Origin of the sequence: Paraburkholderia saeva (assembly GCF_907164555.1) — a bacterium.
GTDB classification, from domain to species: Bacteria; Pseudomonadota; Gammaproteobacteria; order Burkholderiales; family Burkholderiaceae; genus Paraburkholderia; species Paraburkholderia saeva.
Genome location: NZ_CAJQZC010000002.1, coordinates 57,034 through 113,821, shown reverse-complemented (window position 1 = coordinate 113,821; position 56,788 = coordinate 57,034). Strand labels below are relative to the sequence as shown.

The window sequence follows — 56,788 nt, the reverse complement described above, 5'->3', positions numbered from 1 at the left end:
ATATCCGCAAGGGTCTGGAAGAGGCGGGCTTTTCCGTCGACAGCGCGGCTGACGGCGCGGAAGGCCTGATTCTCGCGAAGGAAGAAAACTACGACGTCATCGTGCTCGACGTGATGCTGCCGACCATGGACGGCTGGACCGTCCTCAAGAACCTGCGCGTATCGAAGGACACGCCGGTGCTGTTCCTGACCGCGCGCGACGACGTGAGCGACCGCGTGCACGGGCTGGAACTGGGCGGCGACGACTATCTGGTGAAGCCGTTCGCGTTCGTCGAACTGCTGGCGCGGGTTCGCACGCTGGCGCGTCGCGGGCCGCCGCGCGAGAGCGACCTGCTGGCGGTGGCCGATCTGGAGATCGACGTGACGCGCCGCAAGGTGCGTCGCGCGGGCAAACGGATCGACCTGACGCCACGCGAGTTCGCGCTGCTGCAACTGCTCGCCCGCAAGCAGGGAGAGGTGCTGAGCCGCACGCAGATCGCGTCCTACGTGTGGGACATGAACTTCGACAGCGACACGAACGTGGTCGAGGTCGCGGTGCGCCGCTTGCGCGCCAAGGTCGACGATGAGTTCGACGTCAAGCTCATCAAGACGGTGCGCGGCGTGGGCTACGTGATCGACACGAAGGAAGACGACTGATGCGTAACCGGTCGCTGACGACAACGCTCGCGCTTGCCTTTGCCGTCACTACGCTGGCGGTGTTCGCACTGGTCGGAAGTTATGTATACATGATGCTAGCCAGGGAGACGAGCACGCAGGGCGATCAGGACATCGTGCTGGCGGCGCGGCACCTGCGTCGCCTGACGGAGGAACTGCAAAGCATCGACGACGTCACCGGCCATCAGGCCCGGCTCGAAAGCCAGGTGCTCGGCAACACATCACTTTCGGCGGAAGTAACGGACCTGAGCGGCCACGTGCTTTTCGAGCACAACTTTTCCACTGCGGCACGGCTCATGTGGCCGCATACCAGCCTCGCCGCCGCGGAGCGGATCACGTCGGACGCGATCAAGGCGATGACCGCGCGCGATGGCGTGCCGTATCGGCGCGTCGCGACGGAAGCGAAACTGGTCGACGGCACGAACGTGAGAATTGTCGTGATGCGCGACATGAGCGACCGGAGCCTGCTTCTGCAAAGGTACAAAAACCGGCTGCTGCAGGCGGGCGCCGCGGGCGCATTGCTTGCGTTTCTGATGAGCTATCTGGTGGTCCGCAGTTCGCTGAGGCCGTTGCGCGCGATTGCCCGGAGTGCGGCGAACTTTACGGTCGAACATCTCGGCTCGCGTATCAAGGTGCGCCGGGTGCCACGAGAATTCGAAACGCTGGTGAGCTCGCTTAACGGCATGTTTGCCAGGTTTGAGCACGGCTTTAACCGGCTCTCGGGATACACGACCGATCTCGCGCACGACATGCGCACGCCGCTCGCCAATCTGCGCGGCGCAACCGAAGTCGTGCTCGCACGGCCGCGTTCGAGTGAGGACTACCAGGCGGCGCTCGCATCGAACCTCGAAGAATGCGACCGTCTTTCGCGGATGATCGAAAACGTGCTGTTTCTCGCGCGCGCCGAGCATCCTCATTTTTCCAGGCATCTCGTCACATTTCAGGTGGACGCGGAATTGCTGAGAATCGCGGAATATTTCGAAGGTATCGCGGAGGACGCGGGCGTGCGAATCCGCGTCACGGGTCACGGCGAGATCAAGGCGGATGTCGAACTGTTCCGGCGCGCGGTGAGCAATCTGCTTGCCAACGCGGTGCGCTATACGCCGCGTGACGGGGAGATCACGTTGTCGGTCGAGGCCCTCCCGGACGCGGTGCGCGTGGCCGTTGCAAACGAAGGTGTTCCGCTCGATCCGGCGTTACTGGAGCGCGTCTTCGACCGCTTCTACCGCGCCGATCCGTCGCGCACTGGGGGCACGTCGGTGAGCGGATCGACGGGGCTCGGTCTTGCGATCGTGCGCACGATCATGGAGCTGCATGGTGGCAGCGTGCATGCGGAAAGCGAACCGTGGGGCACGCGCTTTGTGCTGACGTTTGCCGTCCTTCGCTAAGGCGCCGCTTCAGTGCGGCAAGCGCATGTCCAGCTTGAACGTCGCAAGCCGCGCGACGAGGATGAACGCAGTGGCGATCAGCACGCTATAAACGGTATCGAAGTTCACGTAATCGAGCAGCACGTAAATCCAGCATCCGACAAACGCGCACGTCGCGTATGGCCTCGAATCGCGCAGGATGAGCGGCACTTCATTGCACAGCACGTCGCGGATCACGCCGCCAAAGACGCCGGTCAATACGCCCATCATCACGGACGTGAACCATGGCATCTGCGCGTCGAGCGCAAGCGACGTCCCCGAAACGCTGAAGAGTCCGAGGCCGATCGCGTCCGCCACCAGCAACACGCGCTCGGAAATCACCCGTGAGATGGCGCGAAACGTCATCGGCGCAAACAGCGACATCACGAAAATCACCAGCACATAGTTCTGGTGCTGGACCCAGTAGAACGGGCGTCGTTCGAGCAGCACGTCGCGTATCGTTCCGCCACCGAATGCAGTGGCCAGCGCGACCAGAAAAGTCCCGACTGCGTCGAGGCGTCGCGTTCTTGCTTCGATAAACCCGGAAATTGAATACGCCATGATCGCAATCGCTTCCATGATGGCGAGCGCGAGCGTGAGCCTCGGATGCATCAATGACGCTCCATCACGGTTTGGTCGGGTCGGGATGCCAGTGATGGGCGGCCACGGCGGCAGGCTGCAGCAGCACGAGCACGGCGCCTGCGCCGCCGTCATGCGGACGGGCCTGACAGAACGCGATCACTTCCGATTTCTGGACGAGCCACGCGCGCACCTTGCCCTTCAGCACCGGCTCCTTGCCGACCGAGCCGAGGCCCTTGCCGTGAATCACGCGCAGACAGCGCAGCCCGCGCTTCACCGATTCGCGGATGAATTCAGCGAGCGCCTCGCGTGCTTCGTCGCGACGCATGCCGTGCAGGTCGAGCTGTGCCTGCACGATCCACGCCCCGCGCCGCAGCTTGCGCACGACTTCCTGACTCACGCCCGGCCGGCAATACGACAGCGTCTCGTCGGTTTCCAGCAGCACCTCGGGATCGTATTCGTCGGAGATGGCTTCGTGCAGGACGGCTTCTTCGTCGAGTTTCGTCTGGACCGGCAGCGGAGGCGGTGGGTTGCGCGGCAGCGTCGCGCGCGGCGGCACGGCAAGCGGCGCCACGGAGCCGATCTCGCGGCGGAACAGGTCGGCGTCGGCAGAAGCCTCGCGCTTTGCCTGAGCGGCTTCGACGCGTGCGCGTTCGCGTTTTTGCGTGTCGACCTTCAACGCTTCGCGCAATGCGCCGAGACCGGCCAGGCCGGGGGCGGGATCGAGCAGCGGCTTTTTCGACGCGCCCGGCGCCGCCTCCGCGCGCGGTGTCGCGGCAGGGGCAGAGCGGGGGCGTTTCGGTTCGCCCGGATGAGGCAGATTTTTCGGCATGACGGAGAGTCGCGCGGCAGGTGCAAAGAAAGCGTTTGAACGGAGCAACGGGCAGCAGCACGACGCCCGCCGCGTTACATACAAAAAGGGCCACGTGCCTCGCGGCCGCGGCCCTTGATCTGCGTCGGGTGGCGCCCTGACGCTATTTTACCGGTCTGCTTCGGCGCTCATCACATGTTCGCCGAGCGCTTCATCATTGAGCGTTTCCAGATAACGCTGCGCATCCAGTGCGGCCATACAGCCCGTGCCGGCGCTGGTGATCGCCTGACGATACACGTGATCCTGCACGTCGCCGGCTGCGAACACGCCCGGCACGCTCGTGCCGGTTGCATTGCCGCTGAGGCCGCCGTTCGTGATGATGTAGCCGTTCTTCATCTCCAGCTGGCCTTCGAAGATGTCCGTGTTCGGCTTGTGGCCGATCGCAACGAAGAGACCCTGCAGCTCGAGATCGGTCGTTTCGTCGGTCTTCACGTTCTTGATGCGCAGGCCGTTCACGCCGCCGTCGTTGCCCTTCACTTCGTCGAGCACGTGGTTCCACTTGATGTCGACCACGCCTTCCTTCTGCTTTTCGAGCAGACGGTCGATCAGGATCGGTTCCGCGCGGAACTTGTCGCGACGGTGAATAACGGTGACTTTCTTCGCGATGCCAGCCAGATACAACGCTTCCTCAACGGCCGTATTACCGCCGCCGACAACGGCTACGTGTTGCTGCTTGTAGAAGAAGCCGTCGCACGTGGCGCAGGCGGACACGCCGCGGCCCATGTACAGCTCTTCGGAAGGCAGGCCGAGATACTGCGCCGACGCGCCGGTTGCGATGATCAGCGAATCGCAGGTGTACTCGCCCGAATCGCCGATCAGGCGAATCGGCTTTTCGTCCAGCTTTGCCGTGTGAATGTGATCGAAGATGATCTCGGTGTTGAAGCGCTCTGCGTGTTCCAGGAAGCGCTGCATCAGTTCCGGTCCCTGCACGCCGTTCGCGTCGGCGGGCCAGTTTTCGACGTCCGTCGTGGTCATCAGCTGGCCACCCTGCGCCAGACCCGTGACGAGCACCGGCGAAAGATTGGCGCGCGCAGCGTAGACGGCGGCGGTGTAACCGGCAGGGCCGGAACCGAGAATCAGAACCTTGGCGTGTTTCGTGGGTGCGGGCATGATCGAAATCCGTAAAAAGCGTCTGGCTCGCCTGTGCGATGCCGGATGACTTGTGTCGAAGCAGTAGATGGGTGTTCGTCCGGCATTATAAAGGGCGGGGCACCTGGCCGCTTCATGAAGCTTTGTGATCGGCGCGATAGCTTTCTGGATTTTTTTGCCGGTTTTTGGCGATTTCCGGCCATTTTCCGGCCGTTGCGCGCTGTGAACAGCCATGGGCGGCGGTTACCGTCATTTACAGCCGTGGGCGCAACAGTGCGTTTACAATAGGCCGCATCGAATGAACGGCGGCCGGGCGTCTCCGGCAACCCGTTCCGGGCCGCACACGCTACAGGATCAATGGCAAAAGCTACCTATTCCGCGAACGCGCAGGCATTGCCGCATCGCATGTCGCGCCTCTTCACCGAAATCCGCTGGATCTTGCAGGTCGCGCTCGGCGTTTTCCTGCTCATGGCGCTCGTCAGCTACACCCGGCGCGATCCCAGCTGGACCCACGCCGCACAGGTCGACCACATCGCGAACTGGGCCGGCCGCGTCGGCGCCTGGACGTCCGATATCCTGCTGCTCCTCTTCGGATTGTCCGCGTACTGGTGGGTTGTCCTGCTCGCGCGGCGCATTTCCGCCAACTATCGCCGTATCACCCAGCACGAAGCCATCGACGAAGACGCGCCGCGCGACAGCAGCTGGCTTGCCGAAGCGTTCGCGTTCGTACTCGTGCTGCTCGCCTGCGACGGCATCGAAGCGCTGCGCATGTGGTCGCTGAAAGTGCCGTTGCCGCGCGCGCCGGGCGGCGTGATCGGAGAAGCAGTCGCGCATGGTGTCTCGCACGCGCTCGGCTTCACGGGCGGCACGCTCGCGCTCCTGATCGTGCTGGCGATCGGGCTGTCGTTGTATTTCCGCTTTTCGTGGCTGTCGGTGTGCGAGCGCGTCGGCGAATCGATCATTTCTGCGGTGACGTTCGCGAAGCTGCGCCGCGAAGCCGGCCGCGACCGCAAGCTCGGCGAAGCCGCGGCCGTCAAGCGCGAAGGCAAGGTCGAGCAGGGCCGCGTGCGCATCGAAGAGCACGAGCCGGTGATGATCGTGCCGCCGGTCGTGAAGCCCGAGAAATCGGAGCGCGTCGAGAAAGAGCGTCAGGTGCCGCTTTTCACCGATCTGCCGGGCGATTCCACGCTGCCGCCGATCTCGCTGCTGGATCCGGCGCCCGCCGTGCAGGAAACCATCTCCGCCGATACGCTCGAATTCACGTCGCGCCTGATCGAAAAGAAGCTGAAGGATTTCGGCGTCGATGTGAGCGTGGTGGCGGCGTATCCGGGCCCGGTCGTCACGCGTTACGAAATCGAGCCGGCGACGGGCGTGAAGGGCAGCCAGATCGTCGGTCTCGCGAAGGATCTGGCGCGCTCGCTGTCGCTCGTGTCGATCCGGGTCGTCGAGACGATCCCGGGCAAGAATTTCATGGCGCTGGAACTGCCGAACCAGCGCCGCCAGACGGTGACCTTGTCCGAGATTCTCGGCTCTGCCGTCTACGCCGACGCCGCCTCGCCGCTGACGATGGGCCTCGGCAAGGACATCGGCGGCAAGCCGGTCTGCGCCGACCTCGCGAAGATGCCCCACCTGCTGGTGGCTGGTACGACCGGTTCGGGCAAGTCGGTCGGGATCAACGCGATGATCCTGTCGCTGCTCTACAAGGCGAGCGCCGACCAGGTCCGCATGATCCTGATCGATCCGAAGATGCTCGAAATGAGCGTCTACGAAGGCATTCCGCATCTGCTGTGTCCGGTTGTGACGGACATGCGTCAGGCCGGGCACGCGCTCAACTGGGCGGTCGCTGAAATGGAGCGCCGGTACAAGCTGATGAGCAAGCTCGGCGTGCGCAATCTAGCGGGCTACAACAACAAGATCGACGAAGCGACGAAGCGCGAAGAAAAGATCCCGAATCCGTTCAGCCTCACGCCGGACGACGCAGAACCGCTGACGCGCCTGCCGAACATCGTCGTCGTGATCGACGAACTCGCCGACCTGATGATGGTGGTCGGCAAAAAGGTTGAGGAACTGATCGCACGGATCGCGCAGAAGGCGCGCGCGGCCGGCATTCACCTGATTCTCGCGACGCAGCGTCCGTCGGTGGACGTCATCACGGGCCTCATCAAGGCCAACGTGCCGACACGGATGGCGTTCCAGGTGTCGTCGAAGATCGACTCGCGCACGATTCTCGACCAGCAGGGCGCGGAATCGCTGCTCGGCATGGGCGACATGCTGTATCTGCCGCCGGGAAGCGGCCTGCCGGTGCGCGTACACGGCGCGTTCGTGTCGGACGAGGAAGTGCATCGCGTCGTCGACAAGCTCAAGGAGCAGGGCGAGCCGAACTACATCGAAGGCATCCTTGAAGGCGGCGTGCTGGGCGAGGGCGACGAAGGTTCCGCAGGCGCAGCGGGAACCGGAGCGGCCGGCGGCGAGTCGGACCCTCTTTACGATCAGGCGGTCGAGATCGTCACCAAAAACCGTCGCGCATCGATTTCGCTGGTGCAACGGCACCTGCGTATCGGCTACAACCGCGCCGCGCGGCTCCTCGAACAGATGGAGCAGTCGGGCATCGTTTCTGCGATGTCGTCGAACGGCAATCGCGAGATTCTGGTGCCGGTGCGCGAAGCGGAGTGAGCCGGGCCGGCTGCCGGTGTCCGGTAGCCCCCGGGCAATGACTAGCGACCGATGCGCGGCGTCGTGCCATCGACGCCCCGTCGGACAACCGACGCGGCCGCAGCGACACATTCCTTCCATGGAGAAAGACATGCAGCAACCTGTCGGGCTAAATGCCCGTGTTTCCCGTTTCGCTTTCGCTCAAGTGGCGCGTTCGCTGGCTCGCGTCGCGGCGGGTGTCGTGGTGGGCGCGTCGATGCTGTTCGCGTCGCAGGCGTTTGCGAGCGGAACGGAGCAGCTGAAGGCGTTCGTGTCGCAGGTGCATGCGGCGCGCGGCACGTTCGTGCAGCGCGAGGTGAAGGCGCCGGGCAATGCGCAGGGCGCAAGCGGTGCGATGTCGACGACGTCGAAGGCGGGCGGCACATCGAGCGGCACGTTCCTGTTCGCGCGGCCGGGCAAGTTCATCTGGGCGTACGAGAAGCCGTATGAACAGTTGCTGCAGGCCGACGGTGACAAGCTCTACGTCTACGACAAGGACCTGAACCAGGTCACGGTGCGCACGCTGGGCGGCGCGCTCGGCGCAAGCCCGGCGGCGATCCTCTTCGGCAGCAACGATCTCGACAAGAACTTCACGCTGCACGACGCGGGCGTGAAAGATGGTATCGACTGGCTCGAACTCACGCCGAAGTCGAAGGACACGCAGTTTCAGCGCGTCGGCATTGGCTTTCGCAACGGCAATCTGGAAGCGATGGAACTGCACGACGTGTTCGGCAACGTCACGCTGCTGACGTTCTCGAACATCCAGAAGAATCCGCCGCTCACGCCTAACCAGTTCAAGTTCACCGTGCCGAAGGGCGCGGATGTGATCAACGGTTAGGCGTTTCCGCCCGTTTCGTTTGCGGCGTTTACTTCGCCCGGCGGATGGACGGCCTTCATGTCGTCGATGAATGCCTCGACGATATCCGTGCGGTGCTGCCGCGCACGCGTGACCATCTGGAACGTGACGCGGTAGCGCATCGACTGCGGATTCAGCGCGGCGAGCAGACCCGCCTTCAGATACGGCGCGGCGTAGTGCTCCGGCAGATAGCCGAGATGGCAGCCGGAGAGCACGAGCATCGCGACCGCCTCCATGTTGTCGGCCACGGCGGTGACGTTCTGCGCGGCCGTCGAACTTCCAGCCTCAGGTAGTGGATAGCTGCGCCACGCCCATGCGTGTTGCGCGGCTTCGGCCGGGTCGACAGTGCCCGCCGTGGCGAAGAGCGGGTGATCCTTCGCGCAATACGCGAACTGGTCTTCCGCGAAAATCTCCGTGTATTCGAGCGACGGTACCCGGTGCCAGAAGTAGCCGATGCCGACCTGAATGCGCTCGCTTAGCAACAGCTCTTCAAGCTCCCCCGGCGAGCGCACGAGAATGGAGAACCGCACGGACTCGTCGCGTGCGCGAAAGCGGCGGATCGCTTCGCTGATCCGTGCGCTCGCCGACACCGGCGTGTGGCCGATCATGCCGATTCCCAGCGTGCCAACCAGCTTTCTTCCGACGTTGCGCGCCTGCATCCCGAACGTATCCATCGCCGAAAGCAGCGTGCGCGCGGCGTCCACGAACTGTTCGCCGCGCGCGGTCAGCGCGAATCCGCCGCGCCCGCGCTCGCATAGCCGGTATCCCAGGCGCGTTTCGAGCGTGGCGAGTTGGGTGCTGATCGTCGACTGGCCGATGTTGAGCGTCGCCTGCGCGGCCGTGACGCCGCCGGCGTCGACGATGGCCAGAAACACGCGAATCAGCCGTAGATCGAGGTCGGTCAGTTGGGAGAACATGGCGTTGTGCACCGTGGCGCGAAGGTAGGGCAGGGAAACATCGATGCCGATGAATGTGAAGTTTATTCTGTTCGCATTTTATCTTCGCGAAAAGTGCACAAGAATGAGAATTCAAACGGGTTCTGGATTGATCGGGATTACCCCATGTAAGCCAGCCCCTTCCGCAAGATCCGCATCTTTTATGGGCGAGCCACGATGAAACCTTCAGCCTTCGTTTTTCCCGACGCCAACGCCGAACATCCGCAACCGCTTTCGGGCAACCAGATGGCCCGCTGCGGCGGCATCACGACGATGATGCGGCTACCATACGTCGAATCGGCTGAAGGGCTGGACGCGTGCTTTGTCGGCGTGCCGTTCGACCTCGGGACGTCGAACCGGACGGGCGCGCGTTTCGGCCCGCGCCAGATCCGCTCGGAATCGGTCCTGCTTCGCCCGTACAACATGGCGACGCGTGCAGCGCCGTTCGATTCGCTGCGCGTAGCCGATATCGGTGACGTGGCGATCAATCCGTACAACCTGCTCGATTCGATCGCACGCATCGAGACCGCCTACGACGAAATTCTTCAGCACGGCGCAAAGCCGGTCACGCTAGGCGGCGATCACACGATCGCGCTGCCGATCCTGCGCGCGATTCACCGCAAGCACGGCAAGGTCGGCCTGATTCACGTCGACGCGCACGCAGACGTCAACGACACGATGATGGGCGAGAAGATCGCCCACGGCACGCCGTTTCGCCGCGCGGTGGAAGAGGGGCTGCTGGACACGTCGCGTGTTGTGCAGATCGGCCTGCGTGGCACCGGCTATGCAGCGGAAGACTTCGACTGGTGCCGCGATCAGGGCTTCGAAGTCGTACAGGCCGAAGCGTGCTGGAACCAGTCGCTGGCACCCTTGATGAAGCGTGTGCGTGAGCGCATGGGCGACGGCCCGGTGTACATCACGTTCGATATCGACGGTATCGATCCGGCGTTTGCGCCGGGTACGGGCACGCCCGAGATCGCCGGGCTGACGGTGCCGCAGGCGCTCGAAATCATCCGCGGATCGCATGGGCTGAACATCGTCGGCTGCGATCTGGTGGAAGTCGCGCCTCCGTACGATCCGTTCGGCACGACCGCCTTGCTCGGTGCGAATCTGGCGTATGAACTGCTGTGCGTGCTGCCAGGCGTCGAGTATCGACCGGCGTCGCGCTAAGCTGTAAAAGCCGAGTGGCCCGCGATGTCTCACGACAGGCGGGCCATTTGCATTTACGCGTACGCTTCGCGCCGCCCGGACACGAACGCGAGATAACACAGCGCGCCGACCGCGAGCGCCGGCAGTGTAGCGCCGAGATTCGGCAGCCATTGGTTGATCGCCTGATAGGCCACGATGCCGATCGCCCACGCGATGAACGCGCTGACGTGCCAGCCGCCCGAGAAACCGTAGCGCCCGCGCACGTCGCCGATCACCGCCGCATCGATACGACGTTTGCGGACGATGAAGTGATCCACCAGCACCACGCCGAAGAGCGGCGCGAATACCGAGCCGATCAGCAGCAGGAAGTTCTGGTACTTCGCCATCGGCACCGCCAGCGCGATCACCGTGCAGACCAGACCGAACGAAGCCGACAGCAGCGGCACGCCCATGCGGGTCCAGAACGTACCGGTCGACACGGCCGCAGAGTGGATATCGGCAAACGCGTTGTCGATTTCGTCGATCAGGATCAGCAGCAGTGCGAGACCGCCGCCGGCCTGGGCGAGCGCCGTGGTCAGCAGGGTGTCGCCGCCGCCGGCAGCCAGGCCATAGATCGCGCCGAGCGCATAGAACCAGATGTTCGCGATGCCGTAGCCGAGTAGCGTGCCGCGAAACGTCTCGCCCGCGCGACGGCCAAAGCGCGTGTAATCCGCGATCAGCGGCAACCACGAAAGCGGCATGGCGACGACCAGATCGATCGCGCCGCCAAACGGCATTTCACCCGTGCCGGGACGCTGCATCAGCGCGGCGAGATCGTGCTTTGCGAGCACGTTCCACGTGAGCCACACTGCGCCCGCGAGTAACAGCCAGATGCCCCAGGTGCGCAAAAAGCGCCGCACGAACGAAAGTGGCCCGCTGATCGCGAGCAGCGTGGCCAGTACGCCGAAGATCACCGTCCAGATGAGCGGCATCGAAAGACCGAACGACTGTTTGGCGAGCGCATCGGCGGAATCGCGCATCACGATGATTTCGAACGCCCCCCAGCCGACCAGCTGCACCGCGTTGAGCACGGCCGGCACCGAGGCGCCACGTACGCCGAGCGTAGGCCGCAGCGACGACATGGCCGCGAGCCCCGTATCCGTGCCGATCACGCCGGCCAGCGCCAGCAGCACGACGCCGATCACGCTGCCGATGACGATCGCTGCCAGCGCATGCGGCAGCGACAGGCCTGGCACGAGCAGTGCGCCCGCCTGCGCCACCAGCAGACCGATGCCGAGCGAGAACCACAGCGCGAACGCGTCGCTGGTGCGAAACGCGCGTCGCGAGTCGGGCACCGGTGTAAGCGGAGCGTAAGTAGAACCGGCTTCGCCGGAGACTGGATCGTTTGCCATCTAAAGGTGTCCCTGTGTGTTGCTGATTTATCTTGATGCGGCGAGGCAACATGCGCCCCGGTTCCGGAGAGCACGACCGCATGACCGCATTGTGCCGCGTGTCGGCAGCGCTGTGACCCTGGCCGGATGGTTAACGTCGCGTGCCCGCATCTCGCCACGGTCTGCCGGCTGTCATAATGCAGGATCGTGAAGGCGCGCCACCCGCGCACGCACCTTGCTGTACCGAATGCGAGATTATCCACAAAACGCCATGTTTGAAGAAACCCGTGCCAACGTGCCACTTGCCGAGCGGCTGCGCCCCCGCACTGTCGACGAAGTGATCGGACAGAAGCACCTGCTCGGTCCGAACAAGCCGCTGCGTGTCGCGTTCGAATCGGGCGAGGCGCATTCCATGATCCTCTGGGGCCCGCCCGGCGTCGGCAAAACCACGCTCGCGCGCCTCATGGCCGCCGCATTTCATGCGGAGTTCATCGCGCTGTCGGCGGTGCTTTCGGGCGTGAAGGATATCCGCGAGGCCGTCGAAACCGCACAGGTGCATCGCGCGCACGGCCACCAGACACTGGTGTTCGTCGACGAGGTTCACCGCTTCAACAAGAGCCAGCAGGATGCGTTTCTTCCGCACGTCGAGTCGGGGCTGTTCGTGTTCGTCGGCGCGACGACCGAGAACCCGTCGTTCGAGGTGAACAGCGCGTTGCTGTCGCGGGCCGCTGTCTACGTGCTGAAAAGCCTGGACGACGACGAGCAGCGCGAACTGCTCGATCGCGCGCAGAAGGAACTCGGCGGCCTCACGTTCACGGACGAAGCGCGCGACGCGCTGATCGGCTCCGCCGACGGCGACGGACGCAAGCTGCTGAACAACCTGGAAATCGTCGCGCGGGCCGCCGTGCAGCAGAAGACGACGGAAATCGACGGCGCGTTGCTCGGCAGTGCGCTCACCGAAAACCTGCGCCGCTTCGACAAGGGCGGCGACGCGTTTTACGACCAGATCAGCGCGCTGCATAAATCCGTGCGCGGCAGCAATCCGGACGGCGCGCTGTACTGGTTCTGCCGCATGCTCGACGGCGGCGCGGACGCGCGTTATCTCGCGCGGCGCATCGTGCGCATGGCGTGGGAGGACATCGGCCTCGCCGACCCGCGCGCCGCGCGCATCGCGCTCGACGCTGCCGAAACCTACGAGCGTCTCGGCACACCCGAAGGCGAGCTCGCGCTCGCGCAGGCGATCATCTATCTTGCAGTCGCGCCGAAGTCGAACGCGGGCTACATGGCGTACAACGAGGCGCGTCGGTTCGTCGGGAAGGACCAGTCGCGCGGCGTGCCGGTGCATCTGCGTAACGCGCCGACGAAGTTGATGAAAGAGCTTGGCTACGGCCACGACTATCGCTACGCGCACGACGAGCCCGACGCGTACGCAGCCGGCGAAACCTATCTGCCCGATGGCATGCGCGAGCCGCACTGGTACGAACCGACGCCGCGCGGTCTCGAAGGCAGGATCGCCGACAAGATGAACCGTCTGCGTGAGCTCGATGCGCAATGGCGCAGCGAGAACAGGCAGAAGAAAGATTGATCGCGCGCACAACGCCGCGCCGCGCGGCTGATCCGCTGGCCGGTTGCGCTAAAATCGCACCTTCACACAACGAATACCCGCCCCAATCCCATGCTCGACATCCAGCTGCTGCGTAAAGACCTCGACGGCGTCGCGAAACGCCTCGCCGACCGCGGCTACACCCTCGACGTGGCGGCGTTCTCCGCACTCGAAGCCGAACGCCGCGCCACCCAGACCCGTACCGAAGAGCTGCAGGCCCGCCGTAACAGCCTGTCGAAGCAGATCGGCGGCATGAAGGGGCGAGGCGAGGATACGTCGGCCGTGATGGCCGAAGTGGGCGGACTGGGCGACGAGATGAAGGCGTCGGCGGCGCAGCTGGAAGATATCCAGAAGCGTCTGTCGGACCTGCTGCTGGGCGTGCCGAACCTGCCGCACGAAAGCGTGCCGGCCGGCCGTGACGAGACGGAAAACGTCGAAGTGCGCCGCTGGGGCACGCCGCGTCAGTTTGAGTTCGAGGTGAAGGATCACGTTGATGTCGGCACGCCGCTCGGCCTCGATTTCGAAACGGGCGCGAAGCTCTCGGGCGCGCGCTTCACGCTGCTGCGCGGGCAGATCGCACGTCTGCATCGTGCGCTTGCGCAGTTCATGATTGACACGCACACGGAGCATCACGGCTACACCGAGGTGTACACGCCGTACATCGTCAATCCGGAAATCCTGTACGGCACCGGCCAGTTGCCGAAATTCGCCGACGACATGTTCCGTGTCGAGAAGGGCGGCGGTGAGAACACGATCACGCAGTACCTGATTTCGACGTCGGAGATTTCGCTGACGAACACGGTGCGCGACAGCATCCTCGATGAAGTCGCGTTGCCCATCAAGCTCACCGCGCATTCACCGTGTTTTCGCTCAGAAGCCGGATCGTACGGCCGCGACACGCGCGGCCTGATTCGCCAGCATCAGTTCGACAAGGTCGAGATGGTGCAGATCGTCACGCCCGAAACGTCGTATGACGCGCTGGAGCAGATGGTCGTGCATGCCGAAACGATCCTGCAGAAGCTTGAACTGCCATATCGCGTGATCACGCTGTGTACGGGCGACATGGGTTTCTCGGCGACGAAGACGTACGACCTCGAAGTGTGGGTGCCGGCGCAGAACACGTATCGCGAGATTTCGAGCTGCTCGAACACTGAAGCGTTCCAGGCGCGCCGCATGCAGGCGCGCTATCGCAACGCGCAGGGCAAACCGGAACTCGTGCACACACTGAACGGTTCTGGCCTCGCGGTTGGCCGTACGCTTGTCGCCGTGCTTGAGAATTTCCAGAACGCAGATGGCTCGGTGACGGTGCCGGCGACGCTGCGTCCGTATCTGGGAGGAGTCGAGCGTCTGGCAGTGCCTGCCGCGGGTTGAGTAAAGGGCGCCGGGCAGGATTGCGTCGGGCCTTTGCGAGTTTTTGCAAAAAGGGGCTTGGAAAGCGGTTTCAACTGTTCTATAATCTTCGCTTCCCCAAGCAGCGACCCGCTTGAGGACTGACGCAAAAGCCAAAATTCAAGCGTCAACAATGCCGGAAAGGTGGCAGAGTGGTCGAATGCGCCGGACTCGAAATCCGGTGTACAGTTATGCTGTACCGTGGGTTCGAATCCCACCCTTTCCGCCAGAATCCAGAAAACCCCGCATGACGAAAGTCATGCGGGGTTTTTGTTTTTGCCGGGCAGTTTTTTTTGATGCACCACAATGCTCCTGCGCGCTATTACGTGCCGGCGGAGCACCGCTACGTTGTGTCGTCGCGCCTCACAGGCTGATCCGCTCAACCCAGGCGATTTTTTGCCGTTAACCAATGGCAAAGTGACCGGAGCCGGCCTGATTCTCATCGATATGCTTTCCTCCACCACGCGACAGACTACTGATGCCGGCTTCCGTCGCCGGTTTCATCAGCGCTCGCTTGAACATCAGCGTTCGCTCTCCGCGATCACGATGGCGTTTGCCGTCGTGGCGTACCTGTCGTTTGTCGCGACGCGCAGTTTCGTCGAGGGTCCGGCGATCGGGTTGCAGCACCGGTTCGCCTGCGGGCTGTGTCTCGCGCTCCTCGCCATGGCGATGCCCCGCGTGAAGACCACATGGGTGTTTGGCGCGATCAGCGTTGCTTTCACGCTGATGCTGCAGGTGGGCATCGGGCTCAACGTCATCGGTCTCACGTCGCCGCTGCTGTGGACACTCCCCGCGATGGTGATGGTCGTGATGGGCGCCGCGCCGCTTTGGCTGACCCCCACGCATTTCCTCATCGGCACCGTCGTGTTCTACGCGACCGGGCTGCCAGTCATGCTGGACATACACCCGACGCACGACGGCGCACATCTCGTCTGCTGGATGTGGATCGCGATCAGCTTTTCGTCGGCGGCAGTTTTTCACGGCTGTTTCTACTGGTTTCGACGCAATCACTTCCTGCTCGAAGACCGCCTCGTGCAACTCGCCGCCACCGATCCGTTGACGGGCCTGCAAAACCGCCGCGCGTTCAAGGAAGGCGCGGAGAAACTGCTGTCGACGGCCAGCGACGATGCGAAATTCAGCGCGATCTTCGTCGATATCGATTACTTCAAGTCGCTGAACGACCGCTTCGGCCACGCACTCGGCGACCAGATGCTCCATGAGGTCGCGCAGCTCCTGAAAGCGCATACCAGTGTGGACAACAACGTCAGCCGCATCGGTGGCGAGGAGTTCGCGTTGCTGCAGCGGGGCGGGTTGCGCAGCGCGGTCGGCTTCGCGGAGACGCTGCGCATCGCGATCTCGGGCATCGCGCGTCCGGACGGTGCGTTGACGGCCAGTTTCGGCGTCGCGGAATATCGCGTGGGCGAAGGCTTCATGTCGCTGCTTGATCGCGCCGACGAAGCGCTGCTGCGCGCGAAGCACTCGGGCCGCAATCGCGTGTGCGCCGAACGGGCCGTGTCGGCCGACGCCGCGCGGCTCAAGCCGCTCGAGTCGCCCGCGAGCGACGCGCACCCAGGCGGCGAGTCGCCGTGCGAGCCAGTCCGCCAGCCGTGGGACGATCACTATCTGAGCTCGCATTTCCAGCCGCTCTACAGTCTGTCGCATCAGAAGCAGGTCGGTTTCGAGGCGCTGCTGCGCGGCGAGCGCGACGACGGGTCGCTCATCCCGCCGGCGATCCTCTTCGCACCGAAACCGTTTACGAGCGAGAACGATCTGGATCGCGTGAGTCACGCGCTGCATCTTGCCAATGCCGCACGCGTGATTCCCGGCGACGCGTGGGTGTTCCTCAACATCCTGCCGGCATCGTTTGTCGCGGAAGGCTACGCGGACCAGCTCGCCGACGTTGCCCGTTCTGTTGGACTGAGCCCCGGGCGCGTCGTGCTCGAGTTGCTGGAGTCGCACGGCGGCAGCGTCGACGCGCTGTCGCGCGCGGCGACACAGTACCGCGAACACGGTTTTCTGATCGCGGTCGACGACTTCGGTGCCGGCCATTCGAACCTCGATCGCCTGTTCCAGATCCGTCCGGATCTTGTGAAGCTCGACGGCGAACTGATCCGCGCGACGAGCCCCGGCGCGCAGCAGCCGATCCTGCCGAAGCTGGTTTCGCTGCTGCATCAGGCGGGCATGCTGGTCGTGGTCGAAGGTGTGGAAACCACCGACGAGCTGATTCTTGCCGTCGAATCGAACGTGGACTTCGCGCAGGGCTATCTGCTTGGCCGGCCTGCCGCGACGATCACGCCGCCGGAGCCGGTGAACCGCCGCATCGACCACGCGTTCGACGTGATCGCCGAAGGCCGTACGCATCAGCATGCGCTGTTCGAATCGGAGCTTCATCCGTACCGGCTCGCGCTTGACCTGGCCGCGCAGGCCTACTCGGGCGGCGTGCCGCTCGAAGATGCGTTCGCGCCGCTCGCGACGCTCGAACTGTGCATCAGCTGTTTCATTCTCGACGAAAGCGGCCGTCAGGTCGGGCTTGAGGTGAACGGGATGGCGTCGATGAAAGCGGGCGATTCGCTGCAGCCGGTCGCCAATCCGCGCGACGCGCGGTGGGATCACCGGCCGTATTTCAGGAACGCGGTGCTGCGCCCGGGCGTTACGGTGACGAGCAGCCCGTATCTCTCGCTCGCAAGCGGCCGGCCGTGCATCGCCGTGACCATCGCGGTGCCGACTGAGCACGGGCGTTGCGTCGTGGGCGTCGAACTCGACTGGTCGCTCGACCGGCTGCCCTGGCCGGCGTCAGACTGACGGCGTCCGCGGCCCGCGGGCAGGCCCTTGCTGCAAACGCTCGCTTTCGTGCGCCGCGCGCGGCATCATTTCGTTTTCGCCTACGTTTCAGGATCTGTCATGACTTCCGCTTTCATCGAATCTCCCAGCTATGAAGACCAGCGCCAGCGCTTTCTGAAGGCGGTGGCCGAGGCGGGCGGCCAGCACTTCGAATATCCGCATCCGCTGAAAGGGCCGCGCGGCGAAGCGCTTGCCACCGATGTCGCGGTGCTCGGCGATCGCAACGCGCCGAATCGTCTCGTCGCGATTTCGGGCACGCATGGCATCGAAGGCTATTACGGTTCGGAATGCCAGATCCGCCTGCTGCACGATCTGCGTGGCCGCGATCTGCCGAAGGATGTCTCCGTTGTGCTCGTGCACCTCGTCAATCCGTGGGGCACGGCATGGATGCGTCGCGTGAATGAAGACAACGTCGACGTGAATCGCAACTACGTCAACTTCGACCGCCCGCTGCCTTCGAACGCCGCGTACGAAACGCTGCACGAAATCTATCTGGCGAAAGACCTCGACGGCCCGGGCCGTCGCGCAGCCGACGAACTGTTCGCGACGCACGAGCGCAATCTCGGCCACACGCCGATGATGAACATCGTCGAAGCAGGCCAGTATGTGCACAGCGATGGTCTTTTCTTTGGCGGCAAAACCGCCACGTGGACCAACCGCACCGTGCGCAAGATCATGGCGGAACACGTCGCAGGCGCCCGCACGGCGATGAGCTTCGACCTGCATACGGGCGCGGGTCCGTTCGGCTATCCGCTGCTGATGACGATCGCCGAGCGCAGCTACCCGGCGCACGCGATGGCGCAATCGGTCTACGGCCCGTGGCTTCGCACCATCATCACCGCTACCGACGCCACGTCCGACACCGGCATCGCAGCCACTGCAACCGGCTACACGTCGCAGGCGCTGCTCGACCAGTTGCACGACGTGAACCTGATGCAGTTCGTCATTGAATGCGGGACGTACGATGGTCATGTCGGTCACGCGATCCTGCGCGACGATCACTGGCTGCATCTGCGTGGCGATCCGTTCGACGCCACCGGCCGCAAGATCAAGACTGCGATTCTCGAGCAGTTCTATCCCGCCGACGCCGACTGGCGCGAACTCACCGGCCTGCGCACGCAGCAGGTCTGGAAGCACGCGCTGGAAAAGCTCGCGCAAATGTAGGTGCACGCCGGGCGGCGGTGGCGTCGCGACGCCCGGGCGGGAGCTTCTCCGCCTGGCCGCTTCGCTTCTCAAGTCAGCGGGCTACGACACCGGCTGTCGTTGCAGCAGGTGTGTCTGGATGCCCGCGTTTAAATGAAGCAAGATCTTCCCGCGCGCGCACGCCGTCAATAAATATTCCGGATACCTGATTGATCGTGCGTTTCGCGGATGTACAATATGCTGTACAACGTTTCGCGAAGCGGCCGCGCCGGTGCGGCACGCGCATCCTCTGTACAATTGGCCGATCGACAACCTGGGCGGCGGCGTTTTCAGGTCAGGTCTGCCGGTTGCGACGGCGCCGCGAGCGCGTGGCGCAACGCGCAGGTTCATGACGTGTCCGCTGTCCTGCATTGAACGGAACGCGCACACGATATGGCCATCACTTACAAGACTCCCGACGACATCGCCCGGCTGCGCATTTCAGGCCGTCTCGCGGCGGATGTTCTCGCGATGATCGGCGAACACGTGAAGCCCGGCGTGTCTACGGATCACCTCGACGCGCTCTGCAACGACTTCATCGTCAACACGCTGAAGGTTGTTCCCGCCAACATCGGCTACATGGGTTTTCCGAAGACGGTCTGCACGTCGGTCAATTCGGTCGTGTGCCACGGCATTCCAGACCGCGGCGAAGTGCTGAAAGATGGCGACATCATCAACATCGACGTCGCCATCATCAAGGACGGCTATTTCGGCGACACGAGCCGCATGTACTGCGTCGGCGAGCCGAGCCCGGTCGCGCGTGAGCTGATCGACACCACCTACGCCGCGATGATCGCGGGTATTCGTCAGGTGAAGCCGGGCGCGACGCTCGGCGACGTCGGCCATGCGATCCAGCAGACCGCACAGCGCAAGGGCTTCTCGATCGTGCGCGACTACTGCGGGCACGGCATCGGCAAGGTCTATCACGAAGACCCGCAGGTGCTGCATTACGGCCAGCCGGGGCAGGGCATGCGCCTGAAGCCGGGCATGGTGTTCACGATCGAGCCGATGGTCAACGCGGGCCGCGCCGGCACCACCGTGATGCGCGACGGCTGGACCGTGGTCACGAAGGATCGCTCCCTCTCGGCACAATGGGAGCATATGATCGCCGTCACTGACGACGGCTTCGAACTGCTGACTCCCTGGCCAGATGGCACGGGCGCATACGAGGCGCCCTGAGCGGACATCGCCTGCCTGCATTTACGCCGGCCGCCGTGCACGTCGTAAAAATAAGGATTTGACTCGCGCGCCGGTTCGGTTAAAGCTACGCGTTAGCGCTCCAAGGGGTTTTCGTCTGCATGAGTCCGTCACTGACCGTTCGCCGTATTGCTGCCGACCAGGGCGCCGTCTTCCGCGAGCTTCGTACCGCGTCGCTGCGTGAAGCGCCCTACGCATTCGGGGAAACGCTCGAAGACGCACTCCTTGCCGACGCCACCTCGTTCGACACCACGGCGGCCCACCACGCGTGCTCCGACGACACCACTTCCTTCATTCTCTATACGGAAGGCCATCCGGCCGGTCTGATCGGCGCGTGTTTCGAGGAATCGGCGTTGCATCGTGCGTTCGTGAGCGAGCTGTGGGTCGCGCCGGCGGTGCGGCATCTGCGTGGCGGCGAGCTGCTCGTGAACACCGCGAGCGAGTGGCTGGCAAGCCAGGGGGCGCGCGAAATCTACGCGTGGGTGGCCGATTCGAACCGCACGGCGATGCGCTTCTACGAGCGCCTCGGCTTCGGTCCGACCGGCGAGCACACCCGTACGGCCCGCACGGCGGACGCGTGGGAAACCCTGCTCGTACGTCACGTGCCGCCCGCGGCGGAGCCTGCCGCGCCATGATGTATCCGGTGGTGCTGCCGGGCGCCGCCGTTCAGGCTTTATCTCCGTCGCTGCGGCGTTCGCTGCGTCTTTTTTTCTCCCGTCTCGCGTCCTTTATTGCCAAAAAACCTGGCTGTGCGCGTGGACGCCTGTAAAATACGCAAAATTTTTTGCCGAACGCTATGCCGCCCAGGAAATCGCCTTTTTTTGAACTGCGCAGCGGTTCTGTCGACACGCTGCTGTTCGTGGTCAAGACAACCGACCTCGACGCAATCCGTGCCGAGCTGACCCGGCGCTTCGAGGCGACCCCGGAATTCTTCGCCAACGATACCGTCGCGATCGACGTACGCCGGCTTGCCGCCGCAGAACGCGTGCCGCTCGCCGATATCGCGCAGATGCTCGACAGCGTGCGCATGCGCCCGGTCGGTATCGTCGCGGATGCTGCGCAACAGACGTGGGCTGCCGGTGCCGGCCTGCCGTTCCTCGAGGCGCGCGATCGTCGCGGTGTCGCGTCGAAGGGCGACAGCGAAGCCTCGGGCGAGGCCGAAAGCGATGCGCAGGCTGCGTCGGGCGCAGCCGAAACGGTTGCCGCAGCGGCCGCCGAAGCCGCAGCGGCGTCGGCCACGCATTCTGCCGAACCGGTGAGGGTGGCGACGTCGGCGCAGACGCTGGTGATCGAAAAGCCGTTACGTTCGGGCCAGCGGATTTACGCGAAGGGTGATCTCGTTGTGCTGGGCCTCGTGAGCTACGGCGCGGAAGTGATCGCGGAAGGCAATATCCATATCTATGCGCCGTTGCGCGGTCGGGCACTCGCCGGCGTGCAGGGCAACCACGACGCGCGCATTTTCTGCACGTGTCTCGAGCCGGAGCTCATTTCGATCGCGGGCATCTACCGCACGACCGAGAACCCGCTGCCCGCGGATGTGCTGGGCAAGGCGGTGCAGATCCGGCTCGACGAAGAAAAGCTGATGATCGAACCGTTGCGGCTGACCTGAAAGGCGGGTGCGTGCGCGGCGTTGTCATCGCGCACTGCTGGCCCGGTCGCCGCCGGACTTACACAAGAATCTGAACGTATTTGACGGACACAAGGTAAGGGTTATGGCAAAAATCATTGTGGTGACTTCGGGCAAGGGTGGTGTGGGCAAGACGACCACGAGCGCGAGTTTTGCATCGGCCCTCGCGCTGCGCGGCAGCAAGACCGCCGTGATCGACTTCGACGTCGGTCTGCGTAACCTCGACCTGATCATGGGGTGCGAGCGCCGCGTGGTGTACGACCTCATCAACGTGATCCAGGGTGAAGCGAACCTGAACCAGGCGCTCATCAAGGACAAGAAGTGCGAACACCTGTTCATCCTGCCGGCTTCGCAGACGCGCGACAAAGACGCGCTCACGATGGAAGGCGTCGAGAAGATCATCAACGATCTGATCGCGATGGACTTCGAATACATCGTGTGCGATTCGCCGGCCGGTATCGAATCGGGCGCGCTGCTCGCGATGCACTTCGCCGACGAAGCGCTGATCGTGACGAACCCCGAAGTGTCGTCGGTGCGTGACTCGGACCGTATTCTCGGCATTCTTTCTTCGAAGACGAAGCGCGCCATCGAAGGCAAGGAGCCGATCAAGGAGCATCTGCTCATCACCCGCTACAACCCGAAGCGCGTGAGCGAAGGCGAAATGCTGTCGCTCACCGACATCCAGGAAATCCTGCGCATCGACCTGATCGGCGTGATTCCGGAATCGGAAGCGGTGCTGCATGCGTCGAACCAGGGTCTGCCGGCCGTGCACCTCGACGGTACCGATGTAGCGGAAGCCTACAAAGACGTGGTGTCGCGTTTCCTCGGCGAACAGAAGTCGCTTCGCTTTACCGATTACCAGAAGCCGGGCCTGCTGCAGCGCCTCTTCGGCACCAAGTAAGGGGAGCGCACGTCATGTCGATTCTCAAGTTTTTGCTGGGCGAGAAAAAACGATCCGCTTCGGTCGCGAAAGAACGCCTGCAGCTGATCATCGCGCACGAGCGCGCCGGGGGCCATGCGCCCGCGGATTATCTGCCGGCGTTGCAACGCGAACTCGTCGCGGTCATCTCGAAGTACGTCAAGATTTCCGACGACGATATTCGCGTGAGCCTCGAGCGTCAGGATGACCTCGAAGTGCTCGAAGTGAAGATCGAGATTCCCCAGGCTTGATCTGATGGCAGGTTGAACGGCAGGCCCGTTCTCCGGCCTCGCTGGTTTGTTGTTCTGTTGCGCTGCGCGCGTTCCGTATCGTCGGGCGACGCGTGGCGTATCAATCGCCGCTGGCCTTCATGTGGCCCGTGCGCTTCTCAGATTTTCCGCGTTTTCCTCTTGTATGTCGCCAGTCTCGCGGCATGGCTAGTGCTGCCTGCCCCTCGCGTGCGTGCGCTTCGATGTCTGTTGCCGGCATCGAAATATCCCGTTGCATTTCGGGCATCGCAGTAACAACGCGGATGTCAGCGAATCGGGTCGCTCGCGCATTGAACCGGTATCGCCATCAGTGGCATTTTCGACCCAGGGAGAACCATGAAAACGTCCCTACGTCTTTTCATTGCGCAGGCTGCGCTCGTTGCTGCTGGAGCATGCGTCGTGGCGTCAGCGTCGGCTGCGGAAGTGGTGATCTACGCGCCCACTGCGCCGCCAGCCGTGCGCTACGAGCCGGCGCCGGCACCGCGTGCGGGCTATGTATGGGATCACGGTCACTGGCGTTACGAACGTGGCCACTACGTGTGGATCGCGGGCCACTGGCAGGCCGAGCGTGTCGGCTATCACTGGATGCCGGGACACTGGGTCGAGCACGGCCCGAACTGGCGCTGGATCGAAGGTCACTGGGCTTGATCCGCTTCGCCTGAGATGCGCCGGTCGATCGATAGATCGCATCGGCGCATCGATACGAGGCCGTTTATACGGCCAGCGGACACGAGCGCAACGCGCTGTCTCAGGCTGAAAAGCGAGGAGGGCGTGGATAGCGCGAACGTCGTGCGCCCGACGGAGCATCCTGTGAAGAAGAGACGCTGTGCCGTGGCGCTGCTGGCGCTCACGCTGGCCGGTTGCGTGGTTGTGCCCGCGCGGCCGGTGTATTACCGGCCGGCAGCCATTGTCTTTTATTGAGGCGTGTTATCGGCCGGGCGCTCGCCCGCTTCGTCTTCGATGACCACTTCCGGTACTTCGGGGACAGGCGCAGGCGCTGGTCGTGGCAGCGGCGCCATATAGCGCTGCGCGAGCGTTTCATAGAGCGGCGGTGCGAAGAAGCGCGACACGCGGCTCGAAATCAGCGCCGTTGCCATCAACGAGATCACGAGTGCGTGGCCGTTGATCATCTCCATCACGATGACGAACGATGTAATCGGCGACTGCGTGACCGCGGCCAGATAGCCGACCATTGCCAGTGCGATCAACATTTGCAGTTCCATGTTGTCGAACACCATGTGCAGCACGTTACCGAAGCCCGCACCGATGGACAGCGAAGGCGCGAAGATGCCGCCCGGAATGCCCGGGAGATACGAACCGACCATCGACGCCATCTTCAGCAGCGGATAGAACATCGACAGATGTTCGGTGCCGTCCAGCAGGCCCCGCGCTTCGGCGTAGCCGCTACCGAACGTCGTGCCGCCCGAAATCAGCCCGATCACCGCGATCGCGAGCCCGCACATCGCGGCAAACGCGACGGGCCGTTCGCCGTGCAGCCTGCGCAGCGGCGTGGGAATCCAGCGCCCGGTGTTGAGCAGCAGCCAGCAGAAAATGCCGCCCGCGATGCCGGTCACGATGGCGGTCAGCACCACGGCGAGCGCGAGCGCGTCCGGGAAGCGCGCGCCGATCTGGATCGTGCCGAAATAGGTGTAGTTGCCGTTCAGGCCGAGCGCGATCACCCCTGCAATGATGATCGCCGTGATCAGCACGCCGCTTGCGCGCGCCTCGAAGCTACGGGTCAGTTCCTCGATCGCGAAGACAATGCCGGCGAGCGGCGTATTGAACGCCGCCGACAGTCCGGCCGCCGCGCCGGCCAGTACCAGTTGCCGTTCGATATGCCTGTTCGAACGCGGGTAGAGGCGCCGCAGGTTGAACATCAGTGCGGCGCCGACCTGGACGGTCGGCCCTTCGCGGCCGATCGTAAAGCCGCCCAGAATCGCGAGAAACGACACGGCGATCTTGCCGAGCAGAATCCGGAACGTGAGCAGGCGTGAGCCGGTTTCGCCGGTATTCGTGTGCAGGGTGGCAATGACCTGTGGAATGCCGCTACCCTCGGCGCCGCGGAAGAAACGGCGCGTGAGCCATACCGACAATGCGGCGACTGCCGGCGTGACGAGGAGCGGCAGCCACACGTGCCGATGCTGCATCGCGTTGAAGGTCGCGTAGCCCCAGTCGATGAGCCGCGCGTAAAGCACGGCGACGAGACCCACCGCGATCGCGCCGAGCCAGAAAATGCCAAACTGGCGCCACAGGCGTCGCGCGCGTCTCACGACGGTCGAGGTCAGGGGGGGAAGTGCCCGGAGCATGGCGGTTTGTGGAGGCAAAGGTTGGATTATAAGGGTGCGCTACGAGCGCAGGATGAGGGAATCCCGTGTGGCCGTCGCGCGATCCGTGTGAATCCGGTGCGATCCCGATGGCCTTGAGCGGTAACGACTCGTTACAGGGAGTCTGCCGCCACTTCCTGCATTGAAGTCTCAACTTCCGTAGAATGCACGTTTTACATAGGGGAACTGATCTGAAATGGTTCAATCCCTGATAAAAGCGACACATTGCCCATGAAGCGCATCCTGATCGTCAAGGTGACCTCGCTCGGCGACATCATCGAGGCGCAACCCGTGGTCGCCGACATCAAGCGTGCTTTTCCCGGCGTCCAGGTCGACTGGGCCGCCGACGAGATGTTCGCCGACGTCGCCCGCTGGAACACGGGCATCGACCGGGTACTGTGCGCGCCGCTGCGACGCTTCAAGAAGGCGCGCAGTCTCGCGGATTTCCGCTCGATCGCCGCTTCGATCGCCGAGTTGCGTGCTGAGCGTTACGACGTCGTGATCGACATTCACGGTGTCTACAAGAGCGCCATCATCGCGTTCCTGGCGCGCTCGTCGCGCACGCTCGGCTATCGCTCCCAGGATCTCGGCGAGAGTGGCGCCGCGTTCGCCTATACGGGCCGCCTCGCACCGCGCGCCGAAGTCAACGCGTGGCACGGCATGCGCATCAGCGTGGGCGACGCGCTCGGCTTCCAGGTCGAGGGGCCGCCCGTTTTCAATCTGCAGGTGCCAGGCACATCCGGTTCATCGGTGGCGGCAACGGGCGTCGCGCCCGTCGCGATGCTGTTTCACGCGACATCCAAGGACGACAAGAAGCTCCCCGCAACGCACTGGGCCGCGATTGCACGCAACCTGATCGGGCGCGGCTATGTGGTCGAACTGCCGTGGGGATCACCCGCCGAGCGCGTCGAAGCGATCGCGATCGGTGCGCTGGTGCCGGAGGCGACGCTGTTGCCGCCCATGGACGTCACCGAAATCGCGCGGATGATTGACCGGGCTGCACTCGTCGTCGGTGTCGATACGGGTTTCGTGCATCTCGCACACGCGCTGCACAAGCGCGCCATCATGATTTTCGTTTCCACTTCGCGGGAGCACTTCGGCATCGAGGCCCCATTCCGTTCGATTTCCGTTGGCGATGGACTGAGCGTGCCGCCCGTCGACGAAGTGCTGCGCGCCATCGAGTACGTGCATACCGTGCCGGGCGCCGCCGCGGCCGGCGACGCGACAGTGGCGGCAGCCTGAGCCGTTCGCACGACACGGAAATCCGCCGGCGAACTCCTGCTGGAAATCGCCATGATCATTACACGCCTGTTAAAACTGTCGCGCTTTAGCAGCCATGACGTGAGCGCTCCGCCCGTGCAGGCCTGCTGGCATCGGGCTTGCACCTTTTCAGTGTTCCAGCGCGTGTAACACCGCGCTCATCTCCCCTTACAAATTGCAACGGTTCGGCGGGGCGCCGTCGTGTTCAATCGAGTCATTCGGGATCACTCGAATAATTACTGACTCGACGGGAGAACACTGTGAAACGCTTGACGCTGACCTTGATCGCGGGTGCATTCCTCGCCGCAGCACTGGGCGGATGCGTTGTCGTGCCGGCGCCTGGCTACTACGGCGGCGGCTATCACCACGGCGGCTACTACTACCGGTGACGGGACGCATCGACACGCGCGGCCGTGCCGTGTCGATGCGAGTGGGGGAGCCGCGCATCTGCTCCGGCAGACTGCGCGGCTTTTTTTCAGGCAACCAGCATTTCGAACGCGATGACCGCAGCGACGGCAGCCAGGTTCGCCGCGATGGCTTCGACGACGATGCCTTTCCAGCTCGCCGGCTTGAAGCGGACCGCGAGCACCAGCGCGCCGAGCAGCGCGAGGGCAATCATCATCACGATGTCCGCGTTGTGCAGGTGAACGTTCATCGTCGACTCCTGTGGGCATGGTGTCGTGATCCGCACGCTTCTGGTTCGCGCTTCCGGATCATCTTTCAGCCCAGTATAGGCAGCCCAAAAACCCGTGCAAGTCAGGGAAAGCGCGACCTCTTGCGTGGTCTTTCCGTTGCCTGACAGCCGGGCCCGACGTTCCTTTCGGACGCAAACGACGAGCCCCGCGAGCCGCTTACATCAACTGCGTGTGGCGCGTCTCGCGCATGCACAGCACGCCCAGCAGACTCACCGCCGCGGCGCACGACACGTACGCGCCGACCCACGACAGCCCGCCATGCGCGGCGAGCACCTGCGCGATATACGGCGCCACCGAGGCGCCGAGAATGCCGCCCAGGTTATAGGAGACGCCCGCGCCGGTGTAGCGGACGTTGGTCGGGAACAGTTCCGGCAGCAGCGCGCCCATTGGCGCGAACGTGACGCCCATCAGGAACAGTTCGATGATGAGGAAGAGGAGCACGAGCGGCATCGAGCCGCTGCCGAGCAGCGGCGCCATTGCGAAGCCGGACAGGATCGCCGCGAGAATGCCCACGACCAGCACCGGCTTGCGACCAAAGCGATCGGCGGCCCATGCGGACAGCGGCGTGGCGAGCGCCATGAACACGACCGCGACGCACAGCATGCCGAGGAACGTCGGGCGCGGGATGTGCAACGTCGAGACGCCGTACGACAGCGAGAACGTCGTCGCGTTGTAGAAGAGCGTGTAGCACACCACCATGGCCAGCGCGCCGAGGATCGTCGGACGCCAGTGTTGCGAGAGGAGCGTCGCGACCGGCACGCGCACGCGTTCCTGACGGTCGATAGCCGCCTGGAAGGCCGGCGTTTCGGCGATCTTCAGGCGCACGTAGAGACCCAGCGCGACCAGCACCGCGCTCACGATGAACGGCACACGCCAGCCCCAGCTGCGGAACTGCTCGTCGGACAGCGACAGTGCCAGGCCGAAGAACAGGCCGTTCGAAGCGAGGAAGCCGATCGACGGTCCGAGTTGAGGGAACATGCCGAACCAGCCGCGTTTGCCGGCCGGGGCGTTTTCGGTGGCGAGCAGTGCCGCGCCACCCCATTCGCCGCCAAGGCCGATACCTTGCCCGAAACGCAGGATGCACAGCAGGATCGGCGCGAGGCTGCCGATCGAATCGTAGCCGGGCACGAAGCCGATGAGCGTCGTCGACAGGCCCATCACGAGCAGCGACGCCACGAGCGTCGACTTGCGTCCGATGCGGTCGCCGAAGTGGCCGAACAGGAAGGACCCGATCGGCCGCGCGACGAATGCGATGCCGAACGTAACGAATGCCGAGAGCGCCTGCGCCGTGGCCGAACCGTGCGGGAAGAACACCGGACCGATGACGAGCGCGGCGGCCGTCGCGTAGACGTAGAAGTCGTAGAACTCGATCGCGGTGCCGATGAAGCTCGCGAAGATCACCCGCGAGGTGCTGTTCTTTCCGGCTACGTCAGGCGGAGTCGCGGAAAGCGGTGAGGTGGACATGCAGGGTCTCCTGTTGAGTTGTCGTGACCCGGTCCCGTGTGCAGAACACATTTCGCGCATGGCAGGCGCGGAGCCGGGCGGGGTCTTTGTCTGAAAATCGGTGCGGGTTGTGGGCGCGTGGCACACGGCGTTTCGCGCGCCCGTCGCGTGACATTACATGATGTTGCGCCCGCAACGATACGGCAGCTTGCTTCGCCGTTGCGCGCCAGCACGTGCGGTGGCGGAACATCGGTCGATGCGCTCCGGGCGCGCGCGCGAGTTGCGCGGCGACGCCACGGTGAGGCTTCCCGGCGCACGCGGATGAGCGCGCGGCGAGAGCGGCGCCGGAAGGCTCCGGCAGGGCGTATCCGAAAATTATAACGAGCCGGGGCGTTGCCAGGCAACCCGACGTCGAAAGTAGCCTGAAAGGCGCGGCGTCGACCGGTTGCTTCAGTCGATCGTTTGAGCCTGTGGCGACGCGAACGTGCGCAGCTGGAATTTGCCGTCGTCGTTGAAGAGCCAGTCTTCCATCAGCTCGAGATGGCCGCGCGTGTCGAGCAGTTTTGCCGGGGGCTGCGGCAGCGGCGCGGCGCGGCGCAGCGTCGCGAGCGCGGTGCTTTCCGCTTCGTCGTCGCCGTTCGTGCGATACACCGATTCGCCGACGAGCCGTCCGTCGCGATCGACGGTAAACGACACGACGACGAGCGAGCGCAACATCGCCTGCGGCGTGCCGCGCAGCACATACGACGGATTGCGCTCGAGAATGCGCTTCGCGACGGAGGAGCGGTACTGGTCGAGCGTGACGCTGTTGATGGCAGCGGGCGGTATGGACAGCGCCGGACGTTCCGGCGGTGTGAACGTGCAGGCGGCAGTGCCGGCAAGAAGCGACCACGCGGCGATGCGAATGGATGGCATGAGCTGCGCGTGCAGGTCAAGACGGTGCATCCAGTGGCGCGTGCGGAGGGACATCGCAGGATAAAGCGCGAACGCTTGTGAGCAGGACTGTATTTTTATCCTAGCGCATAGGCGGGGGTTTTCAATCGGTGAAAGAACGGGATGTGTGGGAGCGTACGGAGGAGTTCAGTGAAACTGCAAACGAAATACGGGCCCAAAAGGGCCGTGGCTCCGTAGTGATTGACGATACGATGATCCAGATAGAAGGCCAGCGTGTGGCTGGGTTTAATCAAACAGGACCAAAGTCGCCAATGCCGAGCGCAATACCCGCAAGGATATTTGCAAATTCTTGAACGTCGATTATGCCTTGGGCAACCTCGACCATGAAGTCCTCAAGACGAGCATCCCGCTCAACATTGATTTCTTGCAGTTTCAGGTATGTGAGCGCCGCAACGAGAGCCGTTCGCTTGTTGGCATCGTTGAAAATATGGCCGCGGGCGATAGCCACCGCGTACATGGAAGCCGTCCCGAAAACATCGTTGAGATCAGCGTATGTCGCCCAGTTGTCGATGCGCGTAAGCGCGCTTTCCAGGCCAGCGAAACCCGCCAGTCCAGGCTCGTCCCTCAGGATTTCATCGTGAATTTGAAGGACAAAAGCAGCGTCCAGCATGGGCTATCGTTTGGCGAGTGCCTTTATCACATCACGGTGTTCGCTGATGACCGCTCGAGCGGCCGCAATCACGGTACGGCGATCCGCGTCGGTGGTGATGCGGACAACATGCTTCGGGGCAATCATCGGGCGAGCGGAGGCCGCGACAGAGGTCTTCTTCGTGTCGTTAGTGCTCGTTGAATTCTCCGATGAAGGAATTGGGGGTGCTTACGACGTCACGGCAGAAAGCGCCAAAGGTCGACAGCACTGTTGATAACGGTTTCAGCTATTGTACAGGATCGCCAGAGGATGTTGCGGGGGCAGTTATAGCATTGCGCGCTGTCTAACCTCTTGATTTATTGGCGGGAATTGTTCGGCTTTTATTTCCGCGCCGGCAGGCGCGCTGGGGGCATGACAGCACGATATTTGCGGTCGGTAAAACCCCATTCCAACGATCGGAAAGTTGAAACAAAAAACGGGCCCCAAAGGGCCCGTAATCATTGGTGCTCTGGCGGAGGCGGTGTCCGCCATAATCACTGTCTGCACACGTCTCATTACGTCGCTAGGCGTATCACGAAAAGCCTTGCTACAAGGGCCTGAGCGCGAACGTGTTGTTTACACACGTCGCTGGCTGTACACTCCAATCTCATTCTAGAGTGTGGGAGTCTGCGGGCATGGGCAAGCGTCTTGTAAATCGGTTGACGCCGCTGGCGATCAAGCGGGCCACGAAGTCGGGTTACTACCTGGACGGCAACGGCTTATTCCTCGTCGTGGGCAAGGGCACCGGCGCTGAGGTCGGCGGCAAGTCCTGGGTGTTCCGCTACAAGGTCCAGGGCAAGACGACCGAGATGGGCTTGGGCAGCGCCGATATCGTCACGCTGTCCGAGGCACGTCAGAAGATGACCGACGCCCGCAAGCTGCTACTCGACGGCATCGATCCGCTCAAGCATCGCCAGGAGGTGCTGCGCATCCGCAGGCATGCTGAGCAGAGTGCCCGCACGTTCGAAGAGTGCGCCCGCGCCCTGATCGAGTCGAAACAGTCCGAATGGAAAAATCCAAAGCACCGGAAGCAATGGGTCTCGACGCTGGAGACCTACGCCTACCCGAAGATCGGCTCGATGGACGTTGCCGATATCGACACGGCGCACGTCATGCGCGTACTCACGCCGATCTGGATACAGAAGAACGAGACCGCCAGCCGACTGCGTGGCCGCATTGAAGCCGTGCTCGACTGGGCGCGGGTACATGAGCACCGCGTGGGCGAAAACCCCGCCCGCTGGAAGGGACATCTCGACAAGCTGCTGTCGGCACCGGGCAAGGTGCAGCGCGAAACCTCACAACACCATGCGGCGCTGGCGTACAGCGAGATCGGCGCATTCCTGCGTGATCTCCGCGAGCGCGACGGCATGGGTGCGCGGGCGCTCGAATTCGCGATTCTGACGGCGGCCCGCTCTGGCGAAGTGCGCGGCATGCTGTGGAGCGAGGTCGATCTCGACGCGGGAATCTGGACCATTCCCGGCATTCGCATGAAGGCCGGTAAAGAGCATCGCGTTTCGCTTTCTGACGACGCCGTGAAGCTGCTCGAAGCCTTGCCGCGCCGTAACGAGCTTGTGTTCCCGGCGCCGCGCGGTGGCCCGCTGTCGGATATGAGCCTGACGGCGGTTCTCAAGCGCATGGGTCGTGCTGATCTGACAGCGCACGGCTTCCGTTCGACGTTCCGCGATTGGTCGGGCGAGATGAGCGCGCATCCGCGCGAGGTGATCGAACACGCGCTGGCGCATCAGCTTGCCGACCGTGTTGAGGCCGCTTACCAACGTGGTGACCTGTTTGCAAAGCGCAAGGTGCTGATGGCCGATTGGGCGAAGTACTGCTCGACGATCCCGCAAGCTGCTGATGTGTTGCCGATGGCTGGCAAGCGCAAGACGAAGTGAGAGAAGCGGCCCCGCGCGCCGTTAGAGCGACGTGCGGAGCCTGACCAATCACCCCGCCTATAACGGAGGCGCGGCAAATGGCTAACGACAATCCTAAACCCGGCGAGAACGACGAGGAAGCCGCGCTCGACGCGCTCGCGGCTGTTTTCGCGGTTTTCCCTGAGCGGACGCTCACGAAAACGATGACCGAATGGTTGAGCGGCGCGGCGCTGCCCCGCGAGATTCGCGCCCGTCTCGGTCGGTGGGCTGATCAGATGCGCAAACGCCGAGTACCTGACGGCGTCGATAAGGTCGGACACGGCCTGGCTATCTATATGGCACGGCAAATTGCCGAGGGGGCGGACTTGCGCAAGTCCTACGCGGTCAAGGTTCAAAACCGGCGCTCGGAAAGGCCCCGCCATGTCGAAATCGCGAACCAGGTCTATCAACGCGTATGCCAGGGCATGACGACCAAGGCCGCCGCCGAGCAAGTGGCGCCTCTGTACAACTTGGCTCCGCTAACCGTTCGGAATATCTATCGCAAGCACGCGCAGCAGATTCGCGATGAACTGGGGAAGTAACGAAAAGGCCCCGCCTTTCCGGTTCACATCGACGCGTGTTCGCTGGCTACTCTGTCTCCATCGAAACGGAGACGCATATGGACAAGAAAGCACGTAAGCGGGACACCGCCCAACCCATTCCTTGCGCCGCCGTGCGCTACATACCTGACGGCGCGGACTACATCGGCGTCCGGTCGCCCTCGACGGCGTGGAAGATCGCGAAAACCGATGCCGATTTTCAGGCGACGGTGACGCTCTTCAAGATCGGTGCGATGACGATGGCGCTCACGGAAGAATTGGACCGCTTCCTTGCCCTTAAAAAGGCTAAGTACGCCGAGCTACAAAGCGAACGCATGAAGCGTGTTCGCGCGCACCGCGCATCGCATGACGGCGAGTTCGACAAGGCTAAGGGTGCAGCATCGTGATCGGGCGGGAAGAGCAGGCCGCGCGGTCGCTGGCGGCGAAGATCAACAAGATGATTCAAGCCGAGGTCGTGCGCTGCGAGCGCAGCATGACGCCCGCTGCGTGGGCCGAGCATCAAGCTTGGATCGAAGAAAATATCACGGCAAGCGCGCGCCTTTGGATGCGAGCGCAAGCATCAGGAGGAAAATTTTAATGGGCGTGATCACCGAAGATGAGGCCGCCATTGTGCTCGCGCGCAGTGCCCACGTTCGCGAGGGTAGACAGCGCTCCACCGCACGCCTCGCGCAGGCCGAAGCCGCTGCATGGCCGGACGCGCAGCCGCTTATTCACGAGACTGCACCGCTCGACTATCCGGTTGACTCACTACCGGACAGCGTGAGTGCCGCCGTGCGCGAGGTGCAGGCGTTCGTACAGGCACCGTTTGCGCTCGTGGTGTCGTCGGCTATCACGGCGCTGTCGCTCGCCATCCAGTCGCTTGTCGATGTGCAGCGCGACGAGCATCTGATCGGACCGGCGGGTCTTTTTCTGCTGACCATTGCGGACAGCGGGGAACGCAAGAGCACGTGCGACGGTTTTTTCACGATGCCTGTACGCAATTACGAGGCTCAGCAGCGCGACGAGCATGCACAGGCCGTCGTCGATCACCGCTCCGACCTTTCCGCATGGGAGGCGAAGCGCGCAGGCCTGTTGGACAAAATTCGCCGCGCCAGGGGCAGCAATGGCAGTGGAGAAACGGCCCTGCTTGAAAGGGACTTGCGCGAGATGGACCGCAACAAGCCGACGCCGCCGAAGGTCCCGCGCCTGATATTCGAGAGCTATACACCCGAGTCGCTTGCATACGAACTCGGCACGAAGTGGCCGTCTGGTGGCGTCGTGTCGGCTGAGGCGGGGATTGTGTTCGGCTCCCACGGCATGGGCACGGACAGCATCATGCGCAACCTCGCGACGCTTAATTCTCTCTGGGACGGCAAGCCTCTGACCGTCGACCGTCGCACGTCGGACTCTTTCACGGTGGACGGCGCCCGGTTGACGGTGGCGCTACAGGTGCAGCGGGCGACGCTGATGAGTTTCGTCGAAAAGTCCGGCGCACTGGCTCGCGGCACAGGTTTTCTCGCCCGGTTCCTGATCGCATGGCCCCAATCGACGCAAGGCACCCGCTTTTACAAGGCGGCACCGGAGAATTGGCCGCAACTGGGCGTGTTCAACGAGCGGGTTTCAGAGCTGCTGCGCGAACCGGCACCCATCGACGAGCATGGTCGGCTCGCTCCCGCACTGCTGGCGCTGTCGCCGGAAGCCAAGGCGTCGTGGATCGCGTTTCACGACAACATTGAGAGTGAGCTGAAAGACGGCGGCGAGCTGGCGGAAGTGCGTGACGTGGCGAGCAAGGCCGCCGACAACGCCGCGCGCCTCGCCGCCCTGTTCCACGTGTTCAGCGGCGCCGCCGGTCCCATCAGCGTAGATGCCTTTGAGCGCGCGTCGAGCATCGTGGCGTGGCATCTCAGCGAGTCGAAACGTTTCTTCTCGGAGTCGGCGCTCTCGGAGAACGAGACGGACGCCGCGCGCCTCGACGCATGGCTTCGCAAGTATTGCCGCGCGGAAAGCACGCTTGAAGTCGAAAAGATCTACGCATTGCAACACAGTCCGCTGCGTAAGGCCCCCATGCTCGACGCGGCGCTGCGATCTCTTGAAAACCTCGATCGGTTGCGCGTCGTTCGCCCCGGGAAAAACCCCGCGCAAACCCGGACGATCATTCACCTAAACCCCGCGCTCGGGTCCGGAGGCGAGCAATGAAACTGATCGAGCTGATTTACAGAAATCGCCCCGTTGCGTTTACTAATGCTAATTCTGCTAATTCTGCTAATCCTGCTCCGGAATCCTTTCCAGGTAAGGCTCCGGCACCAAGCGCGCCGCCGCTAACGGCTGCTAACGCTGCTAATTCTGGCAGCGACCACGCTGCTGCGTTAGCAAGGATTAGCAACGCTTCGCAAATCACGCCGGACGGCGAGATCCCCGCCAGCATTGCGTTTGCTGGCGCAATTAGCAAAATTAGCAGAATTAGCACGAGCAAGTCACAGATGGCCGAAATCGGGAAGACACTGGAGCACCCTGTGGGCCCGTTTTGGCCTTGGGCGCCGCACCTGTCCGCAGCTGACATTGCCCGATTGCGCTCCGAGCTTGCCGCCATGATTGCCGGGCTGGCGGACTTGGAGCACTGGCCGGACGATCTGCGCGCCGGGATTCTGGATCGCGCCGCACGTGATCCGCTCTCGGCGCTACTGAGCAACGTCGCGCATTTCAGCAACCGGCTGGCCGAAGCGCAGGCCGACGTGCTGGCGCGCGAAGAATCGGCCCGCCGCGCCTGGCGGTTCGATGGCCGGAGGTAAATGCGATGGCGGCGAAGAGCAGAACGAAGGGCCAGACCGGTGAGCGCGAAGTCGCGGCGATATCGCGCAGTGGTGGACGCAGGCGGCGGAACAGGCCGGGCGCGTCGGGCTGATGCCGGTCTTGTTCTACCGGCGCGACCGGTACGGCTGGCGGGTTGTCTGGCCCTTGTCGGCACTGCTAACGGTGCAACACGCGGACCAATGGCACGACTACTCGATGACGGTCGAATCGACGCCCGAAGCTTGGGCAGCAGTAGTGCGCGAGCGCGAGAACGTGACGACGGAGGTAGCGAATGCTTGATGCCCTGATGACCGGCACCCTGGTTGGCGCGCCGCAAGAAAAGACCGGAGCGAGCGGGCGTCCGTTCGTGCAATGCCGCGTTCGTGTGCCGATCTCCGATGGCGACGCGGTGTTCGCGCTTGTGACCGCGTTCGATGCCGAGGTGCGCCGTGCGCTGGTTGCCCTGACGGCGGGCGACCCGGTATCGCTGGCGGGCGCGATCAAGATCGGCATCTGACGCCGACTGAAGGCGAGCCGAGGGCGTCTCTCACAATGACCGCATCCGCAGTCATATCGCCATACAGCGTCAGGAAGAAGCGCGAGGCGGCGCAGCGTTCGCGCGAAACGGCACAGCGTCAGGATCAGAAGTCCGCAATGGTCGACGACGATCTAGCGGGCGCGTTCTGACAGAACAATATGGCGTTGCAAGGCGATGAACGGTAAAGGCACGCTGACCCGCCGCAGCGCGTCATTCACGCCCGCGAGCGATGCGAGCGGCTCGCAGGCTTTTTAGATTCTTCGCGGATTCGGAGGGGATGGATGGCGCCTGCCGACCCACTCCGGTCAGACAACTTGCTCCAAACCGGTCAGTCAGCCAATTTCAAGTTTGCGAACTGGAATGCCAGTAAGCGGCCGTTGGCGACCTCACCCAATCGGCCAAGAGGGGACAGTCGCCCGAGACCGTGTTTGGTCAACCAAACGTCAGCTACACCGCGCTTAACGGCCGTTCAATCGGCGCTCCGCCTGCCGCGCCAAATGAAATCATTGGCTCGCGTTGCTTCGGCCGTACTTGCTGCCTTGAGCTCGCTTCAAAAAAGCCGCGCTTCCAAACATCTCGATGTCTGCGCGCATTGCATCGTACGCGTCGCTGCCGACGAACTTATCGATGTTATTTCGAAATGCTTCGTCGACTTTCTTGTATTGTTGGTCAGACATGCTCTCAAGCAGCGCTGCCATGCGTTTTGCCTTGTCGTTGATGTATTGACCAAACGCAGCAGGAAGCCGGTTGCATACGTCACCGTATCTGTCGACGCGGCAATACGCCTGGCTAGGACATCGTTGGATTGCACCGATTGGCGTGGACGAAACTGTATACAGCGCTCACGCGATGCGCCGCACAAAAGCATGGTTGATCTACTCCGGGCGAAGATCTTCCCCGATGCATTTGCCGACTTGAATCTTGTAGGCAGTTTTCTTCAGGGCGAGTCTGCTGCACCAGCATTCTGGCTATCTGGTGCAGTCGCAACTGTCTCTGCGACATTCGACTTCAATCCAAATTGCCTGAGCTTCTCAGCACTCTTGACCATCTCCTTCGCAAGCGTATCAAGGCGATCTGCGCTCAACTTACCTGTTCGTTTCTCGACCTCGCTAGCTAACAGTTTAGACGTCGTGATCAGCCAGTCGGCTTCCGGAGCAAGAGAGCCCAGATAAAACTGATGCTGATATCGCTCGCGAAACACACCGCGCATGAGCCACTGCGCTGACGCCGTGGCATCGACGATTTTCGTCACAAACGCCTGTGGATCTGCATAAATCAGAATTGGTACAGAGTAGAACCGGCTCTCCGCGTGACTACTTTGCGTGACGCTCCGAACAAATTTTTCCGGGTCGTCAACCACCAGCTCTAGCAAACGAGCGGCTTCGCTGGGATACGCATCCTCCTGAGACTTCCCAATTTGATCGCGCAGATACGTCTTCAGTTCCAGTAATTCAGGCGAATCATTTGACTGAAAACCCAGCCCTGCAAAGCTTTCAGCTGAGCCACCGGCGAAGTTGAACGTCGATTCACGGAGATCGCCGGATTTCCTGAGCGCGTCGACATTGGCGATTGCCTGCGTGAGGATCTCCTGCCGGGCAACCTTATACGCGCCAAGACTGGCCATCATCAGCAGGGCCCCGGTCACATGCAGAAGTACGCCTGCTTCTCGAAAAGTGTTCATACTGAAATCGCTGGACACTTTTGCAATGAGTTCTTCAGCGTCCTCGTCTTCCAGGCTCGTGAAATTCCACAGGCGCACCCACTCCGCTTCTTCCTTGGGGAAGTAACCGCTGTTTCGCACGGCCTCCCGGAACTCGTTCTGGTCAACGAGACCTGTTGACATTAGCGAGGCCCACATTGAATCAGGCAACAGTGTTTCCTGTGGCAAGAATTTCGCGTATTTGGCCTCGATTCGCTCGGCGGCGTTTCCCTTGTCCTCCGACCCGCTGCGAAGAAGGTTGCGAAACTTCATCTTTCGCATCATGCGCAGTTCGTCTTCCGAGAGGTTGCCACTTTTCATCTCGAACGAGTAGACAAGAAACAAGGTGAGAAGGTGCGAGGCAAGTGCACCGTTTTGCTGATACGACTCTTCAAGCAGATCGAAAACACGCGAGAAGTCCATCAGGGCCTGCCGCAGGTGCCGTAAATTTTTGTAGCCTGACGTTTCGTAAAGCGCTCGTATATCGTCTAGATTTCGGGTGACCTGTTCACGCGCAGGATCCGATTCGATCTCTGGAATGAATGACTGGATAGCTGCTTCAAGGTCCGCCTCTACCTCGAACGTTTTGCCGATTAATTTCTCGCGAATTCGCGCGTAGTCAGTCGACGGCTTCTTGTTATCTTCGTTCCTGTCAAGGATCTCCTTCTCGTTGGCAATGAGGACAACCTTGTAACCGTCATGCTCGACAAAGTAGTTGATGTAGCCGAGAAGTTCGTTGATCGGAATGACGCAGCGCTCCAGATCATCGAACACGAGAAGCATCCCGGTGGTGTTCTTCAGATACTCTGGAAGAGAAATATCGGGTACTCCAATGGAAGTCGAACCCGAAACAGGACTGTGGTCGCCGAAATCAATCTTCAGTGTGGCCTTGATTAGCCCCCTTGCGACCTTGCCCGCCACGGCCATCCCTTTCGAAGCGAGAACGGGGTGCAACTGCCGGAAAAACTCTTCCTCGATCTCCTTGACCGAAGCCATCCCGTACAAGCTCACATACAGAGCCTTGCCCCCGTTCTCCCGGTATCGCTCCAACTGACGCTCCATGAAGAACGTCTTTCCCGAACCCCATTGGCCACGAACCATGACTGCATACTGCGGCGCGCGATCGAGCGCCAAGTAATATTTAAGAAAACCATCGATCTGAGCGTTCTTCGTGTTCACCATCGATCCTCCTGCCACCGGTTTCTGAACTAGGATCTTAGTCGCTCTTGCAGAACCAGCGCGGTGCTGATCCGGACATCGCCAATGTCGCTTCGTATGTTTCGTGAAGCCGTCTATATCGCGAGAACGTGGTTGTGCCCCGTCTGATCGACGACCATCGGCAGTTCAAGTGGCCGACGCCCCCTCACGAGCGAGCAAGGCGCGTATGTGCGCGAGATTGATCGCCCGGCACAGATCGACTGCCCTCGCCTCTACACTGGTCACATTGCCCGCTGACACGCCCGGGAGCTTGTCCCCATTGATCCACACCTCCCCGTTCTCGATCGTCGTGTAGCGTTCCATGTAGTCTGCGATATCGCTGACGTCCGCCTGGAAGGTCTCGGCATGGGCCAGCGCTTCGGCGTAGTGAATGAGGTTCCAGCCAAACCGTTCTTCAAAGCCGGCCACGCGCACTGCCAGCGGGTCGGCGATAGTCAACTGCGGGGCGTGATCGAGGATCAGCTTGCGCATCCATTCGGCCGGTTTTAACCCTGCTTTGCTGGCTGCTGAATTGATGCGCCGGGTTTCAAGCGGGTTAAAACGCAGCGTAGGTTTGTATTCCGTCGGCATGAGCCGGTCCTTTCGATAAATTGCCGGCAAATGCCGGCATCATCGGACCAAGTTTGCCGGCATTTGCCGGCAATGTCAACCTGCACTAGTTTTTCCCTCCGGCGGCCCGGGCGACGGCCGGAACCCCTAATTTCCCGGCATCTATGGGATGACGAGGGCGCACCCAAGCTTCGCGCGATAGCTTGGGCGCAACGGCTGCAGTCGCAGCGGTCCATTCGCCACGGCCGCTTCCGTGTGGCCAAGTGTCGCCGCGAGGCCTAGCTTCTACCCGTCCCGGCCGCAGTCAGAACGGCGCCTGCTAATCAGAGGCACGCGGATGAGTCTAAATTGTGGGGCAGACGCCTGCGTAGCGCCTGAGCGCGTGAGCTCTTCACGCAACGAAACCGAAGGGTCCGGTGGAAACATTTCATTGAAGATCGGTACACGACCGATGCATACGGCCTGCCGCGCCGAACGGACCGCGCTTTTATTTACACCAATCTCGTACGTGCCGATTGCGAGCCAGATGTGAGTCCTCACCGTCATAGTGTGCAAATCACCGTCCGTTATGCCGTTGCAAGCCGCCGTCTGGGTCTGGCCGCTTGAAGGGCCGAAGCGGGTGGTCTACGGAAGTTCGGCTTTCAACCAGGGATCACGGTGTTCGAGGCAACCTCGTATTTCCGGGTTCCGCCAGCTACGGCCGTTCGGCCAAGCTTGCGCACGGACGTTCGAGCGTCGGCTCCGCCCCCAGATATCGGACATTCGCGCGCACGCTTCCGGGCAGTCGTTTGGCGGGTCCACATAGCCGAGAATTGAGTTTCATGACCTATAGTCAAATCCTCGCGCCACCTACGCAGCGCCTTCCTATCGACAGAGGTACTGGGCGACATGGATAATTCATGACGAATTGGTTAAATAAAAATTTCCTCTTGCACCATGAATTTAACGAAGCGTCTGAAACTTCTTCAGAAGAATAGAAAAATGGGGAAAAAATCCCGGCTTAAACGCGAGAAAAGAATTTCGCACGCACAGTCAGCACCCCCGACGGGATTTTCCGGCTCAGCTGAAATCGACGAGCTCATGCAACCAGCGGAGCCCGAGCGCGCGGCATCATTAATCCGCTCACTTTTAGACCAATACCCCCATGCCGTAGATGAGGACCTTGTCAAATACCTGACCAAGCTCGCGCGGACAATCCATCTAGGGGAAATGGTCAATGTAATCGCAGAACGCGAGATCTTTCGAGCTGGGAAACCGCAGAAGGAGAGCTCTGCATTTGGCGACTTTTTGGCAATGCAATGCGTAAGCCGCCTCATTGATTCGCATTTCGACCACGCCGCGAGTTATCCACCTGCACTAGTAAGCGTCTTTGAATGGGGTATAGCCGGCCTCCACAAATACGCGCTTAATCAAGCGCGCCAGTTGGCTAGAGTTGCGATGACTGTAGCGAACTGGTGCTTGGCAGAAGGTCATACCAATGTAACTATAGTCGAGTCGCCGCTTGGTGGGACTGTACCCGCGCAGGTGCTGGCAAAAGTACTCGAAGCCGATGGTATAGCCGTAACACTGATGGAATTCCTAGCTCCTCGACTAGAAAGACATTCAAAAAAATATTCAATTCGCAGGGCAGTCGAAAGTTTTGCAGAGTCGGTTAAATCAGGTAACTCGCCTGTCCTGTATCCTGACGAAATGATCTCTGGTTCACGGTTTTTGAACTTACATCGAGCTCTCCATAGGAAGCTTGGCGACAGGCTTATACCAATCGCGTTGGAGGTGCACAGTTGGAATACGACCACTAGAGACACTGCTAAAAAAACCGCGCTAGTAGTAGCCGAACTCCGCAAGAAGACCTCGGCCAGCGCTAGTCCGCTTGTCCACTTTCGTTTTCCCCCTTCGCAACGAATAACGATCGACTCGGGGCCGCCTGTTATCCCAAATAGCCCCTTCTACTGGGGTGAAGTTGACACGCTCGCTGGGAAGCGAAAAGTGAACCTTGTCTTTGACCTGATTAACGAGCTACGAGCAATCAGCGAGGCGTTCAGGGATCCTCAGTCAGAGACAATCCTCACGCTTCATCGACTGTGGAGCCGTGATACCAACGGCCGCATCATTTCCGGAGCACTACCCCATCTACAGAGTCTACTGCCACGCATGGCCTCGCGGGTAAATTGGTCAACGATTGAAGACTCGGCACGCGCCGCCTTTGCGAGTGAGTATGTCGGCAACCGGCCTGTAATAACCGAAAATCATGCAATGGAACGCATGCGTTGGCTAAAACGTGAGATCGCCCGGGAACTGGATCCCGAGCGTTTTGACAATGGCAAACCGGGCGAAGCACACGTATTCGCGAATGCCTTGCATGATCTGTTGAATCGGGGTGCACACGGACGTCGATTACCACGTCCTAAGAATCGCGACTATTGCGAATACACGCTGGACTATGCAATGCCGCTATCCGCCATAAACGCGAAACTGGTCTCTCTGGTCATCGAAGAGGTGACGACCCTACGAGGACAAGCATCGATGACCGTTCAAATGAGCGAAAGCACGATTGCTTCTCCGCAACCATAGCAGCGCGTTACATCATGTAGAGAAAATGGCCAGAGTAGTTGGACACCTATGATTCTGGCCACTTCTACCATTGTTCTGATTGGAGACTTGCTGGTTTGGTTATCCCCATGCCATTGCTATGGCAAACGAACGGCTGCTCTGTAGAAGTTCTTTCGTTGCTCGTGCGTTTTTCATAGCCGACAATCGCCGCCACGCGAGATCAGCGCTGACATGTTGACGTTTTCTATCGCGCAACTCTCACGTACCTGCTGGCGTCCGCGTGTCGACCGCCTCGGCCGACATGCCGCCGCACGGACTACAAAAATGAATGGCCGTAGCACCTTGGGAGCCGCCGCTAACGGTAGGCAGGGTCAAAGGGCGGTTGTGGGTCGGGCTGCGTCAGCCCGCTCTTCAATTTCATCGCCGGAAAGCGGCCAGTGGAATCTCGCGGCCCGGGAGCGGACAGTCGCCAGCGCGTACTTCCGACCCTGAGGGGTCAGTCGTCGAGCTTTTGCGAAAGTCTCTAGCTCCGTCGAAAGCGGCCGTTCCCTTATCACACCGCCTTGCGAATCTGCGGCGGTTTCCATGAGCCATCCAGAATCGGCTCTTTCCCCCAGTAGGCTCTGATGTATAACGAAAACACCCCTTCCGGCGCCGGTACCCAATTCGACTCCCGCTCGACGCCTGGCGACTTCGCGCCGGCGTAAAGGGTGAGGGAGCCGTCCGCATTGCGCTTCAGATCCGCGTTCTTGGTGCCGAGCGAATAACGTTTGAGGTAATTCGGATGAAAGAGATGTTTGTCGTTGTAGAGCGTCATTGACCAGAATCCGTTAACGGGCGGCTCCTCTCCTTGCGCAAAAACGACCTCGTAGGTATTCGCACCGTTAAGGGCATCGCCAGTTGCGTCGTTATCCGTATAAAAATACTGCGTTTCGGTGGGACGATTGTCGAACATGTTCGATTTGGCGGTTCCCGTACGGTCAAAGTAGTCGAGACCCGTCTGTGCGTTGTTGGTCGATCGATTCCATCCGTTGCCGGCTGGCAGCCCGTTATACCGCCATTGGAAGAAAGGCTGGATAACATCACGCTCGGTGTCGACGGCGGTCGAGACCAGCAATTTCCGGATGTCCGGGTCACGGCTCGCCACTTCCATCAGTGACCTGAATTGCGCGTAGAGCGCTTCCTCACCGGGTAGTGGAGGCACCGAGTCGAGCACGTGGCTGAACACGTCAAAGAACTTTTCAGGGACGACCCATTTTGTCTCCTCGCCGTTTGACTCAGGCCCGGGCAACGTGGGCGCTTCGCTCCAGTCGATTGTTTTCATATGTCCGTCGAAGTCCTTCAGCGGATAGAAAACGACCTGGTCGACCACGGACTGAATGGCTTTGCGATCCTCCGCAGTGTCATTCATGAAAATTCGTGGAATCGCGTTAGCAAGCGCCGTCGGACTGCGGACGATCTCGGTGATTCCCGCCGGCTTGGACCCTCTCCAGTTCGGCCCGACGAGCAGATAGAAGCCGCGCCGTGTTTTATAGGGCTTGCCGAGATGACCGAACTGGTTGGTACGCGCGTCATACAGCGCGTAAACCCAGAACCGGTCACCGAAATCCGGCACCTGCGCAACGACCGGTTCGTCGTCGAGCGAGAAGAACCCGAGGCCGTAAACCACATCCTGATTCGGACAGGTCACGAAAGTCTCGGCCGGATCGACATAATGAGACAGCATGCCAACCTTACCGCTCGGTGCAACCGGCACCACGCCGTTCAGCAGACCCGGCTTCGGTGCCTGGGTAAAAGAGGTGTACCGGTTGACCATATTGACGAGCGGCCAGCCCCATACATAGGCCATACGGGCGACCGTCTGCGCGTAGCCGGGAGGCATGTTTATCCCGGCAGGCGGCTGGGTTTCCGCCATGGTCGTATGCGCTGATGAACGCCCGCGATTATCCAGCTTGCCTTTGGTTTCAGCCGCTACGGCCGTTTGTGGCGCCATAGAAAAAGATGCGTAAGCAAGCGGGAGCGCCCCACCCAGCACGGTCAGTAGCCTACGGGTGGAATTCACATCCTTCTGATCGGACATAGTCAAGCCTCGCGGTTAAAGTCGTTGCCTCGATAGTTTCACTTTGCGAAAAAGCAGTGCGTCGGTCTATTGCACCAGCGTAATAGCCGGCGGAAACCATTCCCCCTGCAGGACTTCCTGCTTCGGTACATACGCGCGGAAATTCAACGAGAATCCTTTTCCCGCAGGCGTGGGCAGCCAATTGCTTTGCGGTACATGCTGCGGCCGCTTAGGTGCCAACCAGATGCTGGTGCTACCGTCCGCATTCGCCTTCAGATGGGACACGTTATTCAGGTTATAGCGGTGTATTGGATTTGGCACCACGCGATAGTCAGGCACGCTGTACAGCGTGACCGACCAGAAGCCGTCAACATGTGCATCCGGCCTTCCGCCTTTCGGAAACTGGATTTCATATGTTCGGCTGCCATCAAGTAGCTGCCCATCGCCGTCTTTCTGGCCCACAAAATAGATTGCCTCGCTGGTGACATTCGCCCAGAGGCCACCGTAATTGATAATGTCACGTGCCATCACGTCGTCGCCAAACTTTCCCACCACATAACTGACGGACCAGCCGCCCTTCTGCGTACCGAAGCCCTTGGTCCCCGCAAGGAACTCAGGAATCGCCCTCGTCCTGATCAGGTCGTCGACCCGCGTCCGGGCCGAATCGCTACTCTTCACGTAGCGGGCAACGTTGCTTGCCATTGCCTGAAATTCCGGCGCCTTCGGCATGGGGTCCGGACAGGTAGCAAGCACTTCGCTTACGCGGTCGAAAATTTCCACACGGATTGGGGTCGCTGGAGTAAACGTCGGCACGGCAAAGGGCGGATCAATTCTGATTTCGGGTGAGGCGTCTACAGTGAACTCATGCTGCAACCGCGCTGCAGTTTTTGGAGAGCCCTTAAGTTCTACCCGTGCCAGCAACTTCGCTTTGGGAGAAGGGAGCTCAATCTTGATGGCATCAGCCGGCACTGGGGGATTGGTGCCTTTGATTACCAGCGCAAACTTTCCGTACGGATGGTCGGGGTAGGTTCGCTCATTGATATTGGTGATTACCTCGCCCCAACCGTCGAGCAATTGGGCCGTGTAGTAACGACCCGTGACCCGGGGCACGTTGAGGATAACGGCGTGGTTATTGTCCGCTGCGAGCCATGCCTCAAGATAGGCGACATCGAGGTTCGGATTCACAAACTGGGCCGAACCGAGCGGATTGTATTTGATCCTGTTATAGCCGACTTTCTCGACGTTGATGTCGTGATTTTCCTGCTGCAACACCAGGTAGCGTCCGTAAAGATAGTCCCACGCGGACACGATCTGGTCATCCGTCGGGACAGCGCCGCTTGCGATCGCACCTTTTTCTGGCGCTTTACCGGACGAACCGCAGGCAACGATGCCCAACGTAATTGACGCAGCCGCGATACAGGAAAAAATCCACTTCGACATTTTCATGTTGTTCTCCAGCTAATTGAATTGAATACGCATCGCGTGGGAAAGCCCACGTCTGACTGTTACCTGTCGATAAACATCACGCCGTATTTCTTGCGACAGGCCACGTAGCGCTGTGCATACTGACGATCTTTCAAGTTCAATGAAACGGACCGCTTTGCGATATCGCGGGAGCGGGAGAGAGATGTTTGGTGTCGATATTCTGACTAACCTTACTTCTGCAACGATTGGAGAAGTCTCGAGAGATTCTGGGGCTGGACGTGGATGATTCCACCTCTCGGGCTGTCAATATCAGCTATGAGAGCTAGCGAAAGCGCGACTGTCACGGGAAGGATCGTGAACAGTCCTCTGCGTGCACCTCCTTTCGCGCCGTAGCCCTGCACGGCACAACCGAACACCGCGATAAGAATCATCAGGATCCAGGCGCCAATGGGAATATGGTTAATCCGTGCGGCCTCGGAATAGTCTTGCGAGTTAAGCACGTCGTTCATCCCGGTGGCGACGATGGCCGCGACAGGCGTCGGCTTGTCTCCGGCGACCTGAGCGGCCAGGCGCCATAATTCGGACTGAAGCCCCGCGGTGTCGCGGTTAATGCGCGCAAGGTCGTTTGAATCTCGCGTCTTATAGTCGTCGAGTCTTAGCTGCGTATACCGGACCAGAGCGGCCTTCATTGCGATGCGCGTCTGCGCGTCAATAAGATCCGCCCTCACGTATTCTGTGCCGATCGCGTTCGCTTCATTTTCCTCAAGATTTTTGCGCTGGTCGTAGCGGTTCACGGCCATCGAGAGACTGAAGCCGATAAGCAGCGCGAGCAACGTCAGCGTGGACGTCTGGACTACATTAAAGTCTTCCCGTGCATCGTCGGGAAGTGGGGCAACGTGCCTTGACACAAAGGCACCCAAGGCCGACGCGGCGACAAAAACCGCAAGCAGCACCACAAACAGGATTGCTGGATGATCAACGAATGCAGCCATGCAATGTCTCCGCTAAGAATGCTAGTCTGGATGTTCAGACTCCAGGCAGCCGGCAGCGACGGGTATCGTTGCCTTCGCCCCCTCATTGTGGGAAAACTTTGCCCATCAAAAATGCCTCGTATTGTGTTCAGGCGACACAAAGGCTCTTGCCAACTGCATGCGGGGATCGTGGCCTCATTTGGGAAAGAGCAAGGTAACCACTAAACGTGCACCCCATCCATGAGGCCCGGAATCGGGACTGGCCGCCCAATAGCGCACGCCCCCACCTATACTGACTGGCTGTTTCCCAAACTTGAGCAGTTTGCTGACAGTCGCATTGATCGGGGTCGACCATTGGTGACGATTCCAGTCATAGGTTGATTCCGTATTCAGGCCAAAAGTCCACGCATCCTTCGTTGTGTAGTTGAGAAAGGGCTGCAGGAATGTCGAGCTGACGCCCGACCGGTTGCCGTCACCTGCAAACGACCAGATATGATTGGCGAGCGCACCGTAGGTCCAGCCATTCGCCTGCCAGAGCAGAACCGCTGTAGGTCCGGCGCCCCATTTTTCGGCTCCGAGCTGGCGGTCAGTGTCGGTTGGCAATAGAAGCGCAGGGCCTACGCCCCAGATAAGTCCGTTTGCTGTCGGTTTCGAAGGCGAAAAGAAAAAACTCTGAACGACGTCACCTAACCCGGTTTGTGAACCGGATCCCGGGGCGATATTGCTTTGCGAAACCACCGGAACGATGGTGCGCGAAATAAGATTCCAGTTCTCGTTCAGCCGAAATGGGATGACGGGCTGGAAGTTCAGCAGGTATTTGTCTCCGTCCCGGTTTGGACCGATATTGCCGTCGTAATTGAACTGGAACGGTACGCTGATCAATGCGGCAACCGGATTGCTCAGTTGCTTCGCGAGGTCCGAATCACTTTGAGAGTACGCGGGCATGGACGCAACCAGCGCCGCGGCGAAGCACCCCGATCTTTTTCCTGGCCAACCGAATAGCATCATTTGCATCTCTCTCGCAGCGAGTACGCTTCCCGTGCATTTTCGAGGCGGTTTGGGTGCGACCCGACGGCGGTGTTGGAGGCTAGCGACACGCCCGTGCCACGGATCATGAGCGCACGGATGAGGGCGACGATGTGCAAAATGACAAAAAAGAAAATCGTGGGCGGAAGCACCTTGATGAATTCATGCCCGATCTTTTCCCTGAATTTACTCATGATCTTCGCCTCGTCGACCCGCTGTGGTTCCGCGCGATTGCGGCCCGGTTGGCTCTGACGGTATTGCCTCGCCTTCACCAATGCTGCCTGTCCAGAGGTAACGTAGTTCGAAGCTGTCAAAGGCGGTATCCGAAAAGCGAAATCGTTGCGAAACGATCGCCGCTTATGCCGGTTCGAGACGGTCAACCACCTTTTGACTGTCTTGACGTCGCGATGACGCTTTAGCGGACAAACTCGTGCCGTTCACGAGAGCGGATTAAAGTCCTGCCCGGCAATTCACCAAAGACCTTGCGATACTGCTCCGAGAACCGCGACATATGGCGAAAACCCCATCGGAACGCGACGTCGGCAACGGTACAAGTCGGCCCCGCGACCAGCAGGTCGCGCAATGCGCCGTTCAGTCGGGCGTTCAGAAACCATCGGCCCGGTGTCATGCCCACGCTGCGGCGAAAAATCAGCTGGAGAGCGCGCAGACTGTATCCGCTTCGTTGGGCAATCTCCGAAAGCGTTATATCGGCCTCATCAGACATGACCAGCCGCTCGCATGCGAGGATCAGATGATGATGGCGTTGTTCGGTGACCGACCCGTCTGACGTGCACACAGGCGGCGCAGCGGCCAGCGCATCGACGTATCCTGCCGTCATCGACTGACACATTTCGGTCGCCAGTTCGGCGGCGATGCCGCCCGTGGGTTCTAGCGATCTTGCGATTCCCATTGCATCGTCGGCCAGGCATGTGAGAGCAGCGCGGCCGCCGGCTCGAAGGCGCACTGAACTAGCGAAGCGGCCTGGCAATTCCAGCGGTCGCCCTGTTCGGGCCACCGCTGTTTCCTGAAGGCGCTCTTCCGGAATTGTGAAGTTGATCCAGCGAGATGACGCCGAGGCATGATAAAGAAGCTCCACACCTGCGGGGTAGATCTGAATATCTTCCTCACCGATAGAAACGGTGTTGTACCGGGTAACGTCACCGCCCTCTGCCATGAAGCCTATGCATATTGCATCGCGCGGCATGCTGCCCCGGGCAATCACCGGAAAGTCGTAGCAGCCGGTTTCCAGCCTGATCTCACCGAACGTCAGACGTTGATGCACCATGGTCGCGCACTTCGAAGAGAGAAGACGGTGCTCAAAACTTCCGCCATAGACGACATTGAAGGCCTGCGCCGGCTCAAAGCCCGAATAGGTGTGTCGCAAATAGGTTGACTCAAATGGCATGGAAAATTCTCCGCAAAGATTTCGCTTTTTGGATAACGCCCACCTCGGGACATCGCTATCTTAAGTTGTACACCACGAAGTCGAGGCCAAATTCATGGCTGAAAACTACCGTCAAATCAAGGAACGCATTCGTGCCCTGGAGGCCGAAGCGGAGCAGTTGCGCCGCCAGGAATTGCGCCAGATTATCAGCGACATGCGTCGCAAGATCAGGGATTACGGTATCAACCCGGACCAGCTCTTCGGCCCGGATCTGTCGGATCTCGTAAGGTATCGCCATCCCGAAACGGGGGAAACGTGGAATGGAATGGGGCGTCCGCCCAACTGGATCAGAGGAAAGAATCGAGAGCAATTTCGTGTCGACTGAATCCATGGCGCCGACGGCCCTCGGCCAAAATCCAGGGAGAAAATAGTGAGCGTCAACGTTTCGCGCAGTGCAACCCAAACATTGGGACGCAGTGTTATCGCGTTGCTGGTAGCCAGTACAGCTAGTTTCGCACACGCCCAGCAAACCATGCCGATTCCGGCGAGCACAGATGTCAGCCCGCCAACGGCGGGCATCGTCATGACGAAAGACTACGTGGCCACAGTTGGGCGCATGGCGTATCTCTGGGGCTGGCCGCTGATCAACGCACGTCACCGGCGCGCGACATTCAACAAGTCGCCGGAGCCCGGTCGGCTCGGCGGCATCCTGCCTGTCGCGCCAACTGGCTACATCACGATGCTGACGGACTACATTGCGCCTGAGGAGCGCTTCGTCACCTGCCCGAATCAGGACGTGGTATACGGCTTCGGCTTTGCGGCCGTGGATAAGGATCCGGTCATCATTCAGGTGCCGGATTTCGGCAAACGGTTTTGGGTGTATGCCTTCTATGATGCGCGCAGCAATAGTTTCGGCGGCCTCGGTAAGCAATACGGGACCCGGCCGGGGATCTACATGGTGGTCGGCCCGAACTGGAAGGGCACCATTCCCGAAGGCATCACCAGGGTGTTCCATTCGCCGACGGATCTGATCGGCATGGCGCCCCGCATCTTCATGGACGATACCGACGAGGATCGCAAGGCAATACAGCCTGTACTCGACAGGATCATGATCTATCCGCTCAGCAAATACACGGGCAAGGCACAGACCAAGGACTGGGCGAAGGTGCCTACGTTCCCCGCCCCGGCGCAGCAGGGCGAAGGCGAGACAAAATGGGTTGACCCGGAAACATTCTTTGACGAGTTGCCCGACGTCCTGCGCGAAGTGCCGCCGTTGCCGGGCGAAGAAGCGCTGTACGCGCAGATGAAGTCGGTTCTGGATGCGGCGGCGAAAGACCCCGCCATCAAGGAAGAGCTGAAGCAGGTCGCCGTCGATGCCGAGAAGAATCTCGTCGGGCCGCTCTTCCAGTTCAGTAACAACGGTATTCCGGTGCGCAATGGCTGGACGACGGCACCCAACGGAGGACGTTTCGGATACGACTACGCGACGCGCACGGCGGTTTCGCGTTCGAACATGTACGTCAATCGCCCCGAAGAGACGCGATACTTTTACCTGGATGTCGACGGCAACGGCGGCCGGCTCAACGGTGCGAACCACTATACGGTGACCTATAAGAAGCTGCCGCCAGTCAACGGCTTCTGGTCGCTTACGGTCTATAACGAGCATCACCTTTTCGAACCCAATTCGCTTAACCGCTATTCGCTTGGCACGAAGAACAAGAATCTGAAGTACAACGCCGACGGCTCACTGACCCTTTACGTGCAGAATGAGTCGCCTGGTCCAGACAAGGAATCGAACTGGATACCGGCACCGAAAGGCGACTTTTCGCTGTATCAGCGTACCTACTGGCCCAAAGCAGAAGTACTGGAAGGCAAGTGGACGCCGCCCGCAGCCGAGAAGGTCAACTAATCCGCGCCCGGAGAAATCATGCCGAAGAAATCTGCAAGTTGGCACACGCTGATTGCACTGCTCGTCGCGTCAACGTTTCCAGTTCTTTCGTACGCGCAGACGAGCCGTTTCGACGCGCTCGCGAATAGCGCTTTTGTCCAGGGTCGTCCGACGCCGGAGACGGCCAGCGCTCTGACAGACGAACTGCTGTTCCAGCGAGCGACGCAGACCTATCTGTGGGCCATGCCACTGCTTAACACCATGGGTATGCGCGACGGCTTCGCGCAGGCCTACGGCACGGGCTACAGTACGATGGCGATCTGGGCCAAACGGCTGGATGCGAAAACCCTCATCACCACGCCGAACTCTGATCTAATTTACGGGATGTCGTTCGTCAATCTTGCCGATACGGGACCGCTGGTGTTCGAAGCGCCGCCGAAGCTGCAGGGGATTCTCCTCGATATGTGGCAACGTCCGATTCCCGGGCCACAGATCAACGGCACTGCGTATTTTGGCGACGTTGGCCTGCCTGGGCCAGACGGTGGGGCGGGCGGCAAGTTCCTGATCCTTCCGCCCGGTTATTCGGGCGAGGTGCCTTCGGGCTACTACGTGTACCGTTCGGGGACCAACAACATTTTCATTTTCCTGCGCTCGTTCTATCAGTCGCTGGACAACATCACTCCGGCAGTCGATTTGCTCAAGCAATCCGCTATATATCCACTGGGCAAGAAGGACTCTGCGGAAAAGATGAAATTCTTCGATGCATCGGGTTCGCCGCACAACATGCTGCCGCGAAGCGACGCGAGCGCCTTCAAGGATCTCAAGTATCTGGTGGATACGGAAGGCAGCAATCTCGCCGATCCTGATTGGATGGGCATGCTCGCCGGCCTCGGCATCACGAAAGACAAACCGTTCGAACCGGACCCCCACGCCCGGAAGATTTTGGACGATGCCGCGAAGACAGGCTACAAGACGAGTCGTGTGATTGGCCTGCAAGGCGACAATGACATTCGCGTGTACAAGGACCGGCAATGGGTGAACCCGGTCAACAACGTCTCGTCGCGTTGGCCGAACGCCGTCAACGATCTGGGCTTCACGTCAAATAGCGGTGGCTATCGCGATCTGGATGCGCGAGTCTGGTTCTTTACCGATTACTACTCGATCAGTCCAGGCATGGTGTCCATGACGCCCGGCAAGGGCGCGTTTTACATGATCGCGTTTAACGATGACGCAGGTCGACCACTTGTGGGTGGACAAACCTATAAGGTGACGTTGCCGCCGGACATTCCCGCCGCCCTGTTCTGGTCGGTCACGCTGTATGACGCCTCGAATGCGTCCGGACTCGCTAACGGGCAACCGTTCCCGTCGCTCGGCAAGCTCAATCATCCCAAACAGAACGCGGATCAAAGCACGACGCTGTACATTGGCCCGAAAGCGCCAAAAGGTGAGGAAGGCAACTGGCTCGCCACCGAGCCCGGGCGCGGCTTCTTCGCGATTCTGCGTCTTTACGCGCCGACGCAACCCGCGATCGACGGGAGCTGGAAGCCGGGTGATATTGAGAGGATAAAGTAGGACGCGCGGACTTCTCAGCTTTGGCGAGTTGCGTCTGGAGCCGCAACTCGCAATGCGCTCGACGCTTTGTCGAGGCACGTGGTGTCAGCGACGGGGCGGACGGAGTTCGCTTGCGTGGCGTGGATGCGGTTGAAACCGTGCAAATCCGGAAGCCGATGCTCGCCGTCTGAACGGGTTCGAATCCGCCCTCCATAACCGGTCATTCGCAAACGTAGGCCGACGGGGCGTTAGTGGCCGATTGTCGCCCGACACGGTCGGCCAGAGCCGACCCTGAGCGGACGATTAGCTGAATCGCAAGAATGGCCGCTTACGATTACATCGCTGGCCGTGGTGAGAGAATGTCGCTGTCACTACACTCGGGACAAACCATGACGCATATCAGAGGCGAAGCCCTCGGGGTATTGACGCTTGCGCCTTCCGCTTTCGCCCACGGCCTCCCGCCGGCCACCGCAGGTTTCTCGATCTCTCTGCGTCAGGTCACAGTGACGTTACCGGACGGCAGGACACTGCTGCATGAACTGAACGAAACCTTCCAGCGCGAACGGACCGGGTTGCTGGGTCGAAACGGCACTGGCAAGAGCGTGCTGGCGAGCGTGTTAGTGGGCTTGGTTAAGCCTGACGCTGGGCAGATCGCGCGCCATGGCATGGTCGCCTACGTGCCTCAGGAAATTGTCCCTGGAAAAGGGGCGACAGTCGCAGATGTCGCCGGATTGACACCGATACTCAATGCGCTAGATCGGATGGAGGGAGGTGAGCCCTGTCCTGGCGACTTCGATTTGCTGGACGGACGGTGGAACATCCGTTCCAGCCTGGAGCAAGCGCTAACGGAAAGCGGATTGGCACACCTGCAGCCACAAGTTCTGGCAGGCTCGCTGAGTGGCGGCGAACTCACCCGGGTCGCGTTAATCGGAGCGTTTCTGTCCGAAGCCGAAGGTCTGGTACTGGACGAACCCACCAACCATCTGGATTGCACCGCGCGACAGTGGCTGCGTGACAAGTTACTGCGATGGACAGGCGGTCTGATTCTTGTCAGTCACGATCGGGATTTACTCGACATGATGGAACGTATCGTAGAACTGAACCCGGGCGGGATTCGTAATTACGGCGGCAACTACGCGCTCTACGTCACTCAACGCAGCGCCGAAGCGTCGGCTGCTCAGGCGTCGCTTGAGCGCGCACGCACGGAGCGAAATGCTGCTGAGCGCGCGCTGCGCCGTCAACACAACGCGCAGCAACGTCGCGCCGCACACCAGGCTAAAGGTGCAAAGAACGCGAACTTGCCTGGCATTGCCTTGGGTCGTCGCAAGGATGGCGCTGAGGCGTTTGCGGGCCGGGAGCGACTTCGCCAGCATGAAGCGCAGGTCAAACTCGACGAGGCCGTTCATCAGGCCGCACGTGGCGTGGAGCCGGACAAAGCGGTCGCTCTCGTACTGCCAGCAACTGCCATTGCCGCAGGAAAGCGCGTTATCCATCTGGAAGACGCCGTTGCACCTTTTCCGGTAAACAGCCCTCCTCTTACGATGACGCTGACCGGGCCCGTCCGCGTCGCCGTGACGGGTCCAAACGGCTGTGGCAAGACAACGCTACTAAAGATGTTGGCCGGCAGCATCGCTCCGGTCTCGGGTGTCTGCCAGACCGGCGTGCGTAGCGCATGGCTCGATCAGCAAGCGACAAGGCTGTTACCACCGCGACGGTCGGTTCTTGAACGTCTACACGAGTTGAAATCGCCGCTGCCGGACGGGGTGTTGCGCAGCCACCTTTCATTGCTGGGCTTGAACTCCGACCTTCTCCACTTGCCATCCGCTGCGTTGAGCGGTGGTGAGCGACTCAAGGGCGCGCTTGCGTGCGTCTTGTGGAGCAACGAGCCAGCGCAGCTTTTGTTACTAGATGAACCGACCAATCACGTCGATCTGGAATCCATTGACGCGATAGAGCAGGCGCTGGGCAATTACCCCGGAGCGTTGGTCCTTGTGTCTCACGACATACATTTTCTTCGGTCGCTTCGACTAACTCACAGGCTAGAGTCAGATGGAAAGCAGTGGCAATTGATAGCAATGTGAAAGGCGGTGCGGTCCTGACACTCTCGGCTCGCATAACGGTTCAGGTCGGCAGCGGCCTTAAAATCTGAAGCCTAGGAACGCGTAACATCGCGATGCGGCTAAAGTCCGCTGTACGACTCAGATCGGTCTGTCAGCAATCATTCCCGCGTGTCTCTTCCTGGCCGGGTTGAGGCAGTGCTACCGGCAATTTGCTCGCCGGAAACCGGCCATTGAGCGGGGGCGGACGAGACCTTGGCTATTCAAATTGGATAGCGACCTCGACCGGCAGCTCATGGCCGACTACCGCCTGATGCGGTTGGTTCTGACCGGTACTGTTTCTTCCTTCCACTTGCGCTGCCTTCGATTGCAGCTATCCAAGCCGCCCGTCGTCCGGGGCTCGCCAGTACTTTGACGCGCCGGTACACGGGTTTCCGCACTTTGGCTGAAAGGACCTTCCGTGAATGGGCCGCCGAAAATTCGCAGCAGCCGGTTGCAGGCTCGACAATGGCACGGTGCAACACCTGCGTATCTACATCGGTTTGCACGACAGCGCCGCGCCTGCGACTATGCGGGCGGTCTTGCAGGCATCGGCGGAAGCAAGGGCGCGCCGCGCCGCCGCGAGACATCCACTTATGCGAACGGGTGATATATGAAGCTTATGGGATTAAAGGTGCGACGTGTAAAAAGGCACGGTGAGGTTTCCTGCTGTGTCCCTGAACTGGCCGAGTTAATGCGTCAGAGGCGCGAGCTACCCGGCTTCAGGCGCCGTATCCCTGAACTTGCCGCAGTGTGGTGGACTTCGCGTGTCATGGGCAAACATGCCCGCCTGAGTCCGGCGCTCGCGCATGCGCTTGAGGTCGCATGGCATGCCGGGGCGCTGGAGACGCTGAGCTGCGCGATGGGATGGCCCGGCGACGATATCCGGCAGCGTGCCCTATCCCTGCAACGCGAGGCCGCCGACCGGCTCGCGACTCTTCGTGACGAGGAAAGAACTCACTGGGCGGGGCACACGGCGATCAGCGTCGCCAACGCAGAGATCAATCAACGTGGGCGGCTTGGCGGGTTGCATCGCTGACTGCGTCTTCCATAAAGCGGAAGCCGAGAAGTTCGGATTGACCAGAGTAGAGCAGCTATTGACCGGCGGAAATCAATAGGTCATGGGCGCGGCATGCACGCCGTACTCTGAAGTGTGGGTGAGAGTATGGGAGTTTTTGAAGATCTCCCGAAAACCATTGTCGGGCGGAGCCTGTTGGCGGAGGCGGTGAGATTCGAACTCACGGAAGGATTGCTCCTTCGCCGGTTTTCAAGACCGGTGCCTTAAACCGCTCGGCCACACCTCCAGGACGCGAATTGTAACCCGAAATCGGCTCGCGACGGCCACTGGCGCCGGCAATCAGCGCCCGTCTTTCAGAAACAGCGCCTGCAGATCATTGAGGAAGTTCTGCCCGCGCACGGTCGGCGCAATCTTCTCGTGATCGCGCACGATCAGGCCTCGCTTCTCGGCTTCCTGCAACGCTGGTTCGATCGACGTCATCGAAAGACCTGTGCGTTCCACGAACCGATGCACCGGAAAACCCTCCACCAGACGCAGCGCGTTCAGCATGAATTCGAACGGCAGATCGCGCGGGCCGACTTCGGTCTCTTCCTGCACCGGTGCGCCGGCTTTCGCCTGCTCGATGAACGTAGCCGGATGCTTGTAGCGGGCCTGACGCAGCACACGGTTCGGAAACGACAGCTTCGTGTGTGCGCCCGCGCCGATGCCGAGATAGTCGCCGAAGCGCCAGTAGTTCAGGTTGTGTTTGCTCTGCCGGTGCGGCTTCGCGTACGCCGACACTTCGTAGCGTTCGTAACCGGCCGCCGTCGTGCGCTCGTGAATCCAGTCCTGCATGTCGGCGGATTGATCGTCGTCGGGCAACGGTGGCGGAAACTTTGCGAACAGCGTGTTCGGTTCGAGCGTCAGGTGATACAGCGACAGATGCGGTGGTGCGAACGACAGCGCCGTTTCGATGTCAGCCTGACATTCGGCGAGCGTCTGCTGCGGCAGCGCGAACATCAGGTCGAGGTTGAAGTTGTCGAAGGTGGCGGCGGCGACTTCCACTGCGCGACGCGCCTCCGTCGAATCGTGAATCCGGCCGAGCGCCTTCAGATGCGCCTCGTTGAAACTCTGGATGCCGACCGACAGCCGGTTCACGCCGCTCGCGCGGAACTGCGCGAATTTGGCGGCTTCGAACGTGCCGGGATTTGCTTCGAGCGTGATCTCGGCATCCGCGTCGAGCGGCAGCAGCGCGCGCACGTCCGACAGCAGCCGGTCAAGCCCGGCCGCCGACAGCAGGCTCGGCGTGCCGCCGCCGATAAACACCGTATGCACCTGGCGACCCCAGACGAGCGGCAACGCCAGTTCAAGGTCAGTGCGCAACGCATCGAGGTATTCGTTCTCGGGGAACGTATCGCCTTTCCACTCGTGGGAGTTGAAATCGCAATACGGGCATTTGCGTACGCACCACGGGAAATGCACATAGAGCGCGAGCGGCGGCAACGACGTCAGACGGATGCCGCCCGGCGCCGTGAACGCCTTGACGACGTTGACACCGATTCCGCCGATGCCGCCACCCGTGCTGGACGCCGCGCTCATGCCGCCTCCGACAGACGCGCAAGCAGGCGCCGCAACGCGATCGCGCGATGGCTCGTCGCGTTTTTGACC

The 56,788-nt window shown here is 61.3% G+C and carries 53 protein-coding genes and 2 tRNA genes (2 of these 55 running past the window's edge); 33 read left to right on the top strand and 22 right to left on the bottom strand.

Annotation, left to right across the window (positions count from 1 at the left end):
- Positions 1-635 carry the 3' portion of a heavy metal response regulator transcription factor gene (locus tag LPA36_RS04670; RefSeq protein ID WP_228874981.1) on the top strand. Its footprint begins 43 nt before the window's first position, so only the last 635 of its 678 coding nucleotides appear in the window; the start codon falls outside the window, past its left edge; it ends in the stop codon at positions 633-635.
- On the top strand, positions 635-2,041 hold the full coding sequence (locus tag LPA36_RS04665; protein ID WP_228874980.1) for a heavy metal sensor histidine kinase: 1,407 nt from the start codon (positions 635-637) through the stop codon (positions 2,039-2,041). The genes LPA36_RS04670 and LPA36_RS04665 overlap by 1 nt, the downstream gene beginning before the upstream one ends.
- A 9-nt stretch (positions 2,042-2,050) precedes the next feature.
- Here the strand turns inward: LPA36_RS04665 and LPA36_RS04660 are convergent, their stop codons facing one another.
- The 3 genes from LPA36_RS04660 to trxB all read right to left on the bottom strand — a co-directional run bounded on the left by LPA36_RS04660 (position 2,051) and on the right by trxB (position 4,619).
- On the bottom strand, positions 2,051-2,671 hold the full coding sequence (locus LPA36_RS04660) for a trimeric intracellular cation channel family protein (protein ID WP_228874979.1): 621 nt from the start codon (positions 2,669-2,671) through the stop codon (positions 2,051-2,053).
- Between the two features lie 13 nt (positions 2,672-2,684).
- Positions 2,685-3,470: a Smr/MutS family protein gene (locus LPA36_RS04655; RefSeq protein ID WP_228874978.1), complete on the bottom strand. Its 786-nt coding sequence runs from the start codon at positions 3,468-3,470 to the stop codon at positions 2,685-2,687.
- Positions 3,471-3,617: 147 nt separating this feature from the next.
- Entirely contained in the window at positions 3,618-4,619 is a 1,002-nt protein-coding gene (gene trxB / locus LPA36_RS04650; protein WP_228874977.1) for a thioredoxin-disulfide reductase, read from the bottom strand.
- A 336-nt stretch (positions 4,620-4,955) separates the two neighbouring features.
- Here trxB and LPA36_RS04645 point away from each other — a divergent pair, with 336 nt between their 5' ends.
- Both LPA36_RS04645 and lolA read left to right on the top strand, forming a co-directional pair.
- Positions 4,956-7,271: a DNA translocase FtsK gene (locus tag LPA36_RS04645; protein WP_228874976.1), complete on the top strand. Its 2,316-nt coding sequence runs from the start codon at positions 4,956-4,958 to the stop codon at positions 7,269-7,271.
- Positions 7,272-7,401: 130 nt separating this feature from the next.
- Positions 7,402-8,127 carry an outer membrane lipoprotein chaperone LolA gene (lolA, locus tag LPA36_RS04640; protein WP_228874975.1) on the top strand — a complete coding sequence of 242 codons (726 nt, stop codon included), beginning with the start codon at positions 7,402-7,404 and terminating at the stop codon, positions 8,125-8,127.
- On the opposite strand, the gene LPA36_RS04635 is transcribed toward lolA, so the two are convergent.
- A complete protein-coding gene (locus tag LPA36_RS04635; RefSeq protein ID WP_228874974.1) occupies positions 8,124-9,062 on the bottom strand; it encodes a LysR family transcriptional regulator in 939 nt (312 codons plus the stop codon). The two genes, lolA and LPA36_RS04635, sit on opposite strands and share 4 nt — an antisense overlap.
- 195 nt (positions 9,063-9,257) lie before the next feature.
- Between LPA36_RS04635 and speB the strand changes: the two genes are divergently transcribed.
- On the top strand, positions 9,258-10,250 hold the full coding sequence (speB, locus tag LPA36_RS04630) for an agmatinase (protein WP_228874973.1): 993 nt from the start codon (positions 9,258-9,260) through the stop codon (positions 10,248-10,250).
- Positions 10,251-10,303: 53 nt separating this feature from the next.
- Here the strand turns inward: speB and cytX are convergent, their stop codons facing one another.
- Positions 10,304-11,620, bottom strand: a complete 1,317-nt coding sequence (cytX, locus tag LPA36_RS04625; protein ID WP_228874972.1) for a putative hydroxymethylpyrimidine transporter CytX — start codon at positions 11,618-11,620, stop codon at positions 10,304-10,306.
- Positions 11,621-11,870: 250 nt separating this feature from the next.
- Here cytX and LPA36_RS04620 point away from each other — a divergent pair, with 250 nt between their 5' ends.
- From LPA36_RS04620 to LPA36_RS04570, 11 genes are all read left to right on the top strand, one after another.
- Positions 11,871-13,184, top strand: a complete 1,314-nt coding sequence (locus LPA36_RS04620; protein WP_228874971.1) for a replication-associated recombination protein A — start codon at positions 11,871-11,873, stop codon at positions 13,182-13,184.
- Positions 13,185-13,274: 90 nt separating this feature from the next.
- Positions 13,275-14,573, top strand: coding sequence for a serine--tRNA ligase (gene serS / locus LPA36_RS04615; RefSeq protein ID WP_228874970.1), 1,299 nt, complete (start codon positions 13,275-13,277; stop codon positions 14,571-14,573).
- A 156-nt stretch (positions 14,574-14,729) separates the two neighbouring features.
- Positions 14,730-14,820: transfer RNA gene (locus LPA36_RS04610), tRNA-Ser, on the top strand.
- Between the two features lie 218 nt (positions 14,821-15,038).
- Complete coding sequence (locus LPA36_RS04605) at positions 15,039-17,393, top strand: bifunctional diguanylate cyclase/phosphodiesterase (RefSeq protein ID WP_228875611.1); 2,355 nt, start codon at positions 15,039-15,041, stop codon at positions 17,391-17,393.
- A 99-nt stretch (positions 17,394-17,492) separates the two neighbouring features.
- On the top strand, positions 17,493-18,596 hold the full coding sequence (locus tag LPA36_RS04600; RefSeq protein WP_228874969.1) for a DUF2817 domain-containing protein: 1,104 nt from the start codon (positions 17,493-17,495) through the stop codon (positions 18,594-18,596).
- Positions 18,597-19,007: 411 nt separating this feature from the next.
- On the top strand, positions 19,008-19,793 hold the full coding sequence (map, locus tag LPA36_RS04595) for a type I methionyl aminopeptidase (protein ID WP_228874968.1): 786 nt from the start codon (positions 19,008-19,010) through the stop codon (positions 19,791-19,793).
- 119 nt (positions 19,794-19,912) lie between these two features.
- On the top strand, positions 19,913-20,446 hold the full coding sequence (locus LPA36_RS04590; protein WP_228874967.1) for a GNAT family N-acetyltransferase: 534 nt from the start codon (positions 19,913-19,915) through the stop codon (positions 20,444-20,446).
- A gap of 161 nt (positions 20,447-20,607) precedes the next feature.
- The gene (minC, locus tag LPA36_RS04585; protein WP_228874966.1) at positions 20,608-21,420 is read left to right on the top strand and encodes a septum site-determining protein MinC; all 813 of its coding nucleotides are present in this window, start codon (positions 20,608-20,610) and stop codon (positions 21,418-21,420) included.
- Between the two features lie 103 nt (positions 21,421-21,523).
- A complete protein-coding gene (gene minD / locus LPA36_RS04580; protein ID WP_228874965.1) occupies positions 21,524-22,339 on the top strand; it encodes a septum site-determining protein MinD in 816 nt (271 codons plus the stop codon).
- 14 nt (positions 22,340-22,353) lie between these two features.
- Positions 22,354-22,608, top strand: a complete 255-nt coding sequence (minE, locus tag LPA36_RS04575; RefSeq protein ID WP_228874964.1) for a cell division topological specificity factor MinE — start codon at positions 22,354-22,356, stop codon at positions 22,606-22,608.
- Between the two features lie 354 nt (positions 22,609-22,962).
- Entirely contained in the window at positions 22,963-23,274 is a 312-nt protein-coding gene (locus LPA36_RS04570; protein WP_228874963.1) for a hypothetical protein, read from the top strand.
- 266 nt (positions 23,275-23,540) lie between these two features.
- Here the strand turns inward: LPA36_RS04570 and LPA36_RS04565 are convergent, their stop codons facing one another.
- Positions 23,541-24,932: a chloride channel protein gene (locus tag LPA36_RS04565; RefSeq protein WP_228874962.1), complete on the bottom strand. Its 1,392-nt coding sequence runs from the start codon at positions 24,930-24,932 to the stop codon at positions 23,541-23,543.
- A 249-nt stretch (positions 24,933-25,181) separates the two neighbouring features.
- Between LPA36_RS04565 and waaC the strand changes: the two genes are divergently transcribed.
- Together waaC and LPA36_RS29415 are read left to right on the top strand one after the other, a co-directional pair.
- Positions 25,182-26,192 carry a lipopolysaccharide heptosyltransferase I gene (waaC, locus tag LPA36_RS04560; protein WP_228874961.1) on the top strand — a complete coding sequence of 337 codons (1,011 nt, stop codon included), beginning with the start codon at positions 25,182-25,184 and terminating at the stop codon, positions 26,190-26,192.
- A 278-nt stretch (positions 26,193-26,470) separates the two neighbouring features.
- Entirely contained in the window at positions 26,471-26,599 is a 129-nt protein-coding gene (locus tag LPA36_RS29415; RefSeq protein ID WP_267478605.1) for a hypothetical protein, read from the top strand.
- 86 nt (positions 26,600-26,685) lie between these two features.
- Here the strand turns inward: LPA36_RS29415 and LPA36_RS04555 are convergent, their stop codons facing one another.
- The 4 genes from LPA36_RS04555 to LPA36_RS04540 form a co-directional block, all read right to left on the bottom strand.
- A complete protein-coding gene (locus tag LPA36_RS04555; RefSeq protein ID WP_228874960.1) occupies positions 26,686-26,865 on the bottom strand; it encodes a hypothetical protein in 180 nt (59 codons plus the stop codon).
- A gap of 196 nt (positions 26,866-27,061) precedes the next feature.
- A complete protein-coding gene (locus LPA36_RS04550; protein WP_228874959.1) occupies positions 27,062-28,369 on the bottom strand; it encodes an MFS transporter in 1,308 nt (435 codons plus the stop codon).
- Between the two features lie 429 nt (positions 28,370-28,798).
- On the bottom strand, positions 28,799-29,263 hold the full coding sequence (locus tag LPA36_RS04545) for an energy transducer TonB family protein (protein WP_228874958.1): 465 nt from the start codon (positions 29,261-29,263) through the stop codon (positions 28,799-28,801).
- Positions 29,264-29,531: 268 nt separating this feature from the next.
- Positions 29,532-29,912, bottom strand: a complete 381-nt coding sequence (locus LPA36_RS04540; protein ID WP_228874957.1) for a type II toxin-antitoxin system death-on-curing family toxin — start codon at positions 29,910-29,912, stop codon at positions 29,532-29,534.
- 653 nt (positions 29,913-30,565) lie between these two features.
- On the opposite strand from LPA36_RS04540, the gene LPA36_RS04535 reads away from it, so the two are divergent.
- From LPA36_RS04535 to LPA36_RS29410, 9 genes are all read left to right on the top strand, one after another.
- Positions 30,566-31,822 (top strand): tyrosine-type recombinase/integrase, encoded by a 1,257-nt coding sequence (locus LPA36_RS04535; protein WP_228874956.1) that lies wholly within the window; start codon positions 30,566-30,568, stop codon positions 31,820-31,822.
- A 77-nt stretch (positions 31,823-31,899) separates the two neighbouring features.
- A complete protein-coding gene (locus tag LPA36_RS04530) occupies positions 31,900-32,382 on the top strand; it encodes a hypothetical protein (protein WP_228874955.1) in 483 nt (160 codons plus the stop codon).
- A gap of 77 nt (positions 32,383-32,459) precedes the next feature.
- Positions 32,460-32,786 (top strand): hypothetical protein, encoded by a 327-nt coding sequence (locus tag LPA36_RS04525; RefSeq protein WP_228874954.1) that lies wholly within the window; start codon positions 32,460-32,462, stop codon positions 32,784-32,786.
- A complete protein-coding gene (locus LPA36_RS04520) occupies positions 32,783-32,977 on the top strand; it encodes a hypothetical protein (protein ID WP_228874953.1) in 195 nt (64 codons plus the stop codon). The genes LPA36_RS04525 and LPA36_RS04520 overlap by 4 nt, the downstream gene beginning before the upstream one ends.
- The gene (locus tag LPA36_RS04515) at positions 32,977-34,575 is read left to right on the top strand and encodes a YfjI family protein (RefSeq protein WP_228874952.1); all 1,599 of its coding nucleotides are present in this window, start codon (positions 32,977-32,979) and stop codon (positions 34,573-34,575) included. Before LPA36_RS04520 ends, LPA36_RS04515 begins: the two co-directional genes overlap by 1 nt.
- On the top strand, positions 34,572-35,168 hold the full coding sequence (locus LPA36_RS04510; protein WP_228874951.1) for a hypothetical protein: 597 nt from the start codon (positions 34,572-34,574) through the stop codon (positions 35,166-35,168). The genes LPA36_RS04515 and LPA36_RS04510 overlap by 4 nt, the downstream gene beginning before the upstream one ends.
- Before the next feature lie 61 nt (positions 35,169-35,229).
- Complete coding sequence (locus LPA36_RS29645; protein ID WP_456095329.1) at positions 35,230-35,469, top strand: putative PDDEXK endonuclease; 240 nt, start codon at positions 35,230-35,232, stop codon at positions 35,467-35,469.
- Entirely contained in the window at positions 35,462-35,686 is a 225-nt protein-coding gene (locus tag LPA36_RS04505; RefSeq protein WP_228874950.1) for a hypothetical protein, read from the top strand. Before LPA36_RS29645 ends, LPA36_RS04505 begins: the two co-directional genes overlap by 8 nt.
- A gap of 35 nt (positions 35,687-35,721) precedes the next feature.
- Positions 35,722-35,856 (top strand): hypothetical protein, encoded by a 135-nt coding sequence (locus tag LPA36_RS29410; RefSeq protein WP_267478894.1) that lies wholly within the window; start codon positions 35,722-35,724, stop codon positions 35,854-35,856.
- 354 nt (positions 35,857-36,210) lie between these two features.
- Here LPA36_RS29410 and LPA36_RS04500 read toward each other — a convergent pair whose 3' ends face one another.
- From LPA36_RS04500 to LPA36_RS04485, 3 genes are all read right to left on the bottom strand, one after another.
- Positions 36,211-36,405 (bottom strand): hypothetical protein, encoded by a 195-nt coding sequence (locus tag LPA36_RS04500; RefSeq protein ID WP_228874949.1) that lies wholly within the window; start codon positions 36,403-36,405, stop codon positions 36,211-36,213.
- A gap of 239 nt (positions 36,406-36,644) precedes the next feature.
- A complete protein-coding gene (locus LPA36_RS04490) occupies positions 36,645-38,588 on the bottom strand; it encodes a P-loop NTPase fold protein (protein ID WP_228874948.1) in 1,944 nt (647 codons plus the stop codon).
- A 162-nt stretch (positions 38,589-38,750) separates the two neighbouring features.
- The gene (locus LPA36_RS04485; RefSeq protein ID WP_228874947.1) at positions 38,751-39,194 is read right to left on the bottom strand and encodes a hypothetical protein; all 444 of its coding nucleotides are present in this window, start codon (positions 39,192-39,194) and stop codon (positions 38,751-38,753) included.
- 960 nt (positions 39,195-40,154) lie between these two features.
- On the opposite strand from LPA36_RS04485, the gene LPA36_RS04480 reads away from it, so the two are divergent.
- Positions 40,155-41,744, top strand: a complete 1,590-nt coding sequence (locus LPA36_RS04480) for a hypothetical protein (protein WP_228874946.1) — start codon at positions 40,155-40,157, stop codon at positions 41,742-41,744.
- A gap of 532 nt (positions 41,745-42,276) precedes the next feature.
- Here LPA36_RS04480 and LPA36_RS04475 read toward each other — a convergent pair.
- The 6 genes from LPA36_RS04475 to LPA36_RS04450 all read right to left on the bottom strand — a co-directional run bounded on the left by LPA36_RS04475 (position 42,277) and on the right by LPA36_RS04450 (position 48,609).
- Positions 42,277-43,803 (bottom strand): DUF1254 domain-containing protein, encoded by a 1,527-nt coding sequence (locus LPA36_RS04475; RefSeq protein WP_228874945.1) that lies wholly within the window; start codon positions 43,801-43,803, stop codon positions 42,277-42,279.
- Positions 43,804-43,869: 66 nt separating this feature from the next.
- Positions 43,870-45,228 (bottom strand): DUF1214 domain-containing protein, encoded by a 1,359-nt coding sequence (locus LPA36_RS04470; RefSeq protein ID WP_228874944.1) that lies wholly within the window; start codon positions 45,226-45,228, stop codon positions 43,870-43,872.
- A gap of 209 nt (positions 45,229-45,437) precedes the next feature.
- Positions 45,438-46,199, bottom strand: a complete 762-nt coding sequence (locus LPA36_RS04465) for a bestrophin-like domain (protein WP_228874943.1) — start codon at positions 46,197-46,199, stop codon at positions 45,438-45,440.
- Between the two features lie 174 nt (positions 46,200-46,373).
- Positions 46,374-47,192: a transporter gene (locus tag LPA36_RS04460; RefSeq protein ID WP_228874942.1), complete on the bottom strand. Its 819-nt coding sequence runs from the start codon at positions 47,190-47,192 to the stop codon at positions 46,374-46,376.
- Positions 47,183-47,518, bottom strand: coding sequence for a hypothetical protein (locus LPA36_RS04455; protein ID WP_228874941.1), 336 nt, complete (start codon positions 47,516-47,518; stop codon positions 47,183-47,185). The genes LPA36_RS04460 and LPA36_RS04455 overlap by 10 nt, the downstream gene beginning before the upstream one ends.
- A 101-nt stretch (positions 47,519-47,619) precedes the next feature.
- The gene (locus LPA36_RS04450) at positions 47,620-48,609 is read right to left on the bottom strand and encodes a helix-turn-helix domain-containing protein (RefSeq protein ID WP_228874940.1); all 990 of its coding nucleotides are present in this window, start codon (positions 48,607-48,609) and stop codon (positions 47,620-47,622) included.
- A 94-nt stretch (positions 48,610-48,703) separates the two neighbouring features.
- Between LPA36_RS04450 and LPA36_RS04445 the strand changes: the two genes are divergently transcribed.
- From LPA36_RS04445 to LPA36_RS04425, 5 genes are all read left to right on the top strand, one after another.
- A complete protein-coding gene (locus LPA36_RS04445) occupies positions 48,704-48,973 on the top strand; it encodes an H-NS histone family protein (protein WP_228874939.1) in 270 nt (89 codons plus the stop codon).
- 198 nt (positions 48,974-49,171) lie between these two features.
- A complete protein-coding gene (locus tag LPA36_RS04440) occupies positions 49,172-50,497 on the top strand; it encodes a DUF1254 domain-containing protein (protein ID WP_228874938.1) in 1,326 nt (441 codons plus the stop codon).
- 18 nt (positions 50,498-50,515) lie between these two features.
- On the top strand, positions 50,516-52,048 hold the full coding sequence (locus LPA36_RS04435; RefSeq protein ID WP_228874937.1) for a DUF1254 domain-containing protein: 1,533 nt from the start codon (positions 50,516-50,518) through the stop codon (positions 52,046-52,048).
- Positions 52,049-52,416: 368 nt separating this feature from the next.
- Positions 52,417-54,108, top strand: a complete 1,692-nt coding sequence (locus LPA36_RS04430) for an ABC-F family ATP-binding cassette domain-containing protein (protein ID WP_228874936.1) — start codon at positions 52,417-52,419, stop codon at positions 54,106-54,108.
- A gap of 787 nt (positions 54,109-54,895) precedes the next feature.
- Positions 54,896-55,162, top strand: a complete 267-nt coding sequence (locus tag LPA36_RS04425; RefSeq protein ID WP_228874935.1) for a hypothetical protein — start codon at positions 54,896-54,898, stop codon at positions 55,160-55,162.
- 175 nt (positions 55,163-55,337) lie between these two features.
- Here the strand turns inward: LPA36_RS04425 and LPA36_RS04420 are convergent.
- The 3 genes from LPA36_RS04420 to rdgB form a co-directional block, all read right to left on the bottom strand.
- Positions 55,338-55,427 (bottom strand) — tRNA-Ser (locus tag LPA36_RS04420).
- Between the two features lie 53 nt (positions 55,428-55,480).
- On the bottom strand, positions 55,481-56,719 hold the full coding sequence (hemW, locus tag LPA36_RS04415) for a radical SAM family heme chaperone HemW (protein ID WP_228874934.1): 1,239 nt from the start codon (positions 56,717-56,719) through the stop codon (positions 55,481-55,483).
- Positions 56,716-56,788, bottom strand: the end of a protein-coding gene (gene rdgB / locus LPA36_RS04410) for an RdgB/HAM1 family non-canonical purine NTP pyrophosphatase (protein WP_228874933.1). It continues 569 nt past the right edge of the window; the window shows 73 of its 642 coding nt (coding positions 570-642); its start codon lies off the right edge, out of view; the stop codon is at positions 56,716-56,718. The genes hemW and rdgB overlap by 4 nt, the downstream gene beginning before the upstream one ends.

What these genes read in the sequence shown, in the direction of transcription:
- LPA36_RS04665 (WP_228874980.1), top strand. Translation starts at nt 635, where the DNA reads ATGCGTAACCGGTCGCTGACGACAACGCTCGCGCTTGCCTTTGCCGTC.
- LPA36_RS04660 (WP_228874979.1), bottom strand. Translation starts at nt 2,671, where the DNA reads ATGCATCCGAGGCTCACGCTCGCGCTCGCCATCATGGAAGCGATTGCG.
- LPA36_RS04655 (WP_228874978.1), bottom strand. Translation starts at nt 3,470, where the DNA reads ATGCCGAAAAATCTGCCTCATCCGGGCGAACCGAAACGCCCCCGCTCT.
- trxB (WP_228874977.1), bottom strand. Translation starts at nt 4,619, where the DNA reads ATGCCCGCACCCACGAAACACGCCAAGGTTCTGATTCTCGGTTCCGGC.
- LPA36_RS04645 (WP_228874976.1), top strand. Translation starts at nt 4,956, where the DNA reads ATGGCAAAAGCTACCTATTCCGCGAACGCGCAGGCATTGCCGCATCGC.
- lolA (WP_228874975.1), top strand. Translation starts at nt 7,402, where the DNA reads ATGCAGCAACCTGTCGGGCTAAATGCCCGTGTTTCCCGTTTCGCTTTC.
- LPA36_RS04635 (WP_228874974.1), bottom strand. Translation starts at nt 9,062, where the DNA reads ATGTTCTCCCAACTGACCGACCTCGATCTACGGCTGATTCGCGTGTTT.
- speB (WP_228874973.1), top strand. Translation starts at nt 9,258, where the DNA reads ATGAAACCTTCAGCCTTCGTTTTTCCCGACGCCAACGCCGAACATCCG.
- cytX (WP_228874972.1), bottom strand. Translation starts at nt 11,620, where the DNA reads ATGGCAAACGATCCAGTCTCCGGCGAAGCCGGTTCTACTTACGCTCCG.
- LPA36_RS04620 (WP_228874971.1), top strand. Translation starts at nt 11,871, where the DNA reads ATGTTTGAAGAAACCCGTGCCAACGTGCCACTTGCCGAGCGGCTGCGC.
- serS (WP_228874970.1), top strand. Translation starts at nt 13,275, where the DNA reads ATGCTCGACATCCAGCTGCTGCGTAAAGACCTCGACGGCGTCGCGAAA.
- LPA36_RS04605 (WP_228875611.1), top strand. Translation starts at nt 15,039, where the DNA reads ATGCTTTCCTCCACCACGCGACAGACTACTGATGCCGGCTTCCGTCGC.
- LPA36_RS04600 (WP_228874969.1), top strand. Translation starts at nt 17,493, where the DNA reads ATGACTTCCGCTTTCATCGAATCTCCCAGCTATGAAGACCAGCGCCAG.
- map (WP_228874968.1), top strand. Translation starts at nt 19,008, where the DNA reads ATGGCCATCACTTACAAGACTCCCGACGACATCGCCCGGCTGCGCATT.
- LPA36_RS04590 (WP_228874967.1), top strand. Translation starts at nt 19,913, where the DNA reads ATGAGTCCGTCACTGACCGTTCGCCGTATTGCTGCCGACCAGGGCGCC.
- minC (WP_228874966.1), top strand. Translation starts at nt 20,608, where the DNA reads ATGCCGCCCAGGAAATCGCCTTTTTTTGAACTGCGCAGCGGTTCTGTC.
- minD (WP_228874965.1), top strand. Translation starts at nt 21,524, where the DNA reads ATGGCAAAAATCATTGTGGTGACTTCGGGCAAGGGTGGTGTGGGCAAG.
- minE (WP_228874964.1), top strand. Translation starts at nt 22,354, where the DNA reads ATGTCGATTCTCAAGTTTTTGCTGGGCGAGAAAAAACGATCCGCTTCG.
- LPA36_RS04570 (WP_228874963.1), top strand. Translation starts at nt 22,963, where the DNA reads ATGAAAACGTCCCTACGTCTTTTCATTGCGCAGGCTGCGCTCGTTGCT.
- LPA36_RS04565 (WP_228874962.1), bottom strand. Translation starts at nt 24,932, where the DNA reads ATGCTCCGGGCACTTCCCCCCCTGACCTCGACCGTCGTGAGACGCGCG.
- waaC (WP_228874961.1), top strand. Translation starts at nt 25,182, where the DNA reads ATGAAGCGCATCCTGATCGTCAAGGTGACCTCGCTCGGCGACATCATC.
- LPA36_RS04555 (WP_228874960.1), bottom strand. Translation starts at nt 26,865, where the DNA reads ATGAACGTTCACCTGCACAACGCGGACATCGTGATGATGATTGCCCTC.
- LPA36_RS04550 (WP_228874959.1), bottom strand. Translation starts at nt 28,369, where the DNA reads ATGTCCACCTCACCGCTTTCCGCGACTCCGCCTGACGTAGCCGGAAAG.
- LPA36_RS04545 (WP_228874958.1), bottom strand. Translation starts at nt 29,263, where the DNA reads ATGCCATCCATTCGCATCGCCGCGTGGTCGCTTCTTGCCGGCACTGCC.
- LPA36_RS04540 (WP_228874957.1), bottom strand. Translation starts at nt 29,912, where the DNA reads ATGCTGGACGCTGCTTTTGTCCTTCAAATTCACGATGAAATCCTGAGG.
- LPA36_RS04535 (WP_228874956.1), top strand. Translation starts at nt 30,566, where the DNA reads ATGGGCAAGCGTCTTGTAAATCGGTTGACGCCGCTGGCGATCAAGCGG.
- LPA36_RS04530 (WP_228874955.1), top strand. Translation starts at nt 31,900, where the DNA reads ATGGCTAACGACAATCCTAAACCCGGCGAGAACGACGAGGAAGCCGCG.
- LPA36_RS04525 (WP_228874954.1), top strand. Translation starts at nt 32,460, where the DNA reads ATGGACAAGAAAGCACGTAAGCGGGACACCGCCCAACCCATTCCTTGC.
- LPA36_RS04515 (WP_228874952.1), top strand. Translation starts at nt 32,977, where the DNA reads ATGGGCGTGATCACCGAAGATGAGGCCGCCATTGTGCTCGCGCGCAGT.
- LPA36_RS04510 (WP_228874951.1), top strand. Translation starts at nt 34,572, where the DNA reads ATGAAACTGATCGAGCTGATTTACAGAAATCGCCCCGTTGCGTTTACT.
- LPA36_RS04505 (WP_228874950.1), top strand. Translation starts at nt 35,462, where the DNA reads ATGCTTGATGCCCTGATGACCGGCACCCTGGTTGGCGCGCCGCAAGAA.
- LPA36_RS29410 (WP_267478894.1), top strand. Translation starts at nt 35,722, where the DNA reads ATGACCGCATCCGCAGTCATATCGCCATACAGCGTCAGGAAGAAGCGC.
- LPA36_RS04500 (WP_228874949.1), bottom strand. Translation starts at nt 36,405, where the DNA reads ATGGCAGCGCTGCTTGAGAGCATGTCTGACCAACAATACAAGAAAGTC.
- LPA36_RS04490 (WP_228874948.1), bottom strand. Translation starts at nt 38,588, where the DNA reads ATGGTGAACACGAAGAACGCTCAGATCGATGGTTTTCTTAAATATTAC.
- LPA36_RS04485 (WP_228874947.1), bottom strand. Translation starts at nt 39,194, where the DNA reads ATGCCGACGGAATACAAACCTACGCTGCGTTTTAACCCGCTTGAAACC.
- LPA36_RS04480 (WP_228874946.1), top strand. Translation starts at nt 40,155, where the DNA reads ATGGGGAAAAAATCCCGGCTTAAACGCGAGAAAAGAATTTCGCACGCA.
- LPA36_RS04475 (WP_228874945.1), bottom strand. Translation starts at nt 43,803, where the DNA reads ATGTCCGATCAGAAGGATGTGAATTCCACCCGTAGGCTACTGACCGTG.
- LPA36_RS04470 (WP_228874944.1), bottom strand. Translation starts at nt 45,228, where the DNA reads ATGAAAATGTCGAAGTGGATTTTTTCCTGTATCGCGGCTGCGTCAATT.
- LPA36_RS04465 (WP_228874943.1), bottom strand. Translation starts at nt 46,199, where the DNA reads ATGGCTGCATTCGTTGATCATCCAGCAATCCTGTTTGTGGTGCTGCTT.
- LPA36_RS04460 (WP_228874942.1), bottom strand. Translation starts at nt 47,192, where the DNA reads ATGCAAATGATGCTATTCGGTTGGCCAGGAAAAAGATCGGGGTGCTTC.
- LPA36_RS04450 (WP_228874940.1), bottom strand. Translation starts at nt 48,609, where the DNA reads ATGCCATTTGAGTCAACCTATTTGCGACACACCTATTCGGGCTTTGAG.
- LPA36_RS04445 (WP_228874939.1), top strand. Translation starts at nt 48,704, where the DNA reads ATGGCTGAAAACTACCGTCAAATCAAGGAACGCATTCGTGCCCTGGAG.
- LPA36_RS04440 (WP_228874938.1), top strand. Translation starts at nt 49,172, where the DNA reads ATGACGAAAGACTACGTGGCCACAGTTGGGCGCATGGCGTATCTCTGG.
- LPA36_RS04435 (WP_228874937.1), top strand. Translation starts at nt 50,516, where the DNA reads ATGCCGAAGAAATCTGCAAGTTGGCACACGCTGATTGCACTGCTCGTC.
- LPA36_RS04430 (WP_228874936.1), top strand. Translation starts at nt 52,417, where the DNA reads ATGACGCATATCAGAGGCGAAGCCCTCGGGGTATTGACGCTTGCGCCT.
- LPA36_RS04425 (WP_228874935.1), top strand. Translation starts at nt 54,896, where the DNA reads ATGGGCAAACATGCCCGCCTGAGTCCGGCGCTCGCGCATGCGCTTGAG.
- hemW (WP_228874934.1), bottom strand. Translation starts at nt 56,719, where the DNA reads ATGAGCGCGGCGTCCAGCACGGGTGGCGGCATCGGCGGAATCGGTGTC.